Source organism: Nocardioides sp. Z50_6 (genome assembly GCF_058215755.1).
The window spans coordinates 280,710-336,106 of sequence record NZ_JBZAJB010000005.1; the positions used below are offsets into that span (position 1 = coordinate 280,710).

The 55,397-nt window shown below is 70.4% G+C and carries 55 protein-coding genes (1 of these 55 only partly in view); 19 read left to right on the plus strand and 36 right to left on the minus strand.

Going from position 1 to position 55,397, the window contains the following annotated elements:
- Positions 1-633: the 5' end (the start) of an ABC transporter ATP-binding protein gene (locus AC4BGE_RS14080; protein WP_490572168.1), read on the minus strand. 1,335 nt of this gene lie to the left of the window's left edge; 633 of the gene's 1,968 nt are visible here — the first part of the coding sequence; the start codon lies at positions 631-633; its stop codon lies beyond the left edge, outside the window.
- Complete coding sequence (locus AC4BGE_RS14085; protein ID WP_490575681.1) at positions 630-2,372, minus strand: ABC transporter ATP-binding protein; 1,743 nt, start codon at positions 2,370-2,372, stop codon at positions 630-632. The genes AC4BGE_RS14080 and AC4BGE_RS14085 overlap by 4 nt, the downstream gene beginning before the upstream one ends.
- 244 nt (positions 2,373-2,616) lie before the next feature.
- Between AC4BGE_RS14085 and AC4BGE_RS14090 the strand changes: the two genes are divergently transcribed.
- Genes AC4BGE_RS14090 through AC4BGE_RS14100 form a run of 3 tightly spaced genes read left to right on the plus strand, consistent with a single transcriptional unit; the run spans position 2,617 to position 5,061 of the window.
- Positions 2,617-3,756, plus strand: a complete 1,140-nt coding sequence (locus AC4BGE_RS14090; protein ID WP_490575682.1) for an ABC transporter permease — start codon at positions 2,617-2,619, stop codon at positions 3,754-3,756.
- Positions 3,753-4,427 (plus strand): ABC transporter ATP-binding protein, encoded by a 675-nt coding sequence (locus AC4BGE_RS14095; protein WP_490575683.1) that lies wholly within the window; start codon positions 3,753-3,755, stop codon positions 4,425-4,427. The genes AC4BGE_RS14090 and AC4BGE_RS14095 overlap by 4 nt, the downstream gene beginning before the upstream one ends.
- Positions 4,428-4,455: 28 nt before the next feature.
- Positions 4,456-5,061 carry a TetR/AcrR family transcriptional regulator gene (locus tag AC4BGE_RS14100; protein WP_490575684.1) on the plus strand — a complete coding sequence of 202 codons (606 nt, stop codon included), beginning with the start codon at positions 4,456-4,458 and terminating at the stop codon, positions 5,059-5,061.
- 48 nt (positions 5,062-5,109) lie between these two features.
- On the opposite strand, the gene AC4BGE_RS14105 is transcribed toward AC4BGE_RS14100, so the two are convergent.
- Positions 5,110-5,808: a GAF and ANTAR domain-containing protein gene (locus AC4BGE_RS14105; RefSeq protein WP_490575685.1), complete on the minus strand. Its 699-nt coding sequence runs from the start codon at positions 5,806-5,808 to the stop codon at positions 5,110-5,112.
- Positions 5,809-5,861: 53 nt separating this feature from the next.
- Here AC4BGE_RS14105 and AC4BGE_RS14110 point away from each other — a divergent pair, with 53 nt between their 5' ends.
- Positions 5,862-5,990, plus strand: coding sequence for a hypothetical protein (locus AC4BGE_RS14110; RefSeq protein WP_490575686.1), 129 nt, complete (start codon positions 5,862-5,864; stop codon positions 5,988-5,990).
- A 4-nt stretch (positions 5,991-5,994) separates the two neighbouring features.
- Here AC4BGE_RS14110 and AC4BGE_RS14115 read toward each other — a convergent pair whose 3' ends face one another.
- The 11 genes from AC4BGE_RS14115 to AC4BGE_RS14165 form a co-directional block, all read right to left on the minus strand.
- Positions 5,995-6,378: an ANTAR domain-containing protein gene (locus AC4BGE_RS14115; RefSeq protein ID WP_490575687.1), complete on the minus strand. Its 384-nt coding sequence runs from the start codon at positions 6,376-6,378 to the stop codon at positions 5,995-5,997.
- A 36-nt stretch (positions 6,379-6,414) separates the two neighbouring features.
- Positions 6,415-7,392 (minus strand): LLM class flavin-dependent oxidoreductase, encoded by a 978-nt coding sequence (locus tag AC4BGE_RS14120; RefSeq protein WP_490575688.1) that lies wholly within the window; start codon positions 7,390-7,392, stop codon positions 6,415-6,417.
- A gap of 60 nt (positions 7,393-7,452) precedes the next feature.
- Complete coding sequence (locus AC4BGE_RS14125) at positions 7,453-8,196, minus strand: SDR family NAD(P)-dependent oxidoreductase (RefSeq protein ID WP_490572160.1); 744 nt, start codon at positions 8,194-8,196, stop codon at positions 7,453-7,455.
- A gap of 50 nt (positions 8,197-8,246) precedes the next feature.
- On the minus strand, positions 8,247-10,316 hold the full coding sequence (locus AC4BGE_RS14130) for a hydantoinase B/oxoprolinase family protein (RefSeq protein WP_490575689.1): 2,070 nt from the start codon (positions 10,314-10,316) through the stop codon (positions 8,247-8,249).
- The gene (locus tag AC4BGE_RS14135; protein ID WP_490575690.1) at positions 10,306-12,420 is read right to left on the minus strand and encodes a hydantoinase/oxoprolinase family protein; all 2,115 of its coding nucleotides are present in this window, start codon (positions 12,418-12,420) and stop codon (positions 10,306-10,308) included. Before AC4BGE_RS14135 ends, AC4BGE_RS14130 begins: the two co-directional genes overlap by 11 nt.
- A complete protein-coding gene (locus AC4BGE_RS14140; RefSeq protein ID WP_490575691.1) occupies positions 12,407-12,868 on the minus strand; it encodes a Zn-ribbon domain-containing OB-fold protein in 462 nt (153 codons plus the stop codon). The genes AC4BGE_RS14135 and AC4BGE_RS14140 overlap by 14 nt, the downstream gene beginning before the upstream one ends.
- 28 nt (positions 12,869-12,896) lie before the next feature.
- Positions 12,897-14,096: a thiolase C-terminal domain-containing protein gene (locus AC4BGE_RS14145; protein ID WP_490572156.1), complete on the minus strand. Its 1,200-nt coding sequence runs from the start codon at positions 14,094-14,096 to the stop codon at positions 12,897-12,899.
- 133 nt (positions 14,097-14,229) lie between these two features.
- A complete protein-coding gene (locus AC4BGE_RS14150; RefSeq protein WP_490575692.1) occupies positions 14,230-14,784 on the minus strand; it encodes a nuclear transport factor 2 family protein in 555 nt (184 codons plus the stop codon).
- A 30-nt stretch (positions 14,785-14,814) separates the two neighbouring features.
- A complete protein-coding gene (locus tag AC4BGE_RS14155) occupies positions 14,815-16,119 on the minus strand; it encodes a TRAP transporter substrate-binding protein (protein WP_490575693.1) in 1,305 nt (434 codons plus the stop codon).
- Positions 16,120-16,159: 40 nt separating this feature from the next.
- Positions 16,160-16,840 (minus strand): SDR family NAD(P)-dependent oxidoreductase, encoded by a 681-nt coding sequence (locus AC4BGE_RS14160; RefSeq protein WP_490575694.1) that lies wholly within the window; start codon positions 16,838-16,840, stop codon positions 16,160-16,162.
- A 118-nt stretch (positions 16,841-16,958) separates the two neighbouring features.
- The gene (locus AC4BGE_RS14165; protein WP_490575695.1) at positions 16,959-18,206 is read right to left on the minus strand and encodes a TRAP transporter substrate-binding protein; all 1,248 of its coding nucleotides are present in this window, start codon (positions 18,204-18,206) and stop codon (positions 16,959-16,961) included.
- A 468-nt stretch (positions 18,207-18,674) separates the two neighbouring features.
- Here AC4BGE_RS14165 and AC4BGE_RS14170 point away from each other — a divergent pair, with 468 nt between their 5' ends.
- Positions 18,675-19,418, plus strand: a complete 744-nt coding sequence (locus tag AC4BGE_RS14170) for an SDR family NAD(P)-dependent oxidoreductase (protein WP_490575696.1) — start codon at positions 18,675-18,677, stop codon at positions 19,416-19,418.
- A gap of 68 nt (positions 19,419-19,486) precedes the next feature.
- On the opposite strand, the gene AC4BGE_RS14175 is transcribed toward AC4BGE_RS14170, so the two are convergent.
- Together AC4BGE_RS14175 and AC4BGE_RS14180 are read right to left on the minus strand one after the other, a co-directional pair.
- A complete protein-coding gene (locus tag AC4BGE_RS14175) occupies positions 19,487-21,007 on the minus strand; it encodes a TRAP transporter large permease (RefSeq protein WP_490572150.1) in 1,521 nt (506 codons plus the stop codon).
- Positions 21,004-21,528 (minus strand): TRAP transporter small permease, encoded by a 525-nt coding sequence (locus AC4BGE_RS14180; RefSeq protein ID WP_490575697.1) that lies wholly within the window; start codon positions 21,526-21,528, stop codon positions 21,004-21,006. Before AC4BGE_RS14180 ends, AC4BGE_RS14175 begins: the two co-directional genes overlap by 4 nt.
- Before the next feature lie 354 nt (positions 21,529-21,882).
- Here AC4BGE_RS14180 and AC4BGE_RS14185 point away from each other — a divergent pair, with 354 nt between their 5' ends.
- The 6 genes from AC4BGE_RS14185 to AC4BGE_RS14210 are packed head-to-tail and all read left to right on the plus strand — an operon-like array spanning position 21,883 to position 27,615.
- Entirely contained in the window at positions 21,883-22,491 is a 609-nt protein-coding gene (locus AC4BGE_RS14185) for a MaoC family dehydratase (protein ID WP_490572148.1), read from the plus strand.
- Complete coding sequence (locus AC4BGE_RS14190; protein ID WP_489966388.1) at positions 22,484-23,407, plus strand: HpcH/HpaI aldolase/citrate lyase family protein; 924 nt, start codon at positions 22,484-22,486, stop codon at positions 23,405-23,407. Before AC4BGE_RS14185 ends, AC4BGE_RS14190 begins: the two co-directional genes overlap by 8 nt.
- Positions 23,404-24,642, plus strand: coding sequence for a CaiB/BaiF CoA transferase family protein (locus tag AC4BGE_RS14195; protein WP_490575698.1), 1,239 nt, complete (start codon positions 23,404-23,406; stop codon positions 24,640-24,642). The genes AC4BGE_RS14190 and AC4BGE_RS14195 overlap by 4 nt, the downstream gene beginning before the upstream one ends.
- Entirely contained in the window at positions 24,635-25,123 is a 489-nt protein-coding gene (locus tag AC4BGE_RS14200) for a MaoC family dehydratase (protein WP_490575699.1), read from the plus strand. Before AC4BGE_RS14195 ends, AC4BGE_RS14200 begins: the two co-directional genes overlap by 8 nt.
- Positions 25,120-26,475 carry an MmgE/PrpD family protein gene (locus AC4BGE_RS14205; protein ID WP_490575700.1) on the plus strand — a complete coding sequence of 452 codons (1,356 nt, stop codon included), beginning with the start codon at positions 25,120-25,122 and terminating at the stop codon, positions 26,473-26,475. Before AC4BGE_RS14200 ends, AC4BGE_RS14205 begins: the two co-directional genes overlap by 4 nt.
- Before the next feature lie 39 nt (positions 26,476-26,514).
- Entirely contained in the window at positions 26,515-27,615 is a 1,101-nt protein-coding gene (locus AC4BGE_RS14210; RefSeq protein WP_490575701.1) for a pyridoxal-phosphate-dependent aminotransferase family protein, read from the plus strand.
- A 237-nt stretch (positions 27,616-27,852) separates the two neighbouring features.
- Here AC4BGE_RS14210 and AC4BGE_RS14215 read toward each other — a convergent pair whose 3' ends face one another.
- From AC4BGE_RS14215 to AC4BGE_RS14245, 7 genes are all read right to left on the minus strand, one after another.
- Complete coding sequence (locus tag AC4BGE_RS14215) at positions 27,853-28,944, minus strand: acyl-CoA dehydrogenase family protein (RefSeq protein WP_490575702.1); 1,092 nt, start codon at positions 28,942-28,944, stop codon at positions 27,853-27,855.
- Complete coding sequence (locus tag AC4BGE_RS14220; RefSeq protein WP_490572142.1) at positions 28,941-30,119, minus strand: acyl-CoA dehydrogenase family protein; 1,179 nt, start codon at positions 30,117-30,119, stop codon at positions 28,941-28,943. The genes AC4BGE_RS14215 and AC4BGE_RS14220 overlap by 4 nt, the downstream gene beginning before the upstream one ends.
- Positions 30,116-30,568, minus strand: a complete 453-nt coding sequence (locus tag AC4BGE_RS14225) for a MaoC family dehydratase (protein ID WP_489966395.1) — start codon at positions 30,566-30,568, stop codon at positions 30,116-30,118. Before AC4BGE_RS14225 ends, AC4BGE_RS14220 begins: the two co-directional genes overlap by 4 nt.
- Positions 30,565-31,332: a 3-oxoacyl-ACP reductase FabG gene (fabG, locus tag AC4BGE_RS14230; RefSeq protein ID WP_489966396.1), complete on the minus strand. Its 768-nt coding sequence runs from the start codon at positions 31,330-31,332 to the stop codon at positions 30,565-30,567. The genes AC4BGE_RS14225 and fabG overlap by 4 nt, the downstream gene beginning before the upstream one ends.
- A gap of 66 nt (positions 31,333-31,398) precedes the next feature.
- Positions 31,399-32,154 carry an SDR family oxidoreductase gene (locus AC4BGE_RS14235; RefSeq protein WP_490572141.1) on the minus strand — a complete coding sequence of 252 codons (756 nt, stop codon included), beginning with the start codon at positions 32,152-32,154 and terminating at the stop codon, positions 31,399-31,401.
- Positions 32,155-32,287: 133 nt separating this feature from the next.
- A complete protein-coding gene (locus AC4BGE_RS14240; RefSeq protein ID WP_489966398.1) occupies positions 32,288-33,418 on the minus strand; it encodes a thiolase family protein in 1,131 nt (376 codons plus the stop codon).
- A gap of 103 nt (positions 33,419-33,521) precedes the next feature.
- A complete protein-coding gene (locus AC4BGE_RS14245; RefSeq protein ID WP_490575703.1) occupies positions 33,522-34,193 on the minus strand; it encodes a hypothetical protein in 672 nt (223 codons plus the stop codon).
- 132 nt (positions 34,194-34,325) lie between these two features.
- On the opposite strand from AC4BGE_RS14245, the gene AC4BGE_RS14250 reads away from it, so the two are divergent.
- The 4 genes from AC4BGE_RS14250 (at position 34,326) to AC4BGE_RS14265 (ending at position 38,387) form a co-directional block, all read left to right on the plus strand.
- The gene (locus AC4BGE_RS14250) at positions 34,326-35,534 is read left to right on the plus strand and encodes an acyl-CoA dehydrogenase family protein (protein ID WP_490572138.1); all 1,209 of its coding nucleotides are present in this window, start codon (positions 34,326-34,328) and stop codon (positions 35,532-35,534) included.
- A gap of 55 nt (positions 35,535-35,589) precedes the next feature.
- Complete coding sequence (locus tag AC4BGE_RS14255) at positions 35,590-36,228, plus strand: TetR/AcrR family transcriptional regulator (RefSeq protein ID WP_490575704.1); 639 nt, start codon at positions 35,590-35,592, stop codon at positions 36,226-36,228.
- 100 nt (positions 36,229-36,328) lie between these two features.
- A complete protein-coding gene (locus AC4BGE_RS14260) occupies positions 36,329-37,426 on the plus strand; it encodes a CaiB/BaiF CoA transferase family protein (RefSeq protein ID WP_490572136.1) in 1,098 nt (365 codons plus the stop codon).
- A gap of 154 nt (positions 37,427-37,580) precedes the next feature.
- Complete coding sequence (locus AC4BGE_RS14265) at positions 37,581-38,387, plus strand: SDR family NAD(P)-dependent oxidoreductase (RefSeq protein WP_490575705.1); 807 nt, start codon at positions 37,581-37,583, stop codon at positions 38,385-38,387.
- A 30-nt stretch (positions 38,388-38,417) separates the two neighbouring features.
- Here AC4BGE_RS14265 and AC4BGE_RS14270 read toward each other — a convergent pair whose 3' ends face one another.
- The 12 genes from AC4BGE_RS14270 to AC4BGE_RS14325 all read right to left on the minus strand — a co-directional run bounded on the left by AC4BGE_RS14270 (position 38,418) and on the right by AC4BGE_RS14325 (position 50,276).
- Positions 38,418-39,281: an LLM class F420-dependent oxidoreductase gene (locus AC4BGE_RS14270; protein WP_490572128.1), complete on the minus strand. Its 864-nt coding sequence runs from the start codon at positions 39,279-39,281 to the stop codon at positions 38,418-38,420.
- Positions 39,278-40,384 (minus strand): acyl-CoA dehydrogenase family protein, encoded by a 1,107-nt coding sequence (locus AC4BGE_RS14275; RefSeq protein WP_490575706.1) that lies wholly within the window; start codon positions 40,382-40,384, stop codon positions 39,278-39,280. The genes AC4BGE_RS14270 and AC4BGE_RS14275 overlap by 4 nt, the downstream gene beginning before the upstream one ends.
- Positions 40,381-41,532: an acyl-CoA dehydrogenase family protein gene (locus AC4BGE_RS14280; protein ID WP_489966412.1), complete on the minus strand. Its 1,152-nt coding sequence runs from the start codon at positions 41,530-41,532 to the stop codon at positions 40,381-40,383. Before AC4BGE_RS14280 ends, AC4BGE_RS14275 begins: the two co-directional genes overlap by 4 nt.
- A 25-nt stretch (positions 41,533-41,557) precedes the next feature.
- Positions 41,558-42,349, minus strand: a complete 792-nt coding sequence (locus tag AC4BGE_RS14285) for an enoyl-CoA hydratase/isomerase family protein (protein ID WP_490572126.1) — start codon at positions 42,347-42,349, stop codon at positions 41,558-41,560.
- 9 nt (positions 42,350-42,358) lie between these two features.
- Positions 42,359-43,141, minus strand: a complete 783-nt coding sequence (locus AC4BGE_RS14290) for an enoyl-CoA hydratase/isomerase family protein (protein ID WP_490572125.1) — start codon at positions 43,139-43,141, stop codon at positions 42,359-42,361.
- A 9-nt stretch (positions 43,142-43,150) separates the two neighbouring features.
- Positions 43,151-43,915, minus strand: coding sequence for an SDR family NAD(P)-dependent oxidoreductase (locus AC4BGE_RS14295; protein ID WP_489966415.1), 765 nt, complete (start codon positions 43,913-43,915; stop codon positions 43,151-43,153).
- Between the two features lie 93 nt (positions 43,916-44,008).
- Positions 44,009-45,139, minus strand: a complete 1,131-nt coding sequence (locus tag AC4BGE_RS14300) for a thiolase family protein (protein ID WP_489966416.1) — start codon at positions 45,137-45,139, stop codon at positions 44,009-44,011.
- Between the two features lie 84 nt (positions 45,140-45,223).
- On the minus strand, positions 45,224-45,979 hold the full coding sequence (locus AC4BGE_RS14305; RefSeq protein ID WP_490572124.1) for an SDR family NAD(P)-dependent oxidoreductase: 756 nt from the start codon (positions 45,977-45,979) through the stop codon (positions 45,224-45,226).
- A 105-nt stretch (positions 45,980-46,084) separates the two neighbouring features.
- A complete protein-coding gene (locus AC4BGE_RS14310; RefSeq protein WP_490575707.1) occupies positions 46,085-46,879 on the minus strand; it encodes a crotonase/enoyl-CoA hydratase family protein in 795 nt (264 codons plus the stop codon).
- A gap of 42 nt (positions 46,880-46,921) precedes the next feature.
- Entirely contained in the window at positions 46,922-47,725 is an 804-nt protein-coding gene (locus AC4BGE_RS14315; RefSeq protein WP_490575708.1) for an amidohydrolase family protein, read from the minus strand.
- Positions 47,722-48,873, minus strand: a complete 1,152-nt coding sequence (locus tag AC4BGE_RS14320; RefSeq protein WP_490572121.1) for an acyl-CoA dehydrogenase family protein — start codon at positions 48,871-48,873, stop codon at positions 47,722-47,724. The genes AC4BGE_RS14315 and AC4BGE_RS14320 overlap by 4 nt, the downstream gene beginning before the upstream one ends.
- Positions 48,873-50,276 (minus strand): aldehyde dehydrogenase family protein, encoded by a 1,404-nt coding sequence (locus AC4BGE_RS14325; protein ID WP_490572120.1) that lies wholly within the window; start codon positions 50,274-50,276, stop codon positions 48,873-48,875. The genes AC4BGE_RS14320 and AC4BGE_RS14325 overlap by 1 nt, the downstream gene beginning before the upstream one ends.
- Positions 50,277-50,508: 232 nt before the next feature.
- Here AC4BGE_RS14325 and AC4BGE_RS14330 point away from each other — a divergent pair, with 232 nt between their 5' ends.
- Genes AC4BGE_RS14330 through AC4BGE_RS14340 form a run of 3 tightly spaced genes read left to right on the plus strand, consistent with a single transcriptional unit; the run spans position 50,509 to position 53,236 of the window.
- On the plus strand, positions 50,509-51,726 hold the full coding sequence (locus AC4BGE_RS14330; RefSeq protein ID WP_490575709.1) for an acyl-CoA dehydrogenase family protein: 1,218 nt from the start codon (positions 50,509-50,511) through the stop codon (positions 51,724-51,726).
- A 3-nt stretch (positions 51,727-51,729) separates the two neighbouring features.
- The gene (locus AC4BGE_RS14335; RefSeq protein WP_490572118.1) at positions 51,730-52,749 is read left to right on the plus strand and encodes an acyl-CoA dehydrogenase family protein; all 1,020 of its coding nucleotides are present in this window, start codon (positions 51,730-51,732) and stop codon (positions 52,747-52,749) included.
- 52 nt (positions 52,750-52,801) lie between these two features.
- Entirely contained in the window at positions 52,802-53,236 is a 435-nt protein-coding gene (locus tag AC4BGE_RS14340; protein ID WP_490572117.1) for a universal stress protein, read from the plus strand.
- A gap of 594 nt (positions 53,237-53,830) precedes the next feature.
- On the opposite strand, the gene AC4BGE_RS14345 is transcribed toward AC4BGE_RS14340, so the two are convergent.
- Positions 53,831-54,226 carry a VOC family protein gene (locus AC4BGE_RS14345; RefSeq protein WP_490575710.1) on the minus strand — a complete coding sequence of 132 codons (396 nt, stop codon included), beginning with the start codon at positions 54,224-54,226 and terminating at the stop codon, positions 53,831-53,833.
- A gap of 730 nt (positions 54,227-54,956) precedes the next feature.
- Between AC4BGE_RS14345 and AC4BGE_RS14350 the strand changes: the two genes are divergently transcribed.
- Positions 54,957-55,334 (plus strand): DUF6416 domain-containing protein, encoded by a 378-nt coding sequence (locus tag AC4BGE_RS14350; RefSeq protein WP_490575711.1) that lies wholly within the window; start codon positions 54,957-54,959, stop codon positions 55,332-55,334.
- Positions 55,335-55,397 lie beyond the last annotated feature (63 nt).

Genomic DNA, 55,397 nt, shown 5'->3' on the forward strand with positions numbered 1-55,397 from the left:
CTGCAGGGTCTGGCTCACGTTGTCGATGTCGTTGGTGACCCGGCTGAGCAGCTCGCCGCGCGAGGACCTGTCGATCGCGGCCAGGGGCAGCCGGTGGATCTTCTCCTCCACCCCGGCACGCATCCGCCGCACGGTCTTCTGCACCACGTCGTTGACCAGGTAGCCCTGGAGCCAGGCCAGCAGCGACGCGGCGGCATAGACGCCCACCGCGATCAGCAGCACCTGGCCGACGGCGCCGAAGTCGACCCCCGCGCCGGGCACCACGCCTTGGCCCCGGATGGCCTCGGGGAGCTCGGACTCGGGGGTGCCGGGCGCGAACCTCTTGCCCAGCACCCCGGTGAAGACCAGGTCCGTGGCGCGGCCCAGGATCCGCGGCCCGGCGGCGGTCATGGCGACCGAGAGGACCGCGAACGCCACCACCAACGACGCGGTCACCCGGTCGGGCCGGAGCAGCCCCACGAGCCGCTTGCCGGACTCGCCGAAGCTCTGGGCCTTCTGACCGACCATGCCGCCGCCGGGCCCGTGACCGTGACCGGGGCCGGGGCCGGCGATCCGCTCGGTCTTCTTCAGTCCCTCGGGGCGGCCGGGTCGTTCCGTGACCCGGCCCAGGGCTCCGTCCGCGGTGCCACTCATGCCAGCGCCCCCTCGTCGGTGCCGAGCTGGGAGGCGACGATCTCCTGGTAGGTCGGGCAGTCGTCCAGTAGCTCGGCGTGGGTGCCCAGGCCGACCACCCGGCCGTCGTCGAGAACGACGATCTGGTCGGCGGTGGTGATCGAGGAGACCCGCTGGGCCACCACGAGGACCGTCGCGTCGCGGGTGACCGGCCGCAGCGCCGCCCTCAGCCGGGCGTCGGTGGCCACGTCGAGCGCGGAGAAGGAGTCGTCGAAGAGGTAGAGCGCGGGACGTCGTACCACCGCGCGGGCGATCGCCAGGCGCTGGCGCTGGCCGCCGGAGAAGTTGGTCCCACCCTGGTCGACGGGGCCGTCCAGCCCCTCGGGGAGGGCCCGCACGAAGTCGTCGGCCTGGGCGATCGCGAGGGCGGCCCACAGTTCCTCCTCGGTCGCGCCGGGGCGGCCGTGCAACAGGTTGCTGCGGACGGTGCCGCTGAACAGCCAGGCCTTCTGGGGCACCAGACCGATCTCGGCCCAGAGCGTCTCCGGCGCCAGCCGGCGTACGTCGTGGCCCCCCACGCGGACCTCCCCGCCGGTGACGTCGACCAGACGGGCCACCAGGTTGACCAGGGTGGTCTTCCCGGAGCCGGTGGAGCCCACCACGGCCACGGTCTGACCGGGGCGTGCCGAGAAGGAGACGGCGTGCAGGACCGGGTCGGCGGCGCCTGGGTAGGCGAAGGAGACGCGTTCCAGGTCCACCCAGCCGCGCCGGGCCGGGTCCAGCGGCAGCGGCTCAGCCGGTGCCGCCAAGGAGGTCTCGGTCCGCAGGACCTCGGTGATCCGGTCGGCGCAGACGGCGGCCCGGGGGATCTGCATCAGCATGAAGGTCGCCATCATCACGCTCATCATGATCAGCATCAGGTAGGACAGGAACGCGATGAGCGAGCCGACCCCGGTCTCGCCGGTGTCGACCCGGTGGCCGCCGAACCAGATCACGGCGACGCTGCCCAGGTTGACCACCCAGATGGTGAGGGGGAACAGCGTGGCCATCCACCGGCCGGCGCGCACGGCCACGTCGGTGAGCTCGTCGTTGGCCAGGGCGAACCGCCGGGTCTCGTAAGGCTCCCGGACGAAGGCGCGCACCACGCGGATGCCGGCGATCTGCTCGCGCAGGATCCTGTTCACCGCGTCGATGCGCACCTGCATGAGACGGAAGCTGGGGACCATGCGGCTGACCACCAGCCCGACCGAGAGGAACAGCGCCGGGACCACGACGGCGAGCAGCCAGCCCAGGCCGGGGTCCTCCCGCAGCGCCATCACGACGCCACCCACCATCATCAGTGGTGAGGTGACCGCGATGATGCACGACATCGCGACGAGCATCTGGACCTGCTGCACGTCGTTGGTGGTCCGGGTGATGAGGGAGGGGGCGCCGAACTGTCCGATCTCGCGGGCGGAGAAGCCACCCACCTGGTGGAAGAGCGCACCGCGCAGGTCGCGTCCCACGCTCATCGCGGTCCGTGCCCCGAACCAGGCGGCGCCGACCGAGCCGATGCCCTGGAGCAGAGCGACCGCGAGCATGGCTCCCCCGGTACGCACGATGTAGCCGGTGTCGCCCGTGGTGACGCCTCGGTCGATGATGTCGGCGTTGAGGCTCGGCAGGTAGAGCGCGGCCAGCACGCCGACCCCCTGGAAGACCACGACGGCCAGCAACGCCCAGCGGTAGGGCCGCAGGCGGTCGCGCAGCAGCTGGATCAGCACACCCGGCCGCCCGCCACGGGGGTGCCGGCACCACCGCGCTCCCCCGTCCGGGAGCGAGACGAGGGCGCGACGCAGCGCCGGGGGCAGAGCGGGGTGAGGATCACGGGACTCCCAGGGGACGGTTGGCGACCCACGGCCGCCCGCCCACCGTACCTAAGTGACTCGGTTCATGGAGGCCCTTCCTTGTTTACCGACATCGTGTCGGTATGTTTATCGACATGATGTCGACAACGAGGTGGGTCCCATGAGACCGTCGTTCCTGGCCCTGCGCGAGCTCTCCTTCGCTCGCGGGCGATTCGTCCTGATGGGCTCGGTCGTCGCGCTCATCTCCGTGCTGATGGTGCTGCTCAGCGGCCTGTCCGTCGGACTGGTCAACGACGGGGTCTCGGGGCTGCAGCGCCTCCCCGTGACGTCGCTGGCCTTCCAGCACGACGTGGACGAGAGCTCTGCCTTCTCGCGCAGCGTGATCACCGCCGACGCGGTGGACACCTGGGCCGAGCAGCCCGGGGTCACCGAGGCCGCCCCGTTCGGGAACGCCCTGGTCAACGGGCGCACCGACGGCGGCGCGGAGATCGACCTCGCCCTGTTCGGCGTGGAGCTCGGCTCCTTCGTGGACCCCGGGGCCGACGAGGGCCGCCGCCTGACCGGCGACGGCGAGATCGTGCTCTCCGGCTCGGCGGCCGACGAGGGGGTCGAGATCGGCGACACCGTGATCCTCGAGCCGAGCGGCCAGGAGCTGGAGGTCGTCGGCATCCTCGACGACCAGCACACCTACGGCCACGTGGACGTCGGCTACCTCTCCCTGAAGAGCTGGCAGGAGGCGCGCGCGGGCGTGCGCAGCGGCGACGCGGTGCCGGACCGGGTCTACGACGAGATCACCGCCGTCGCGGTCCGGGCCGACGACGAGGACGCCGTCGACCTCGCGGCCGGTGACGCCGACGCCTCGACCACCTCCATGACCCTGGAGGAGTCCTTCAACGCCTCCCCCGGCTACACCGCCGAGACCTCGACCCTCCAGCTCATCCAGGGGTTCCTGTACGCCATCTCGGCCCTGGTGGTGGGCGCCTTCTTCACCGTCCTGACCATCCAGCGCCGCGGTGAGATCGCGGTTCTGCGGGCCCTCGGCGCCAGCACCGGCTACCTCCTGCGGGAGAGCCTCATCCAGGCGGTCGCCCTGCTCGTCGTCTCCGCCGGTCTCGGGATCGCCGTCGGCGTCGGACTCGGCAGTGCGATCGGCGCCACCGACATGCCCTTCGCCCTGGAGGCAGGCCCCATCGCCGGGGCCGCGGTCCTGCTGCTCGCCCTCGGTGCGGCCGGCGCAGGCGTCGCCGTGCTCAGGATCACCCGGGTCGACCCCCTCACCGCCCTCGGAGGCAACCGATGAACGCCGCACTCACCTTCGCCGACGTCACCCTGACCCTCGGGGACGGCGACGAGACCGTCACCGCCCTCGACCGGGTCAGCCTCACCGTGGCCGCCGGTGAGCTGGTGGGCATCGTCGGCCCCTCCGGGTCCGGCAAGTCCAGCCTGCTCGCCGTCGCCGGCGCCCTGACCGCTCCCACCTCGGGCGAGGTCCGGCTGGGCGACGTCGACCTGGTCGCCGCCAGCCGCAAGGAGCGCGACCGGCTGCGGCGCGACCGAATCGGGTTCGTCTTCCAGAGCACCAACCTGGTCCCGGCGCTGACGGCGCTGGACCAGGTGCGCCTGCCCGGCACCTTCGGCGGGTCCCAGGAGACCCGGGACCCGATGGCGCTGCTGGCCGAGGTGGGCATGGACCACAAGGCGACGCGGCGACCGCACGAGCTCTCCGGGGGTGAGCGTCAGCGGGTCGGCATCGCCCGGGCCCTGAGCACCCGTCCCGACCTCCTGCTGGTCGATGAGCCCACCGCGGCGCTCGACCGGCGACGGAGCCAGGAGGTCGTCGGCCTGCTGGCCCGTGAGACCCACGAGCACGGGGTCGGGACCCTGATGGTCACCCATGACCAGGACGTCCTGCACCACTGCGACCGGGTCTATGAAATGCTCGACGGCAGACTGGGGCCGGCGGCGCTCTGACCCGCCCGGTCGAAGAGGGGAGGCCCGCATGCCGAGGATCGACGCACCCACCATCGCCGAGCACCACGCTCGGCGGCGGCAGGCGCTGGTCTCCGCCGCCCGGGCTCTCCTCTCCGAGACCGGTCAAGCGCCCTCCATCGCCGCCGTCGGCCTGCGGGCCGGGGTGGCCAGGAGCAGCGTCTACCAGTACTTCACCTCCGCCGACGCCCTGCTGGAAGCGGTGGTCGCCGAGGTCTTCCCCGACTGGTCCCAGCGGGTCCAGGACCGGGTCGACGCGGCGGCCACCCCCGGCGAGAAGGTCTGGGCCTACGTCGAGGCCACCTGGGACCTGATGACCGGGAGCGAGCAGTCCGTCGCCCGTGCCCTCGCCGGCGTGGTGGACCCGCAGGTCCTGCACGGTCCGATGGAGAGGTTCCACGAGCAGCTCCAGGTCCCGCTGCGCGAGGCCCTGGCCGCGCTCGGCGAGGCGGAGCCGGCCGCGATGGCCGACCTCGTCCAGGCGATGATCGTGCAGGCGGCCCGCGACGCCCGTCCGGACGACGACGACTTCTCCTGCGCCGTTCCGGAACCGGGGCGGCAGGCGGCCCTCGGTCGCCTCCGGCGGGTCCTCGCCGGCTACCTGGCCCTGCCCTGAGGGCGGACCGGACGCGGGACGACCCAGGCATCGCCCACCGGGTCCGGTCTAGTCGGAGGAGTCGACGCCGGTGCTGCGAGTGATCACGCGCGCGGCCTCGGCCTCGGTGATGCCTGCCCGGAGGGCGACCTCGCGGAGCCTTGCCCGAGCCGCCGCCGGACCCACGCCGTGACGGCCCATCAGGATCCCCACGGCGACCTCGACCTCCGGGGAGCCGTGTCGCGTGGGCGTGCAGCTCTCGGCCAGGCGGCGGGTCTCGAAGGGGAGGTCGGCGTTGCGCACGACCGCCTCGGCCGAGGCTCCCAGCGCCTCCGCGAGAGCCTCGTGCCGGCCTTCGAACGCCGTGGGGGTCGAGGCGTAGAGGCTGACGTTTCCCACGACCTCGCCCTGGTCGAGGATCGGCAGCGACAGGGTCGAGGCGACCCCCGCCGCCGCACCCGCCTGGGCGTCGTCGAGCCAGCGCTCCTCGTCGAAGAGGTCCCCGCCGGCCGCGCCCCGGCCGCTCTCAGCGTCATCGCGGCACGGCGCCCGGTCAGGATCCCGGCTGTCCTCGGCCGCCACCGTCTCCTCGTTGGCCACCAGGGTGAAGGTGACGCCCTCGGAGACCAGACCCACGCTCATCCCGACGCACTCGGGCACGATCGCCTCGGCCCGTCGCGCCGCGCCCAGGAGGGCGAGCGCCAAGCCCACCTGATGGTTCCGCGCCATGTCGCGCAGCACCGCGGCCGTCTCCGGCACTGGCTCCATACCCCACCCCTGTCGTCCGGTCGGACGCTCCGTACCCCGCCGTCCGAGGGGGTATGCCGGACGCACCGGCCACCAGACGTCCCACCCGCCCGGCAGGCTCGTGGGCGCCCCTGGAGGACCCGGACGACCCGGACGACCCGGGCGACCGGGTCGGCGGGCTGCTCACCCGGCTCGGGCTGTGAGCGTCTAGCTCTCGAGCTTCTTGGCGTACCGCTCGTCGGTGCTCTCGACGACCTCCTGGGCCACGTCGCGCAGCTTGATGTTGCCGTGCTGGGAGGCGCGCACCAGGAACTGGAAGGCACGGTCGGAGGGGATCTGGTAGCGCTCGACGATGATCCCGATGGCCTGGCCGATCACCTTGCGGGTGGCGATGGCCTGGTTCAGCTGGTCCTCGACGCGCACCCGCCCCAGCGCGATGGCCGCATGGGTGGCGAACAGCTCGGCGAGGTGGACGGAGTCGGGATCGATCGTCTCCGAGTCGGTGGAGTAGAGGTTCAGGCCGCCGAGGGTCTCCTCCTCGGAGTAGACGACGTCGGTCTCATCAACTGGCTCGCCCTGGGCGTCCCCCATGCAGGACCGTCCCGCGCCGCCATCGACGCGACGGACTCACGCGTCCAGTTCGCGCATGAGGCCGGGCAGCTCCCGGGTCCAGAGGTCCACGTGCCGGTCGGCCAGCTCGTGGGGCAACCCCAAGAGGGAGGCCCACGTGAAGACGGTGTCCACCGGCATTGCGCGGAAGTGGTCGGTCAGCAGCTCCGCGGCTTCCTCCGCGCTAGCGATGACGAGTCCGCGGGAAGCGCCGCCCAGGCCGGCAGCCAACGCGGCATCGACGTCGGTCGAGGTTGAGCGTGGGGCGCGGTCGGGGCCTGGCTGGGCCGCGTCGTAGGTGTCCCAGAGACGCTGGTAAGCCTGAGCCACGACGTCTCGATCACGCGCGGGCGCATCGGTGAGGAAGACGTTCACGGCACCGGACATCCGTCCGACCCGCTCGACGTCGTGTCCTCCCTCGACGAGACCCGCACGGTAGTGCTCCCAGAGATCTCGCCTGACGCCGAGGAGAGGAGACCCCTCCCGTCCAGCACGACGGACACCCACCGGGCCCCCGCAGCCGAGCCACAAGGGGACCTCGCGTTGGACCGGAGGTGGTGTCACACCACCCGAGGAGAGGGCGGAGCGGATCGCGTCCCTGGCCGCGAAGAGTGAACGCAGCGGCGCCGTCGGCGGGGACATCCCGAACATGGCGAACTCCGCGGCACGCGATCCTCCCCCGAGTCCCAGGTCGAGCCGTCCGCCGCTGAGGTTGTCGACGACGGCGGCTTCCTCAGCCACCTGCTGCGGATGCCGCAGCAGCGCCAGCAGGACCGCCGTACCGATGCGCACGTGCCGCGTGCGTGCCGCGACGGCGGCCGCGAAGGTGAGCGGCTGGGGAAGGTAGCCGTCCGGATAGCCGTGGTGCTCCGACAACCAGACCGAGGATGCCTCCGTCTCGTCGACTCGCTCGCACAGGGCGAGTGCCCGCTCGTAGACGGAGGCCCACGGTTGCTCCTCGGAGCCCCGCAGGTCGAGGTAGATTCCCAGATTCATGTCGACCCGGTCGACGACGACCGGTGCTCACCTCCCCCAGCACCCACGGCTTGCGGACACTCAGATGTAGAAGCCGCCGTTGACGCAGATGTTCTGCCCGGTCATGAAGCGGGCGCCGTCGCTGACGAGGAACGTGATGACGGGCGCGATGTCGACGTCGGGGTCCCCGAACTCACCGCCGAGCGGCACGCGCTCCCGCAGCCTCTCGAAGTAGACGACCCGCTCCTCCTCGGTGAGGTTGCGGCGGTACTCGTCCACCATGGGCGTCGACGCGGTGGGGTGCAGCACGTTCGCGCGGATGCCGAAGCGCGCCCACTCCACCGCGATGGTGCGCGTCCACGCCATCACCGCTCCCTTGGAGGCGGCATAGGCGGCCCGGTCCGGGAGCGCCGTCAGGGCCGCCGAGGAGGCGAAGTTGGTGATGCTGCTCCGCTCCCCCTTCTGCAGGTGCGGAAGGGCGGCGCGGTTGGTCAGCATCGTGCCCCGGGCGTTGACGTTCATCACCTTGTCCCAGTCCTCGTCGCTGAGGTCCTCGGCCGGGCCCTGGGCGAACGCGCCGGCGGCGTGCACGAGTGCGTCCAGGCCGCCGAGCCCGTTGGCGGCCTCGTCGACCACCGAGAAGACCTCATCACGATTCGTGACGTCACAGGTCAGGAACCGCTGTCCGGTCTCCTGCGCGACCTGCTGCCCGAGCTCCTCCGCGACGTCCAGGGAGACCACGGAGGCTCCTGCTCCAGCAAGCGAGCGGACGCAGGCTGCGCCCAGTCCGCTGGCTCCCCCGACGACGATGACCTTCTTGTCCATGGTTCTCCTTGCGCGTTCGGTGGGTGTCTCGGGATACGTGCCGGAGCCGGTCAGTCGACGCTGACCCAGCGCCGAGGACTGGACTCGAAGCTCCGGGCGTACCCGGCCAGCGCCACCTCCGTGTGCAGCGCGTGGCCCGTGGCCGGGTCGAGGTACTGACGGGTCTCGACGCCCTCGTTGACCGTGGTGACCAGCACCGGGCACCCCTCGGTCCAGTGGTCGGGTGCGTGGGCCAGGACGGCCTGGGAGCGGGTGCTGACCGCGACGCGGCCGCGCTGCTCCACCCCGGGCGCGATGGGGAGCGCGGGCGTGCGCATGAGCTCCTCGGGGTCGACCGGCGCCGGCGGCACCGCGGCGGGGCGGGCGTGGGCCAGTCGCTGGCTCAGGAGCACCTGTCGGTAATCGGTCGTCCCGTCGTTGACGTCGACGCCGTAGACGTCCAGCGCGTCCTCGGGGGTGATGAGTCCCGCCTCGACGTCCTCGAGGACAGCAGACACCTCGCGGTCCAGCGGGTCACCCCAACCACCGCCTCCGGCGGCCCTCACGGAGTAGCTGTGCCCCTCCGGGATGGTGAAACCCTGCTCGTTGCTGCCGATCGGCGTGACCGTGCCGTCCGGGTGGTGCAGCTCGAGACTCGCGGGACGGCCGGGCGCCCCACCCGCGGTACCGACCATCGGCACGTAGCCGTGCCCGCCGATCGTCGCGCCGGTGACGAGCGGCGAACCAGCGATGGCGAACTCCAGGTCCACCCCACGGCCACCGCGGAACTGACCGGCGCCGGAGGCGTCGGCCGAGCGGCGCCGGTACAGGAACCGGATCGGGTACCAGGACTCGCTGACCTCCACGTCGTTGGCCTGGATCGGGGACTTGCGACCGACGAGGTTGAAGTTGAAGTCGGTGCCGTCCCGATCGTGCCCGGCCGGCGAGCCGTTGCCCGACCCGTCGACCATGATCCAGGAGTCGGTGCGTCCGGAGTCGACCTTCCCCGAGAAGGTCACCACGGAGTTCGCCGACATCGTCTGCGAGCTGGACAGGAACTCCCTGCTCGGGCTGTCCGGGGACGCCGCCACAGCGGCGTGGAACGTCCGGAGTGCGGCTTCGCTGGCGTCGTGCGAGGCGGGCATGTGTGCGGCACCCACGGGAGCAGGGTGCAGGCAGTTCAGCAGGCTGCCCTCCGGGCAGTGCACCTCGATCGCGTCGTAGAACCCCTGGTTCAGGGGCAGGTCACGGCCGATCAGTCGCTGCAGCTCGACGCCGATCTTGCCCTTGACGATGTATGCCTTCGAGTTGAAGAAGTGGTCCGTCTGGGGGGCGGTGCCGGTGAAGTCGAACCGGATCGAGCCTCCCTGCACGGTGGTCGTGCAGGGGATCGGGAAGCGCTCCTCGTTCCACTCGGCCCAGCCGGTGGACCGGTAGACGCCGTCCTCGAGCAGCTCGAGCTCGGCGCGCAGGGCCTCCTCCGTGCGCCGGTTGAGCTGGTCGAAGCCGTCGCGAAGCGCCTCGGGGCCCATCTGCTCCGCCAGCTCCTTGAGCTTGGCCGCGCCGACGTCGACCCCGGCGACCAGGCCCCGGATGTCCATCTCGACCAGGTCGGCCATCCGCACGTTGTTCAGCAGGATGTTCCACGTGTCGCGGCGTTCCACACCGGCCGCCAGCAGCTTGACCGCGGGCAGTCGCATGGCCTCCTGGAAGCAGTCCGTGGCACCAGGGGCGAACGAGCCGGGCTGCATGCCGCCGACGTCGACCAGGTGCGCGGAGTTCGCCAGCCACGCGACCAGCTGACCGCGGGCGAAGACCGGCTTCATGATGAAGGCGTCCTGGGCGTGCAGCCCACCACCACGGTGCGGGTCGTTGGCGAAGAAGACGTCCCCGTCCTCGATGTCGTCGCCGTGCTCGATGAAGACGCCGGCGACGGCGTTGGTGGCCGCGAAGAAGTGGTTCGCGATGTGCCCGCCGCCGGTCACGAGACCGCCCCGGGCGTCGAGCAGGGTGCAGGAGTAGTCACCTCCCTCCACCACGAGCGGGCTCACCGCTGTGCGCTGGATGGTCGCAGCACCCTCACCGCAGAAGGCGTCGAGCTGGTGCCGCAGGACCTCGAGTGCAATGTTGTCAAGAGACATCGGAGTTCACTTCCAGTCGCAGGGAGCGGCGCTCGCTCACCGTGAGCGTCGCGCCGCGGGGGACGAACACGGTGGTGTCGACGTCGTCGGCCAGGGCCGGGCCCTGGATCCGGTCGCCGGGCACCAGGGAGGGGGTCCGGTAGCACGGGATCTGCTCGCCACCGTCGCGGTCGAGGTAGACCGTGCGGTACGACGACGCTTCGGGGGCGCCCCCGCTGGAGGTCGCGGCGTCGCGCGGGAACGTGGCCCGGGGCAGCCGCCCGGTCGCGACGGCCCGCAGGAAGGTGACCTCCAGCTGGGCGTTGCGGCCGATCGCGCCCACGCCGTAGCGGGCGCCGTACTGCTCGAGGAAGACCTTCCGGATGGTCTCGACGTCGAACGTCGTCCCGTCCACCGGCACCGAGACCTCCGAGGTCTGCCGGAAGAACCGGACGCCCACGTCGAAGGAGACCGCACGGTCCTCCTCCGGCACGCCGTCACCACCGACGTCCTCGAACACCGCGTCACCGAGCCGCTTCAGCTCCGCGGCGATCTCCTCGGTGTCAGCGCGCTCCAGCAGCACGTCCGCGGACTTGATCCGTTGACGCCGGACGTCGGCCGAGGCCGCGCCGAACGCCGACAGCACCGAGGCCGCGGGGGGCACGATGACCTGCGGGATGTTGGTCTGCAGCGCGATGCTCCCGGTGAACAGGCCACCGCTGCCGCCGTAGGAGATCAGGGACAGCCCGCGGGGGTCGAGGCCGCTGGACCCCGCGTGCAGCCGGGTCGCCTTGACCATCTCGGCCAGGGCGATCTCGCGAATGCCCCAGGCGGTCTCCTCCGCGGAGAGGCCCAGCTTCTCCCCCAGCGTCGCGCAGGCCTTCAGGGCCGCGTCGCGGTCCAGGGTCCCGCCCACGAAGCTGGTGGGGTCGATGTATCCCAGGACGACGAGCGCATCGGTGATCGTCGCGTCCGTGCCGCCGTTGCCGTAGCAGGCCGGTCCGGGCTTCGCCCGCGCCGAGCGCGGTCCCACCCGCAGCAGACCGCGACCGTCGACCCAGGCGATGGACCCGCCGCCGGACCCGATCGAGAGGGTGTCCACCCGGGGCTGCGCGAGGATCATCCCGTGCAGCTCGCCGCGCTCGGAGCGCTGCGGCTGACCACCGGTGATCACGGCGAGGTCGAAGCTGGTGCCGCCCATGTCGCCGCAGATCGCCTCGGTGATGCCTTCGTCGGCGCACACCTCGGCGGCGGCCATCACCCCGGCCGCGGGGCCGGAGGCCACCAGCACGACCGGCGAGCGACGCGCCTCCGCGAGGGTCACCGTGCCGCCGCTGGTCTGCAGCAGCAGCAGCGGCACCCGCAGGCCGGAGTCGGCCAGCTCGTGCGCCAGGGCCTCGATCCCGTCCAGGGACTTGCTGATGACGGCGTTGAGCACCGCCACCAGGCTGCGCTCGTACTCCCGGATGCTCGGGTGCAGCTCCACACCGCTGAACACGGGCAGGTCTGGGAACTCGCGGCGGACGAACTCCACGACCGCGAGCTCGTTCTGCGGGTTCTTGAACGACCACAGGAACGAGACGGCCAGGGCCTCGATCCGGTGGTTCTCCACAAGATCGGTGACCGCGGCACGCACGGCCTCGAGGTCCACCGGGACGAGCACGTCCCCGTGGCGATCGGTCCGTTCCTCGATGCCGACCACGGCCGACCGCTCGATCGGGCTCCACGGCGGGACCAGCCAGCCGTCGATCGAGACCCGCCGGGACCGCGCCATCGAGATGGTGTCCTCGAACCCCACCGTCGTGAGCAGCCCCGCGGGGACCCCCTGCTTCTCGACCAGGGCGTTGGTCACCGCGGTGGTCCCGAGGCCGAACCGCTCCACCCGGGCGAGGAACTCGTCCAGGGGCAGCCCGACCTGCTCCGCCACCAGCCGACAGGCGCCCAGGACACCACGACCGAAGTTGGCGGGGTCCGTCGGCGACTTCGCCCGCCACAAGGACTCCCCGTCACCGCAGGCAAGGTCGGTGAACGTCCCGCCCACGTCGATACCGATCGAGAACCCACCCGACCCCGACACGCCACTGGCGTCCATCACGAACTCCTTGCTCTCGTCATTCACAGTCATGGACGAATCCGTACACAGTCGCTCCGTCGAGCGCGTCCAGCAGGACGGCCCGGACCGGCGTACCGGGCTTCAACGCCTCGTTGCACCGGCAGATGATCCGGCCGGGGAGGCGCACGCCCGCCTCCATCTCCACCGAGCCCGTCAGGTACGGCGTCATCCGCCGCCAGGGCTCGGGCAGGCTCACTCCGCTGGCCGGGAGCTTCCCGATCGACTCGTGGGCCCGCACTGCCACGTCCACGGTGCCTCGCGGCTCGATGGGCTCCCACGCGTAGACGTCGCTCAGGCACTCGTGGCAGTGCGTCGAGAGCGGGAACCGGAGGGTCTGGCACTCGCCGCACCGCTGGAGGGAGAGGTGACCGCCCTGCAGCGACTCCCAGAAGCCGGCGGTGTCGGGGTGGACGTTCGGTGCGCTGCCCGGAGCCGCGGCCACGCGCTCCAAGACAGGCACCTCAGTGAGGCTCTCGCCGTCAGCCATCTCAGTTCGTCCTCTCGTTCGTGAACACCAGGGCGTCGCCCCAGGCGGCCCCCCACTGGAGGACCTTCGCGTCCTGGATCTGGCGTGCGCCGGCCTCGCCGCGCAGCTGCCTGACCATCTCGATCATGTGCCCGTAGCCGTACATGTGCCCCTCGGCCAGGCTTCCCCCCGAGGTGTTCATCGGCAGGGGCGAGTCCAGCCCGATCCCCTTCTCGCGGACGTAGGCGGCCGCCTCACCGGCGCCGCAGTAGCCCCAGCGCTCCAGCGCCATCCAGATCATCTGCGAGTACGGGTCGTAGGTGTAGAGCCCGTCGACGTCCTCGCGGGTGATGCCTGCCATCCGGAACGCCGGGAAGGTGTCGGGCGCGACGTAGTCGTACCTCGAGCTCACACCAGCACCCATGCCGGGGCGGGAGAAGAAGGCGTAGCCGTCGCGTGAGGACTGGATCCCCTGGGCCCCGGTGAGGTGCACCATCGGGCGTCCCAGGTCGGCCGCCCGCTCCGGCGTCGTGACCAGGAGGCAGGTGGAGCCCTCGACCATCTGGCAGATGTCGGACTCGCGCAGCGACCCGATCAGCTCCGGCTCCGCCAGGTACTGCTCGACGGTGAGCGCCTTGTCACGCAGCAGCGCCTTGGGGTTGTCCGCGGCCATGCGACGCAGGGTCACGGGGATCTCGGCCATGTCCTCGACGGTCGCTCCGTAGCGGTCCATGTACTGCTGGAGCGCCAGGGCGGCACCGGCGGTAGCGCCGGGAGACCCGTGCACCGTCCAGTTGGCGTACGGGCCGCCGCCGTCGCGGAACGCCTCGTCCACGGCACCCAGGGAGGTCGCCATCTGCGGCAGGTGGCGGTAGTAGCCGGTCCCGGTCGTGAAGCTGTTCACCACGGCCACGACCTCGGCCACACCCGTCGTCACAGCCATCGCAGCCTGCTGGACCGCCGTGGCGGTCCAGCGTCCGTGCGTCCACAGCTGGCTGACCCAGGACAGGTCCAGTCCCGCCGCCACGACGAACTCGTCGTAGTCAACGCCGCGCCAGGCACCCCAGTTGGTGACCAGGCCATCGACGTCGGCCTTGGTCAGGTTCGCGTCACCGAGGGCGGACCGGAACGACTCGAACTGCAGCCGCAGCGGGCTGCGGGCCGCATCGGGGCCGATCACGTCGCTGGTACCCACACCCACGACACAGGCGTTCAAGCTCATCCAGGTTTCCTCTCGCCATCTTCCGGCTCATCGTCGTCAGATGGGCCGGCGCCAAGACTAACTAGACAACTAACTATTCTTTCTGTCAAGGGTCCCCTCCCTCCGGATGGCCCCGACCCCGGTGCGCGTCAGCTCACCACGCGGTGTCGTAGATCGGGTCGTCCGGGTACAGGCCACCGCGAGGCGCGCTCTCCGGCATCCCGCCAAGGATCCCGTCGTAGTCGTCGGACGAAGGGAACTCTGCGACGTGGTCGTGGATCACCAGCCTCCGCAGCACCTTCCACTCCCCACCGCGACGTTCACACAGGTCCCGGTAGCGACCACCCAGGATCTTCGTCGTCCCGCCGCGGGTCACCATCACGAAGGTGAAGGCGGTCTCGCGCTTGGCCTGCTCTCCGTCCAGCTCCACCAGGACATTGGTGATGTAGTGGTGGGAGCGGTGCCGGGACGTCTTCTGGTTCCGGTGGGCCCATTCGCAGAACTCGTGGGCCGATCCGACGAACGCCCCGTGGTTGTCCGTCGCCTCCGGCCAGAAGGTGGACTTCATCAGGTCGAGGTCCTTGCGGTCCTGGCCGCGGCAGTAGAGGGCGATGTTCTCGTACAGCTCCTGCTTCGCCACCAGCTCGGACAGGACGCTGCCCGCGACCCCGGCGTCCGGGGTGGTCGACTGACGCTGCTCTGAACTCATCTCGGGTCCCTTCGTCGGGTGGTTGGGTCGCTACTCAGGCCGGTGGGCGGCCAGCACGTCCTGAGCCACGCGATCGAAGAACGGCTCGAGATCAGGCATCTCGCTCTCGACCCACGCAGGGAACTCGTCCCAGGTCACGTCCTGGGAGTAGCCCAGCTCCTCGATGACTCCGCGCCACGTGTCGAGGGCCTGTCGAGCGTCGTCGATCAACGCCTCACCATCGACCCCGGCCGACGATCGCTGTGCGATGTCGGCCAGCTTGGCCTCCTGGTGGTCTCGCAGCGCCCCGAGGTCGTCGGTCTCCCAGAGGTGGAGCTCCACGCCCTCCTCCTGCGCGACGGTGAGGGCCTCGGCGGCCGCCCGGAACTGGGTCTCACCGCTGTAGCCGACCAGGAAGTCCTCGAGCCGGTCGACCAGCAGCTGCTGGGCCGCCAGCGGCAGGCTCTCCCACGTCTCCAGGCTCATGTCGAAGGCGGCCGGGGCCGCCGTCAGGGATGCGGTGTCGCTGAAGGTCAGGTGGTCGCCGACCTCGAGGAGGCCGGCCACGAGCTGCCCCACGATCGGTGTCGCGTCGCAGTCCGTCACGCCACGCTGCATCGCGTCGTACGCCTCCCCGAACGGCACGTCCACAGGGGTGAACCCGAGCGCCTTGACCTCGTCGGCCGCGCCGGACCCGCCCGACGCGCGGATCGTCCTGCCCTCGGCGTCCGAGGTGGACGTGACCGGCTCGTCCTTGCACAGGATCACCGGACTGATCTCCGGGAGCAGGGGGAGCAACGGCTTCAGCCCCCGCTCCTCGTGCTCCGCACGCAGGTCGTCGCGCGCGGAGAGCGCGACCGCTGAGCTCAGGAGCTCCAGGCTTCCCGCGACCGGGGACGGCTCGTGAAGGAAGAACGTCTCCTGCGTCGCCGCGGCGACCGGGAAGGAGTCCAGCACCGCGCCGTAGCTCCAGACACCCATGTCGAGGAGCCCGTCCTCCATCGCCTGCGCCACCTCCGTGATGGGTGCCACGGCACCGGAGTAGCTCACCTCGAAGGTGATCTTGCCACCCGACCAGTCCTCGACCGCTTCGACGTAATTCTCCACCGCCACCGAGTGGGACCGGTTCGGGGGCTGGTTGGAGCTGATCCTCAGCTCGACCGGTTCCATGTCCGCCAGGGCCTCGACGAACGCCTCCTTCGAGGCCCCCGCGGGCACGGACTCCCCCGTCCCACCGGCCTCGGACGAACCGCCGCATCCGGCAAGGAGCATCCCCAGCACGGAGCCGGAGGCCGCGAAGGCATAGCCGCGAGCCCTCGCCCGGCCGGCCTGGGTTCGTTTCGTGATCTGTCGCATCTGTTCTTCCCTCATCTGGTCGGCGGTCGAAGTCGGTCGGTCAGTACGTGGCGCGGCCGCCGCTGAGGTCGTAGACGGCGCCGGTGGAGAAGGAGACGCTCTCCGAGCAGAGGAAGGCGATGAGCTCCGCCGCCTCCTCGGGCCGCCCCGCACGCCCCATCGGAATGGTCTCCACGATCCGGCGCAGCACCTCGGGAGGTGACTCCACGTTCATGCCGGTCGAGATGAGTGCGGGCGCCACGGCGTTCACCAGCACCCCTGAGGTGGCGAGCTCCTTGCCCACCGCCTTCGTGAGCGCGATGACGGCGCCCTTCGAGGCGGAGTAGGGCGCGAGGGTCGGCTGACCGTCCTTGCCGGCCATGCTCGCGATGTTCACCACGCGCCCCCACCCGCGGTCGCGCATGGCCGGGATGAAGGCCTTCATGGTGTGCACGGTCCCCAGCACGTTGACCGCGAACAGCTTCTCCCACTCCCCCGTGTCGATCTCGAGGAAGGGTGAGCTGGCGCCCATGATCCCCGCCGAGTTCACCAGGATGTCCACCGGTCCGACGCTCTTCGCGACCGCGGCGACCGAGGCCTCGTCGGACACGTCGACCTCGTGGTCGGCACCGCTCAGGTCGAGGGTGACCACGCGGTGCCCGTCCTTCCGGAGGCGTTCCACCGTGGCCGCCCCCAATCCGCTGGCAGCCCCGGTCACCAGTGCCGTTCTCGTCTTGCTCATGCCGCTTCCTCCTAGGGTGAGGGAAAGGGACCAGGCGTCACGGCCGGCCCCGGACGACGGCAGGACCGGCGCGACCCCATGGATCGCGCCGGACCCTGCCGTCAGGACAGGCCCGGCCTCACTCCGGTCGGTGCTCCCCGAGGGCGTCCTGCACGACCTTCTCGAACAGGGGCTGAAGGTCGACGTCGTTCTCCTCCAGCCACGCCGGGTAGTCCTCCCAGCTGACGCCGGAGTCGTCGTAGCCGAGGTCGGCGATGATCCCGCTCCACTTCTCCTGAGCCGCCTGCGCCTCGTCGACGATCGTCTGGCCGTCGAGGCCGCCGAACGTCTCCCCGGCGATCGCCTTGAGCTTCGCGGCGTGCTGCGCCTCGAGCTCGTCGAGGTCCTCCGCGCTCCAGGTGTGGAACTCCACCCCGTGCTCCTTCGCGACGGCGATCGCCTTGGCGGGGTCATCGAGCTGACCCACCTGGCTGAACCCGACGAGGAAGGCGTCGAGACGGTCGAACAGCAGCTGCTGAGCCGCGAGCGGCAGCTCCTCCCAGACCTCGAGGCTCATGTCGAAGGCACCGGGCGACGCGGTGAAGGGCGTCCCCTCGGAGAAGGTGAGGTGGTCGGCGATCTCGAGCTGACCGGTCGCCAGCACACTGGTGATCGGCGCCCCCTCGCAGTCGGTGACGCCGCGCTGCATCGCGTCGTAGGCCTCCGCGAACGGCACGTCGACCGGAGTGAAGCCGACGGCGCCGAGCTCGTCCGCGAGTCCCGAGCCACCGGCCGCGCGGATCGACCTGCCCTTGGCCTCGGCGGAGGAGGTGACCGGGTCACCCTTGCAGAGGATGACCGCGCTGGAGATGGGGAGCAGGGGGAGCATGGGCTGCAGGCCCTGGCTCTTGATCTCCTCCCGCAGGTCCTCGTTGGCTCCCTGCTCGACGGCAGCGGCCAGGAGGCCCAGCGTGCCGGTCAGGGGGCTGGTGTCGTGCAGGAAGAACGTCTCCTGCGTCGCCGCGGCGATGGGGAAGGTATCGAACAGCGCCCCGTAGCTCCACATGCCCATGTCCATGAGCCCGTCGGCCATCGCCTGGGAGGCCTCGGTGATCGGGGCGACGGCCCCGGAGTAGATGACCTTGAAGGTGATCTTTCCGCCGGACCACTCCTCCACGGCCTCCGCGTAGTGCTCCACGGCGACGGAGAATCCCTGGCCGGGAGACTGGTTGGAGCTGATGCTCAGCTCGACGGGGTCCATGTCAGCGAGGGCGTCGATGAACTTCTGCTTCTCCGCGCCCGCGGGCACCGACTCACCCGATCCGCCCGAGGAGCTGCCCCCGGCTCCGCATCCTGCCAGCAGCGCGACTGCCAGCGTCGCGGCCACCCCGGCCGCGTAACGGCGAGACCGCGTGACGGCCCCGCACCTCCAAGTGTCGTTCCACATCTTCTTACGTCCCTCTTTCGATTGGTTGCAGCGCCGCTCGACAAGAACACGACGATCGCCTCGTCTCGCCACGCGCACGACACCGAGAACGCGTACGACGCGACGCGTCGGACCCGTTTCCACAGCCGCGACCTCGTCGCCCCGGCCGTCCGACGGACAGCAGGACGTGCTCGATCCACTGGGAAACCGATGGCCCACCGCACGGTCGGTAGTTGTTGTTCGGTCAGCAAGTAATATTCCTTGTGACGTGGCGCACGTCAAGCCCCTGCCCCGGTCCTGGATACAAAATTTGTTACGCGTCCAGTTAGTGTCGGAGCAGAGTGACGTCGGGCCCGGCCTTCCGGGTCCTTCCGGCCTCGACCAGCACCCAAGCCCCCTGCAGGGCCACAGCGCGAGAAGGAGCTCAGGATGGACAAGAAGATTATCGTCGTGGGGGGTGCGAGCGGCGTGGGCGCGGCCTGCGTGCGCTCCCTGGCGGCAGCAGGCGCTTCAGTCGTCTCGCTGGACGTCTCGGAGGACGCCGGCAGGGAGGTGGCCGCCAGCGCCGGGCAGCACTTCCTCCGCTGTGACGTCACCGACCGGGACGAGGTCGGCCGCGTCGTCGACGAGGCGGTCGAGCGCCTGGGCGGACTCGACGCGCTGGTCCACGTGGCGGGAATCCTGCTCCAGGGCCCCGCGGCGGAGCTGTCGGCCGCCGACTGGACACGGGTGATGGACGTCAACGCCCGCGGACCGGTCTTCACCAACCAGGCGGCGCTGCCGCACCTGAAGAACTCCGAGCGGGGCAGCATCACCAACTTCGCGTCCTCGTCGGCGCTGACCGCCTACCCCAACGGTGCCGCCTACGCGGCCTCCAAGGGCGCGGTGACGGCCTGGACGCGAACGATCGCGGTCGAGTGGGCGCCGTACGACGTCCGCGCCAACGTGGTGCACCCCTCTGCCGCGACGCCCATGCTGGAGAACCACCGCAACAAGCTCTCGGACGAGGAGAAGATCGCCTACGACGAGCTGCTGCGCCAGAAGGTGCCGCTCGGGGGCAAGTTCGGGGACCCGGACCGGGACATCGCCCCCGTGATCACCTTCCTGGTCAGCGACGCGGCTCGCTTCATCACCGGCCAGAACATCGCCGTCAACGGCGGCTACTACATCTGACGCCGGACGCAGAAGAACCCTCAGGGCCTCGGCCCTGAGGGTTCTTCTGCGTGGTCCGCGTCGGCGACCTACGGTCCCGACATGTTGTCCGGGATCCAGGTGACGAACCCCGGCGCCGCGATCATGATCCCGATCAGCAGGAGCGGGATCGGCACGACCCAGCAGGCCGCCACGAGGACGGAGGACAACGGGATCTTGTGGCCGACGTTGACAGCCGCGTCCTGCACGATCCCGTGGATGATGTAGGACATGACGCCGACGGGTGGGGTCAGCATCGCCAGCTCCATCAGGATCACCACGAACACCCCGAACCAGATGGGTGAGATCGAGAGCGGCTCCAGCAGCGGAAGCAGCAGGGGGACGGTCAGCAGCATGATCACCAGCGACTCCATGAACATGCCGAGCACCAGGTAGACGACGGTCACCAGCATCAGGAACTGGACCCGACCGAGCTCCATCTCGATCACCATCTCCACGAACCCGTCGGCCAGACCGCTCAAGGACAGCAGGCGGCTGAACATGTGCGCCCCGATGAGGAGGAAGAAGAGGGCGCCGACGGTGGAGACCGTCGCCTTCGTCGCCTCCGCGACCGCCGCGAACGGCCGGTCCTTGCGCCGCATCGCGAGTCCGATGACGACCGCCCCCAGCGCGCCGACCGCACCAGCCTCGGTGGCGGTGAGCACTCCCCCGTAGATGCCGCCGACGATGACGATGATCAGGATCGGGGCGGGCCAGATGGGGCCCAACGAGCCGAACCTGTCGGACCAGCTGGACGACACGCGCGCCTTGCCGCGGCCACCCATCGCCGGCCTAATGATCGAGAGCCCGACGAACGTGGCGATGTAGAGGCCCGTCAGGACGATGCCCGGCAGCAGCCCCGCCATCAGCTGCGGACCCACCGCCGTCTGCGCCACCCCGGCGTAGATGACCATCAGCAGGCTCGGCGGGATCAGGTGGGCCAGCGTGCCGGCCGCCATGACGGACATGATGGCGAGGCGCTTGTCATAGCCCGCCCGAAGCATCTCAGGGATCCCGGCCCGGGCCAGGGGGAAGATGCTGCCCAGGGTCGATCCCGAGAGCGAGGCGAAGCCGGCACCGGCAAGCCCGGTGCCCGCCGCCAAGCCTCCCGGCAGCCAGCCGACCCAGTGCCTCGCCGCCGTGTAGAGATGCCGCGTGATCCCGGACTCGAAGAGCATCACGCCCATGAACACGAACATCGGGATGACCGTGAGGGACCAGGACGCCGAGGTGTCGAACGGCATCCGGCTGAGCGTGCCCTCCACCGCCCGTTCACCCGTCAGCGCCCACAGCCCCAGAAGTCCGGGCGCGGCCAGGGCCACCGCCACGGGGATCTTCATCGCCAGGAACGTGAGCATCATGAGGATCGCGAACGTGCCGATCATCCCCGGCGACACGTCGAGCCACATGCCCACGCCCGTGGCTGCCACGAGCCCCCAGAGCACGATCCGCCAGGCCCACAGGGAGCCAGCCCGCGGCGCGGGCGGCGCGGGCGGCACGGGCGCGCTCGCGACCACACCGCCCGTCACGTCGTCAACGGGAGGCGTCTTCTCCTGCTCGTACAAGCTCACAGCGTTGCTCCTTCGAGGTCAGTGGGCCTCTTCGCGTCGTCGGGCTCTCCGCTTCCCGAACCCGGGAGCAGCCCGACCGACCGGAGCAGGTCACGCGCGAGCTGGAGGCAGAAGATCGCGAAGCCCAGGGGCACGATGAACATGAGTGGCCAGATCGGCACCCAGGACGTGGGTGAGCTGCGACCGACCTCCCTGGCCTCCATCGCCTCAAGCCAGCCGAACCACGCGCACGCCAGGCAGAAGACGAGGACCAGCAGGTCGCCGGCGAACGTCACCTCGCGACGGATCTGCGCAGGCATGCGGGTGTACACCAGATCCGCCGCGATGTGCTCTCGCTTGCGGTGCGCCACATTGATGCCGAGGAACACCAGCACCGGCATGAACCAGTAGGTGCTCAGCTCGATGCTTCCCGCGATCGGCTTGCCAGCGGTGCGTGACAGGGCGTTGGCGACGGCGACGACCATCAGCCCGCCCACGGCGATCCCAGCCGGGATCGTCAGCAGGTCGACCGCGGCGTCCAACCGGCTCCGCCGGCGACTCCGGGCGCTCACCGGTGGCACCTCCTGGTCCTCGTGCGCTGGCATGACATGCCTGCGCGGCGCCCCCCGGCTTCCGCGGTTCCGGCACCGCCCTCTAGTACTCGCATGACACTTCCTGGGTTCTCGGGGAAAGTTTGTCGGTTAGACAACTATCGCTGATGGAACCACAGAGGTGACCCCCGCCACAAGAACCCGGGAGTGACAATTCGAACCCCCGGAGCGAACCCCGGAGCGGCCGGGCAGATCGACCGCTCCCCGCGGGCGAACCGGGCGCCGAGACCACGCCGATAAAACTTGTTCGTTGACAAACTTCAATTTTGGGCAATGATGGTCGTCATGGAAACCGAGAACGGTCAAGCGACGTGGCGGCCGCGCGAGGTCGCGCCGGCCGGCACACGGCCGGCCCCCAGGCCCGAGCAGGACCGAGGTGGCCCCGACCTCGACTCCTTCCCGTTGATGAGCAAGGGGAACAAGTACGAGGACTTCTCCGTGGACCAGGAGCTGGTCCACCACTGGGGCCGGACCTTGACCGAGGCCGACAACGTCGCGTTCTCGACCGCGACCTGCGCATGGCTGCCTCTCCACCTCAACGCCGAGTACGCCAGGTCGTTGGGCCACCCCGACGCCGTCGTGAACCCCATGCTGGTCCTGTGCACGGCTGTCGGGCTGTCGGTCGAGGACCTCAGCGAGGCCGGCGGGCCCTTCCTGGGCATCGACGAGTGCGTGTTCCGCCGCCCGGTCTACCCCGGGGACACGATCTCGGCCACCTCCCGCGTCGTCGAGATGCGGACGTCGGCCAGCAAGCCGGGCGTCGGGATCGTCACCTGGCACACCAGCGCACGCAACCAGGACGGGGAGCTCGTCCTGGAGTTCGACCGAACGAACCTGGTCGTCGCTCGCGGCGACCACCCCAACCCTCCCAACAGAAGGAACGACCATGCCTAGCAACCGGCTGCGACGTAGCGAGCTCTCGACCCCCGGGCACAGCCCGAAGATGATCGCGAAGGCAGCGGCCAGCGACGCGGACCTGGTCTTCCTCGACCTGGAGGACTCGGTGGTGGCCTCGGAGAAGGTCCCCGCCCGGAGCAACATCATCGAGGGTCTCAACACCCTCGACTGGGGCATCAAGACCCGGGCGGTCCGCATCAACCCGGTCAGCACCGAGTGGTGCCACGGAGACCTGATCGACATCGTCACCCAGGCCGGACAGAACCTGGACGTCGTCATCATCCCGAAGGTGATGAGCCCTCGGGACGTGTGGTTCGTCGACGACCTCCTGACCCAGCTCGAGACGCGGCTCGGCCTCGAGGCCGGCCGCATCGGCCTGGAGGCGCTGATCGAGGAGACGCAGGCGCTCGCGTGCGTGGAGGAGATCGCGGCGAGCTCGCCGCGGCTCGAGGCCCTGATCCTCGGCGTCGGAGACCTCTCCGCCAGCCAGGGCATCCGCCTGGGACACATCGGCGCGTCGGCCGAGGGCAAGAACGGCTACCCGGGCGACGTGTGGCACTACGCCCGCAACCGGATGATCGTCGCCGCGCGGGCCCACGGCCTGGACGCCGTCGACGGACCCTTCGGTGGGATCGCCAACCCCGAGGGCTACGAGCGCGAGGCCAACTGGGCCGCGACGCTGGGCGCGGTCGGGAAGTGGGCCATCCACCCCAGCCAGATCGCCATCGCCAACGAGGTCTTCGCACCCACGCCGTCTGAGATCGAGCGGGCCACCGCCGCCGTGCAGGCCGTCCGGGAGGCCGAGGAAGCGGGACTGGGCGCCGCCTCGTTCAATGGAATGATGATCGACGCCGCGACCGCTCGCATCTTCGACGCCGTGCTGGAACGTGCACGGCTGTGCGGTGTCGCATGAGCGGTGCACCCGCGCCCGGAGCGCTGGACGGGGTGAAGGTCCTCGACCTCACCGCGATGCTCGCCGGTCCGTTCGCGACGATGCTGCTCGTCGACATGGGCGCGGACGTCGTCAAGGTCGAGCCCGCCACGGGTGACCGTACGCGAAAGCTCGGCCCTTTCCGCGCTGACGACGACCGGACCGTGGCCCTGGGCGGCTACTTCCAGTCGGTCAACCGGGGCAAGCGCAGCATCGTCCTCGACCTGAAGGACGAGGCGGGCGCCGCGCAGTTCCTGGACCTCGTGCGGGTCGCCGACGTGGTGGTCGAGAACTTCTCCTCCGGGGTGATGGAGCGCCTGGGCCTCGGCTACGAGGTGCTGTCGCAGGTCAACCCCCGGCTCGTCTACGCGGCCCTGCGAGGCTTCGGCGACGCCCGGTCCGGGCAGAGCCCCTACGAGCAGTGGCCTGCGTTCGACATCGTCGCGCAGGCCATGGGCGGGTTCGCCGGCATCACCGGGCCCGTCGGGGGCCCGCCGCTGAAGTCCGGCCCCGGGATCGGGGACATCTTCCCCGGAACCCTGCTCGCGCTGGGCGTCACCGCGGCCGTCCGGCACGCGGAGCGCACCGGCGAAGGGCAGTTCGTCGACGTCGGGATGTACGACGCCGTGCTCGCGCTGTGCGAGCGCATCGTCTACCAGCACTCCTACACGGGGATCACCCCCGAGCCGATGGGGAACGGCCACCCGCTCCTCTCCCCCTTCGACATCATGCAGACCGCGGACGGCTGGATCGCCGTGGCCGCACCCAGCGACAACCACTGGCGCATCCTGGTCGAGGCGATGGGCCGGCCGGAGCTCGCCGACGACCCGCGCTACCTCGACAACGTGGCACGCGTCGCGCACGGGGACGAGGTGCGCGAGATCCTCGGCGGTTGGCTCGCCGGGCACACCACGGCCACCGTGATCGGTCTCCTGGGCGGGCGAGTGCCCATCGGTCCGGTGCACACGGCTGCCGACATCTTCGCGGACAAGCACGCAGGCATCCGGGAGATGCTCGTCGAGGTCGAGCAGCCCGGTTCCGACCGGCCGGTGACGATCGCCGGCTCCCCCGTCAAGTTCAGCGCCACGCCGGCGCGCGTCCGGGGGCGAGGCCCCTCGCTGGGCCAGGACGATCCGGCCGCCGTTCTGGACGCATGGTCCACTCCCCCGCACGAGGCAGACACCCGCGACACAACAGGTGGTGATAGCAGTGACTGATCACGACACCGTGCTCGGACCCTGGGGCTGGTTCGAGGACTTCTATCCCGGTCAGCAGATGCGCCACTCGCGCGCCGCCACCGTCGGCGAGCTCGAGGGGAGCGGGCCGGCCAAGCAGGTGATGAACACCGCGCAGGCGCACTTCAACGACCACTTCATGAAGGGCTCCTCCCTCGGCGACGACCGCCTGGTCTTCGGGCTGGCCACGGCCTCCCTGGTCTACGGGCTCTCGTCGCAGGACACCGCCGAGCACGCTGCCGCGGAGCTAGGCTGGTCCAAGCTGCGGTTCAAGGCGCCCGTCCACCACGGCGACACGATCGAGGCGTTCACCGAGGTGGTCTCCGTCGAGCCAGGCGAGGACGACCGAGCGCCCGGGACGGTGGTCTTCCGGCACTGGGGACGCCGGCAGGACGGCGTCGTCGTGTTCGAAGGCGAGCGGTCGACGCTGGTGCGACGCCGTCCCTCCGGGGTCGGCGCGTGACCGGAGCACCCGGACCCACCCTCACTGAGCAGGTGGTGGCCCGCGCCCGTGGCGTCGACCTGGATCGGGCAGACGTGGTCGCGGGCGCCCTGCACTGCATCCTGGACACGCTCGGCGTCGCGATCGGCGCCGTGCGGGAGCCGGTGACCGACCTGGTCCGCAGCGAGGCCCTGGAGGAGGGAGCCGCACCAGCGGCGACCCTGTGGGGCACCGGCGAGCGCGTGTCGCGCGCCCAGGCCGCCCTGGTCAACGGCACCGCCGCCCACGCACTCGACTTCGACGACGTGAGCGCCCTCATGGAGGGCCACCCCTCCGCCCCCGTTCTCCCCGCCCTGCTCGCGGTGGCGGAGGGGACCGCCGCGAGCGGCAGGGACCTGGTCTCGGCGTTCGTCACGGGGTTCGAGACCCAGGCACTGGTGGGGCGCCTGATGGCGCCCTCGCACTACGCCAGGGGCTTCCACACCACCGCGACCGTCGGCGCCTTCGGGGCGGCCGCGGCCTGCGCCCGGTTGGCGGGGCTGGACGACGCGCACTGGGCGCAGGCGTTCGGCATCGTCGGGACGCGCGCTGCGGGGCTCAAGTCGATGTTCGGCACCATGTCCAAGCCCCTGCAGGTGGGGGCGGCCGCGGAGTCCGGCGTCCGGGCCGTCAACCTGGCCAGGCGGGGAGTCACGGCCCATCCCGACGTGCTGGGCGCGCCGCAGGGCTTCCGGGACACCCAGTCCGAGGCCTCGGGACAGGCTCCCGAGTGGGGGTGGTCGACGCCGGCCGTGACGGCGGTGCTCTTCAAGTACCACGCCGCCTGCTACCTGACGCACTCCGCCATCGAGGGCATGCTGTCCCTGCGCGAGGCGGGCCTGACCCCCGACCAGGTCGAGAGCATCGAGGTCCGGGTGCCTGCGGGGCACCTCAGCGTGTGCAACATCGCCGAGCCCACGAGCCCGCTCGAGGGGAAGTTCAGCCTGCGGTTCACCACCGCGATGGCCCTCGCCCGCGGCGACCTCAGCGAGCAGGCGTTCTCGGAGGAGTCCGTGCAGGCACCGGAGGTGGTCGCGTTGCGCGACCGCGTCCAGGTGGTCGCGCGTTCGGGCCCGAGCCGTTCCTCGGCGCTCAGGGTCACCCTCACGGACGGGACCGAGCGTGTGGCCGAGGTCGACGTCAACAGGCCGACCCCGGCGGATGAGCTCGACAGGCGCTGGCACTCCCTGGTCTCCAAGTTCCACTCCCTGGTGGATCCGGTGCTCGGGGCGGAGGCTGCCGACCGCATCGTGGCGGCCGTCTCCGAGCTGCCCGCGGCGCCGGACGTCCGGACGCTCGTGACCGCCCTGGCCGGTGGCGGCACGCCCGGCTGAGCCCGGCCCCGGCCCGTAGTCCCTCGAAGGAGGCACCGCATGCTGCACGACAGGCACCTGTTCGGTCCTGGACCGTCCAACCCCTATCCGGAGGCGACGGCGGCGCTGAGCCTGCCGCTCCTCGGCCACCTCGACCCCGTCTTCCTGGCCATGATGGACGAGACCTGCGAGATGCTGCGCGAGGTGTGGGGAACGACCAACCAGCGCACCCTTCCCCTGAGCGGCACCGGGTCTGCCGGCATGGAGGCGTCGTTCGTGAACACCGTGCACGAGGGCGACGTCGTCGTGGTCGCGGTGAACGGGCTCTTCGGGCAGCGGATGTGCGAGGTCGCCGAGCGCTGCGGTGCCCAGGTGGTGCCCGTCGAGCACGAGTGGGGCCAGCCCATCGACGTCCAGCGCGTCCTCGACGCGCACCCGGGACCGACGATCGTCGCCGCGGTGCACGCGGAGACGTCGACCGGAGTGCGTTCGGACATCGCGGCCCTGGGCGCCGCACTGGCGGCCGAGCGCCCTGACACCCTCCTGCTCGTCGACGCTGTCACCTCCCTCGGCGGGATCGAGCTGCGGACCGACGACTGGGGCGTCGACATCGCGTACGCCGGCACCCAGAAGTGTCTCGGGGTGGCCCCCGGTCTCGCCCCGTTCACCATCAGCGAGCGGGCCTTCGAGCGCCGGGTCGAGCGCCCCCGGTCCTGGTACCTGGACCTCGGGCTGCTGGGCGGCTACGTCGGCGAGGCGAGCGGGGCGGTCGCCCGCACGTACCACCACACGGCGCCGGTGGCGATGATCGCGAGCCTGCACGCCGGCCTTCGACGGATCCTGGACGAGGAGCTGCCCCTCGTCTGGGCCCGGCACGCCGAGGCGGGAGCCCTGCTCCAGCAGGGCCTGCAGGAGATGGGGCTGGAGCTCTTCGCCGCGGAAGGGCACCGGCTTCCAGAGCTCACCACCGTCAGGGTGCCCGAGGGGGTGGACCCGGCCGGCGTGCGCCGCCGGCTCCTGGACCGCCACGGTCTCGAGATCGGTGGCGGAGCCGGTCAGTACGCCGACACGGTCTGGCGCATCGGCCTGATGGGTCACAACGCCCGCCCCGACGCCGCCCTGTTCGTCCTCGCGGCTCTGCGCGACGTGCTCGGCCGGTAGAGCCCGGCACCCCCGTGGCGTGGGCGCCCCACCCGTTGGGCACCTCACTCCTCCACCGCCCACGGGTCCCGGCGTCGGCCGGCCGTGGGGGAACACGTGGACCGGTGGGCGCCCGGCCTGCTTCTCCGCGAGGTGGGGTGGGCGCTCAGGGTCCCGGAGCCGGGGTTGGCGTTGCCGACGACCACGGCCCCCGGACCCGGGACCGTGTCGCCGGGCGTCGCCTCGGCCTCCTCGTGGTCAGGCCGGCAGCCCGACGAGGTCGCCCAGGTGGTGCCGGTGCTGGCCGGGTGAGCCGAGGCCGATCTGGTCGGCCTTGGCGCGCTTGAGGTAGAGGTGGGTGGGGTGCTCCCACGTCATCCCGGTGCCGCCGTGGAGCTGGACCGCCTCCTCGGCGGCCTGGACTGCGAGGTCCCCGCAGCAGGCCTGGGCGAGCGCCGCGGCCACGGCCGCGTCCTCGTCGGCCGTCGCGACCGTGACGGCGGCGTAGCGGGCCGCGGCGGCGGCCGACTCGACCGCGACGTAGAGGTCCGCCATCCGGTGCTTCAGGGCCTGGAAGCTGCCGAGCTGACGCCCGAACTGACGCCGTTCCTTGAGGTGGTGGAGGGTCGACTCCAGGCACCACCGGGCGATTGCGACCTGCTCCGAGGCGAGAAGGGCGGCCCCGGTCACCAGGCCGCTCCGCACCGGAGCCTCGGCCTTCGCCAGGACCCGCTCGGCGGCGGCCCCGGAGAACGTCACGTCTGCCAGCTGCCGGGTCATGTCGAAGGAGGTCACCGGCTCGACGACCGCCTCCGCCGACGCGACGGCCCACAGCTCCAGGGAACCCTCAGCCGATGCCACCGGCACCAGCAGCAGGTCGGCCTCGAGAGCGCCCGCCACGTTCCGTACCGTTCCCCGGACCCGGTCGCCCTCGACCGCGAGAGCCGGGATCTCCGCGTCGGGTGCGAGCGACCAGGGCACGACGAGCGCGGCGGTGCGCTCACCGGCGGCGAGCGGGAGCAGCAGGTCCGAGCCGCTGTGCAGCAGCACGGTGGTCGCGATGACGGCACTGGTGAGGAAGGGTGCCGGCGCCACAGCGCGTCCCAGCTCCTCGAGCACCACCGCCGCCTCGCGGGCGGACGCACCGAGGCCGCCCTGGGCCTCGGGCACGAGCAGGCCGGCCAGGCCGAGCTCGGTGACCAGCGTCTTCCACAAGGCCTCGGCGGCGGAGCGGTCGCCCTCGTACATCGCCATCACCGCGTCCACAGGACAGCGGTCGCGCAGCACCGCGCGGACGGTGGCGCGCAGGTCTTCCTCCAGCTCGGAGTGGAGCAGGTCCACCTCGGTCATCGTGGGATCTCCTTCCAGGGGACGTCCTTGTCGTTGCGCTGCTCGCCGGGAAGTCCCAGGACGCGCTCGGCCACGATGTTGCGCAGGATCTCGGAGGTGCCCCCCTCGATCGAGTTGCCCTTGGCCCGCAGGTACCGGTAGCCGACGTCGCGGCCGGTGAAGTCGACGCGCTCGGGGCGGACCATCGTCCAGTCGGAGTAGCGGAGACCGTCACCACCGAGCATCTCCATCTCCAGCCCGGCGAGCTGCTGGCTGACCCGGGCGAAGACGAGCTTCATCCCGGCGCCCTCCGGCCCGTCCTGACCCACGGCCTGACGTTGCCGCAGCCGAAGTCCAGCCAGGCGCGCCACCTCGGCCTCGACCCACAACCGCAGCAGACGGTCGCGCAGCTCCGCCGTGCGGACCTCGGGCCGGGTCCGCCAGGTCTCGGCGACGACGCCGATCATGCCGCCCTCCCGGGGCGTGGCCTTGCCGCCGATCGCGACGCGCTCGGTGTTGAGCGTGGCGTTGGCCAGCGCCCATCCCTGGCCCACCTCGCCCAGCCGCATGTGGTCGGGGATGCGGACGTCGGTGAGGAAGACCTCGTTGAACTCGGCCTCACCGGTGATCTGCCTCAGCGGTCGCACCTCGACGCCGGGGTCCGACATGTCACAGAGGAAGTACGTGACGCCACGGTGCTTGAAGGCGTCGGGATCGGTGCGTGCGAGCAGGATGGCGAACCGGGCCTTGTGCGCCCCCGACGTCCACACCTTCTGGCCGTTGACGACCCACTCGTCACCGTCGCGGACGGCCCGGGTGGCCAGCGCGGCAAGATCCGAGCCGGCACCCGGCTCGCTGAACAGCTGACACCACTTCTCCTCCCCCGTCCAGAGTGGCCGCAGGAATCGCCGCTTCTGCTCCTCCGTCCCGTACTGCGCGATGATGGGGGCCGCCATGCCCAGCCCGATGCCGTTGGACCGGGGGTCGTTGTCGGGCGCGCCCGCCTCGGCGAACAGCCTGTCCACCTCGGGCTGCAGCGCCCGGCTCGCGTCGAGCCCACCGCAGCCGACAGGGAAGTGCACCGTGGCCAGGCCGGCGTCGAACCGCGCCCGCAGGAAGTCCACGCGATCCATGGCGGACGGGTCGTTCGCCGCCAGGAAGTCGGCGACGAGTCGTCGCAGCTCCTCGGGGCTCATGGCACCAGCACGCTGACGATCTCGGCCACGCAGGCGGGCTTGTCGCCCCCCTCGCGCTCGATGACCACCTTGGTGGTCACCTGGTACCCGTTGCTCGCGGCGGCGACCTCCAGCACCTCCGCGCCGGCCCGGAGCCGCGAGCCGACGGGCACGGGAGAGGGAAAGCGGACTTTGTTGGTGCCGTAGTTGACCCCCATCCGGACGTTCTCAACGCGATAGATCTCCCGAGCGAACATCGGGATCAGGCTGAGGGTGAGGTAGCCGTGGGCGATGGTCGTGCCGAACGGTCCTTCGGCGGCCCGCACCGGGTCGACGTGGATCCACTGGTCGTCCCCGGTGCTCTCCCCGAAGGAGTCGACCTGCTCCTGGGTGATCGTGTGCCACTCCGAGAGGCCGAGCGGTTCCCCGGTCGCCTCCCGGAGCTCGTCGATGCTCGAGAAGACCCTCATGCCTTCGGCCCTCCTGCCACGTAGATCACCTGTCCCGACACGAAGCCGGCGCCGTCGCTGACGAGGTAGGAGACGGCGTGCGCGATGTCCTCCGGGGTGCCCACCCTGGCGACGGGGATCCGCTCGGCGGCCGAGGCCTTGAAGTCCTCGAAGGACATCCCCATCCGGACGGCGGTCGACTCCGTCATCTCGGTGGCGATGAATCCCGGGGCGATGGCGTTGGCAGTCACCCCGAACTTGCCGAGCTCGAGCGCCAGGGTCTTGGTGAAGCCCTGCAGCCCCGCCTTGGCGGCCGAGTAGTTGGCCTGGCCGCGGTTGCCCAGGGCGGAGGCGCTGGACAGGTTGACGATCCGGCCCCAGCCGGCCTCGGTCATGTGCTTCTGGGTGGCCCTGGCCATCAGGAACGAGCCGCGCAGGTGCACGTTCATCACCGCGTCCCAGTCCGCGACGGACATCTTGAACAGCAGGTTGTCCCGCACGATGCCGGCGTTGTTGACCAGGACCGTCGGCGGAGCCAGCTCGGCGGCGACCCGGGCGACCGCCGTCTCCACGGCCGCCTCGTCCGCGACGTCCACGCCCAGGGCGATCGCGCGGCCTCCGGACGCGTTGATCTCGGCCGTGACCTTCTCGCAGGCCGCCTCGTCCAGGTCCAGCACGGCAACGGCCATGCCGTCGGACGCGAGGCGCCGCGCGACCTCCGCGCCGATGCCGCGAGCGGCGCCGGTGACGATCGCGGCGCGTGTGGACTCAGTGGGGGTGTTCACAAGTGGACTCCTGTCAGTGGTGTGGGTAGCCGGGAGTTCCGGCTCCTTGGTGGTGGGAGGGCGCGCTCATCCGCTTCCGGCGAGAGTGAGGCCGCCGTCCACGACGAGCAGCTGCCCGGTCGTCCAGGCCGCGTCCTCGGAGAGCAGGAACGCGACCACGCCGGCGATGTCCTCAGGCAGTCCCAGGCGCTTCAGCGGGTACCTCGCCGCCACCGCCTCCTCGTCGCCCTCGTAGAGCGAGGTCGCGAAGCGGGTCTTCACCACGGCGGGGGCGACGGCGTTGACCCGCACGCCGGGCCCCAGCTCGACCGCCAGCTCCGCCGTCATGTGGCCGAGCATGGCCTTGCTCGCGCCGTACATCCCGATGCCCGGGGCCGGTCGGGTCCCGGCGACGGACGAGACGTTGACGACGGCTCCCCCGTGCTCGCCCATCCACGCCCGGTGCACGTGCTGGGTCCACGACAGGGCTGCGAAGCAGTTCACCTCGACGATCTTGCGGGCGGCGGCGAGGTCCACCTCGATCATGGGTCCGTGGATGGGATTGATGCCCGCGTTGTTGACCAGGAAGTCGATGCTGCCGAACGTGTCGATGGCCCTCTCGACCACCTCGCTCTGGTGCCCGGGGTCGTCGGCCTTGCCCGCTACGGCCAGCGCGTGCGCCGGACCTCCGAGGACCTCGACCGCCTCGTCGAGCGCTTCCTGCTTCCGCGCGGTGATCACCACCTTGGCGCCGTCGGCGACCAGTCGCTGGGCGATGCCCAGGCCGATCCCCCGGCTGGCGCCGGTCACGATCGCGGTACGACCTTCGAACCTCTTGGACATGCGACTCCTACTCGTTCGGGGCGCCGTCGGCGCGCGGGGACCCGAAAACCGGGCCCGACGCGGTCGAGCTGGGCACGTTGCCGGCGTCCTGCGTGTGATGCGGGGTGTAGCTCGTTTCCGCTGTGGACGAGCGTCAGAGGAGCTCGAGGATGGTGGCGTTCGCCATGCCGCCGCCCTCGCACATGGTCTGCAGGCCGTAGCGGATCCCGTTGTCACGCATGTGGTGGACCAACCGGGTCATCAAGATCGCCCCGGACCCACCCAGCGGGTGACCCACCGCGATCGCCCCACCCAGCGGGTTGAGCCGCTCCTGCTCGGCCCCGGTCTCCACCAACCACGACAACGGCACCGGCGCGAACGCCTCGTTGACCTCGAACGCCCCGATCTCCTCGATCGAGAGCCCCGACCTCTTCAACGCCAGCTCCGTGGCCCGGATCGGACCGGTCAACATGATCACCGGGTCATCACCGGCCACCACCGAGGTGTGGATCCGCGCGATCGGCGTCAACCCGTGGGCCCGCGCGACCTCCGAGGAGGTCACCAGCACCGCCCCGGCACCGTCGGAGATCTGCGAGGCGTTGCCCGCCGAGATCACCCCGTCGGCCTTGAACGGCGTGGCCAGCGACGCCAGCTTCTCCACCGTGCCACCACGACGGATCCCCTCATCGGCCACCAGCCCACCGGTCGGCACCAGCTGCGAGGCGAACGCCCCCGCATCGGTGGCCGCCGCCGCCAGCTCGTGCGAACGCAGCGAGTACTCATCCAGGAACGTGCGCGAGAAACCCCACCGCTCCGCGATCATCTCCGCCCCCACACCCTGGTTGAAACCCTGGATGCCGTAGTGCTCGAGGACCGAGTCCGGTACCACCTGCGCACCTTCTGCCGCGCTGCCGAGCGGCACCCGGCTCATCGACTCCACACCACCGGCGACCGCGAAGTCGTAATGACCAGCGATCACCCCCGCCGCAGCGAAGCTCACCGCCTGCTGGCTCGACCCGCACGCCCGGTTCACCGACGTCCCCGGCACACTCTCCGGCCATCCCGCCGCCATCACCGCGTTCCGCCCGATGTTGCTCGCCTGCTCCGAGACCTGAGAGACACACCCCCAGACCACGTCATCGACCATCCCCGCATCCAGCCCGGTGCGCTCCACCAAAGCCTTCAGCACCACCGCCGACAGATCAGCAGGATGAAACCCCGCCAACGCCCCGTTGCGCTTGCCGATCGGTGTCCGAACAGCATCGACGATGACCGCGTCCCTCATGTGTGACTCCCGCACGTGTGTGTGATGTTATTTGTCGGCTGACCAACTATTTCTCCATCGAACCACAGGTGCCTCACGGGCACAAGGGGTGTCAGCCGACGAGTCAGCCAGCCCGTCCGTGAGCCCGACTCGAAGTCTGGGGACGACCGCGGGACGAGCCCCTGCCGGATCCGGTCCGCAGCCCGAGCGGCGCCCCGATCGCCTCGACATACCCCAGTCGGCGGTGCATGGACGCCGAGTGGCGCCCGAACCCGATGCCCGGCAGGACCGCCGCGCCATGGATCAGGGTCGTCGCGTGGTCGCCCAGCAGGTCAGCGACGAACAGAGGGCTCTCGCACTGCCCCCTGAAGATCCGCAGGAGCGCCTCGAGGTCCTCCGACCGCAGGTGGGGAAGCTCCCCGAGCATGATGGCGACGGGCCCGTCGGGGTTCAGGTCCAGGGCCCGCCGGCGACCCAGGGCTGCGGCCGGATTGGCACCGGCACGCCGCGACTCGACCAGCACCTCCACCCCGATGCTTCGCGCGTCGCGGGCAGCTGCGACATCGCTCGTCACGAGAACGACGCGCCCCACGCAGGACGCTTGACGTGCCACGCTGGCCACGTGCAGACCGAGCCACCCACCGGAGTCGTGCGCCGCGCCACACTGTGCACGCCCATGAAACGGCGTCCACGCCGGTTCGATCCCGACGACGACCACCGAGAGTCGCCCGTCAGGGCTGCTGCTGCCCTGGCGGCTCGCCGAGGTGCGGAACGGCCCACTCGCGGTCGCGGTCACGACGGCCCCCTGTCTGCTCATAGGCGGACGGACAGACTAGTTGGTTAACTAACAACTGTCTATTGCGTTTCCGTCGATCCCCGGGATACGGTGGATGGGTTGCTAGTCGACAATCTATGAATTGAGGCTCCGGTGAACCGACCCTTGGTGGACCCGCGTCCGTCGATCCCTTCCGCCCACCGCACGGACGAGCGCGTCGCGATCCAGGAGATGGCGCGGGACTTCGCCATGCGCGAGGTGCTGCCGGTGGCCAACGAGCTCGACCCCGAGAAGGGACTCATCCCCGACTCCCTCCGGCGCAAGATGGCCGACCTGGGCTTCTTCGGCATCACGATCCCCGAGGAGCACGGCGGTCTGGGGCTCGGCGTCTTCGAGTACGCGTTGATCACCGAGGAGCTGGCCCGTGCCTGGATGAGCGTCGCCAGCATCATCGTGCGCTCAGGCGTCGCCCGGACCCTCGACCCCACGCAGCGCGCGGAGATCCTGCCCAAGGCGGCCCGCGGCGAGTGGCTGGGCGCCTTCGCCATGAGCGAGCCCGGCGCGGGATCCGACATCGCCTCGATCCGCACCCGCGCCGACAAGGTGGACGGCGGCTGGGTGATCAACGGCCAGAAGATGTGGTGCACCTTCGCCGACCAGGCCGACGGCATCATCATCGTCGCGCGCACCACGCCGTACGACCCGCAGAAACGGCACGAAGGCATTCGCCGGTTCATCGCGTACAAGAACCCCGGGGAGTTCCCCGAAGGGTGCACCGGCACGCCCGTGCGCAAGATCGGCTACCACGGCTGGAACACCTTCGAACTGTCCTTCGACAACTGCTTCATCCCCGACGACGGCCTGCTCGGCTACGAGACCAGCGGCGTCCCGGACGGCGGCTTCAAGCGCGTCGCCGAAGGCATGCTGACGCCACGCATCCACACCGCGGCGCGCTCCATCGGCCTGGCCCGCGGTGCTCTCGAGGACACGATCAAGTACGTGCAGGAGCGCGAGCAGTTCGGTCACGCCATCGGCGACTTCCAGAACACCCGCTTCAAGATCGCCACCATGGCGTCCGAGATCGAGCTGTGCAGGGCGCTGATGTACGAGGTCGCTGCCGACGTCGATGCCGGCGAGGCATCCGACATGCGTGCTGCGATGGTCAAGTACATGGCTGCGGAGATGTCGGAACGCGTCACGTCCGAGGCCCTTCAGCTCCACGGGGGTGCCGGCTACACCACGGACTTCCCGATCGAGCGGTACTGGCGCGACGCCCGCCTGACCAAGATCTTCGAGGGCACCTCCGAGATCATGCAGCGCCTCATCTCCGACCGTCTGCTGCCCCCCACGCCGTTCCGCTGAACAAAGTGCTCCGAATCGGTAGCCTTAATGCTTGTCATCTATCTAGGATCGGGCAATGACGACGAAGCAGACGCTCAACGGCCACCAGGTCCGGTCGGAGAAGTCCACTCGCCTCCTCCTCAAGGCCGCCGGCGACCTCGTGGCGGAGGGCGGTTACCAGTCCATGACGCTCGCCACGGTCGGCGAGAGGGCCGGCTACAGCCGCTCCCTGGCCACGGCGCGTTTCGGCTCGAAGGCGAAGCTTCTGGAGGCCCTGGTCGACGAGATCGTCATCCGGTGGGACGTCGAGACGGTCGAGCCCGAGCAGCGGGGGCGCACCGGTCTAGACACTCTGCGCGTGCTGCTCACCGAGATCAAGAAGTCCTACCTGAAGCACCCCCGTTCGCTCAGCGTGCTCTACGCGCTGATCTTCGAGGCGACCGGTCCTGTCCCGGAGCTGCACGATCGGTTCGTCGCGTTCCACCGGAACCAGCGCGCCCGGATCGCGACCTACATCAGGAACGGCCTCGAGGATGGGTCGATCGTGCCCGGCATCGACCCGGAGCACCAGGCAGCGGTCATCGTCGCTCAGCTCCGCGGCGTGGGCTACCTGTGGAAGCTGGACCCCGACAGCATCGACGCCGGTCCTGTGCTCACCGCCTTCATCGACCAGGTCTGCTCCCACCTCGCCGGCACCGAGGCACCGGCCGACTAAGCCGGTCCCGCCAACCCTCGGGCCGCACCGCCCGAGACATCGAACCACGCCACCTCCGCGGTTCGCGGAGGTCCTTGGCGCGCCCAGATTGGAGAACGACATGTCAGGACCTCTCACGGGTCTCCGGGTGGTCGAGCTGGCCAGCATCGGACCCGGTCCACACGCTGCCATGATCCTGGCCGACCTGGGCGCGGACGTCGTGCGGGTCGAGCGTCCGGGCCCCCTGGGGCTGGGCCCCCAGGGACGCAACGAGCAGCTGCGCGGCCGCCGCATCGTGACCGCCGACCTCAAGTCGGCCACGGACCGTGAGCGCGTGCTGAACCTCGTGGCCGGCGCCGACGTGCTGATCGAGGGCTATCGCCCGGGGGTGGCCGAACGTCTCGGGCTGGGGCCCGAGGACTGCCTGGCGGTGAACCCCGGGCTGGTGTACGGACGCATGACCGGGTGGGGACAGGACGGCCCCCTGGCGCAGCGCGCCGGCCACGACATCAACTACCTGGCGGTCTCCGGCATCCTGAACGCCGTCGGCCGTTCCGGCGAGCGCCCCGTCGTCCCCCTGAACCTCATCGGCGACTTCGGTGGCGGCTCCATGCTCCTCCTCACCGGGCTGATGGCCGCGCTCTGGGAGCGCCAGCGCACCGGCGTCGGCCAGGTGGTCGACGCCGCCATGGTCGAAGGAGCGAGCCTGCTCGCGCACATGCACTGGTCCATGTACGGCGGCGGCGCCTGGAGCGCGCAGCGCGGCGACAACCTCTTCGACGGCGGCGCCCCGTTCTACGACACGTACGAGTGCGCCGACGGCGGCTACATGGCAGTCGGTGCGGTCGAGCCGCAGTTCTACCAGCTGCTGCTGGAACACCTGGGAGTGGACGGCGAGGACCTGCCCGCACAGCGTGACAAGTCCGGCTGGCCCACGCTCCGCGCGCGGTTCACCGAGGTGTTCCTCAGCCGGCCCCGTCGGCACTGGGAGGAGGTCTTCGCCGACGTGGACGCGTGCGTGACCCCGGTGCTCTCCTTCGACGAGGCCAGCCGACACGAGCACCTCGTCGAGCGCCAGGTGGTCGCCGAGATGAACGGCATCGTGCAGCCGTCCCCAGCCCCCCGGTTCTCCCGCACGGTGGTGGGACCGCCCACCCCTCCCCCGACCACTGCGGTCGACGTGGAGCTGGTCATCGCGGAGTGGGAACGCCCCGCCTGAACCAGGTGCCGTCGCGTCGATGACCGAGGACCGCGAACAACACCGCGAGCAGCACCACCGCGAGTCCCATGCCGCCGAGGGTCCAGCGCAGCGCAGACCAAGCAGATCCACCTGGCGTGAGCCCAGCTCCGGAGTTCCCTAGAAGGGTGTGGCAATGACGATGGAGATCTCCCTGGAAGGCAAGTCCGTCATCGTGGCCGGAGCGGGAGGCGGGATAGGCGCCGCCACCGCAAGGCGCCTCGCCGAAGCAGGAGCCGCCGTCGTGGTCGTCGACCGCTCGCCCGAGCGGGCGGAAGGCGTGGTCGCCGACATTCTTGCTTCGGGGGGCAGGTGCACCGCTGTGATCGAGGACCTGGCCGCTCCGGACGCGGCCCGCCGGATCGTCGCGGCCACGACCGACCTCTACTCGGGAGTCGACGTCCTGGTGAACGTGGCCGGCGGGTCGCGGGCCTTCGTGCCCTTCCGGAGGCTCCACGAGGTCACGGATGCCGAATGGTCGCGGGTGCAGACGATGAACCTGGACTACGTGTTCCGGCTGACGCGAGAAGTCCTCAAGGTGATGCTCGAATCGGGCGGAGGCAACGTCATCAACTTCGGCTCGATCGCCGGAGCCTTCAGCTCGCCCAGCGCTGTGGCATACGGCGCCGCCAAGGCAGCGGTGTCCTCACTCACCCGGAGCCTGGCTCACGACTACGGGCCCGACAACATCCGCGTCAACTGCGTGGCACCCGGCTGGACCCTGACGCCCAACACGACGACGGCCTCCAGCGACTGGTCCATGGACGCGAGCAGCAACATCCCGCTGCGCCGGATGGCCTCCCCCGAGGAGATCGCGGACGTCGTCCTCTTCCTCGCCAGCCCTCTGGCCCGCTACGTCACCGGCCAGACGTTGTTCGTGGACGGCGGGCTGTACCCCGGAGCCACCGCCTCCCTCCCCCAGGTGTCCGAGGAAGGGAGGTGATGGCCGGACCGCCTGTTCGCCAGGTGCCTGCTAGAGCTTCAGAGCGCGTGCGAGCGACCGGAGCTGCTCCACGGTGGCAGGCAGCGTCTGGTAGGGGTTCTCGGGGGTCGGAGCCTTCTCGGTCACCAGCTGGATGGCCACATGGTCTGCGCCCGCGTCGTGGTGCGCGCGGACTCCCGCCGCGATCCGGGAGTCGTCGCCGTGCGACACGAGGTCGTCGATGAGCCGGTCGCTGCCGCCGTCCGACACGTCCTGCTCGGTGTAGCCCAGGGCGAGCAGGTTCTTCACGTAGTTGCGTCGCTCGAGGTAGGGGTCCCTGACGATGGCCCGGGCCATCTCCCGCGCCACCGCGGAGTCGGCGTCCACCACGACCTTGTGCTCCGGCGCGAGCAGCGGTCCCGACCCCAGGGCCTCGCGTGCGGTGGCCGTGTGCGCCGGCGTCGTCAGGTAGGGGTGCGCACCGCGCGCCCGGGTGGCGGACAGCTCGAGCATCCGCGGGCCCAACGCCGCGAGCACCCGGCGGTCGGAGGGGACGTCGTGCTTGTCCAGGCGGTCGAGGTACTCGCTCACCGCGCTGTAGGGCTTGGCGTACGCCGCCTGCGACTCGCGGTGTCCGGCACCCACTCCGAGGAGGAACCGCCCGGGGAACCGCTCGTCGAGCCGGTGGAAGGCGCGAGCGATGACGTCGGCGTCGGTCGTCCAGACGTTGACGATGCCGGTCGCCACCACCACCTGCTCCGTGGCCTCGAGCAGCGACTCCGCGACCGTCAGCTCGCTGTCGCGGGACCCGCCGATCCACAAGGTGCCGAAGCCCAGGGACTCAGCCTCCCCGGCGAGCTCGGGACTCCAGTTCCACTCCACCTGCCACACACCGAACCGGCCTGTGTCCGTCATGATCGTGCTCCCTCTTCTCGGTTGGTTCCCACAGTCGTCGTGGATGGCGTCAAGTCGCCGGTCATGAGCGACCAGAGACCGTCCGGCCCCGCCGCCGCTGCCATGCGCCCGACCTCGACAGCCGTCCTGCCCGTGCTGCCGAACTCGTCGCGCCAGCTCCACAGTCGGGTGGTGCTCAGGCGCAGGTCGTGCTCCTCGGTGAACCCGATGGCGCCGTGCACCTGGTGGGCGAGACGGGCCACCTCACCGGCGGCCTGACCGGCCGCGGTCTTGGCGGCCGGGACGGCCAGCGCGGACGCCGACCCGTCCTCGAGAGCCTGGGCTGCGGCCTCGGCCGCCACCTTGATCAGGAGCACCTCCCCCGCCATCGCCGCGATGTGCTGCTGGACGGCCTGGAACTTGTTCAACGGACGGCCGAACTGCTGGCGCTCGGATGCGTAGGTGACGGAGAGCTCCAGCGCCCGTCGGGCGGCACCGGACATCAGCGCGAGCCGGCCCAGGATCCCGCGCTGGGTGAGGGAGACCGGCGAGACGAGGGAGCCTGGTTCCAGTGCGTGGACCTGCTCCGGGGACAAGGCCACGTCCCGGCCGGTCAGGGTGTCCCGCGGCTCGCCGGCCAGGTTCTCGCCGTGGCGGACCTCGAGCTGGTCACGGCGCACCGTCACGACCTTGTCGCCGACCAGGGCGACCAGGTGGTCGACGTGGCGACCCCAGGGGACGCGAGGGAACTCGCCGTCCAGGACCCACCCGTCCGCCACCTGCGTCAGCGTCACGTCATGACCGCCGGCGGCAGCGGCCAGCGGCCCGTCCGGGACCGGCGCGCCGCTCTCGGCCAGCAGCCAGCCGGCCTGGAGGGCGGTCTCCGCGAAGGGCACCGTGGCACCGTGCTCGCCGAGCACCTGCAGCACCGCGACGGCGGTCCCGAGGTCGCCGCCGGATCCACCGCGTTCCTCGGGGACCGAGAGCAGGACGATGCCAATCTGCTCGAGCGCCCTCCAGAGGTCCGTGTTGAGTGCCACCGGCTCGGATGGCAGAGGCGTGGAGGGATGCCGGCGACAGGCCTCTTCGACCGCTTCGACCAGCGCCTCGGTGATGTCGCTCATGCTGCTCCTACCGCCTTGGCCACGATCCCGCGAAGGATCTCGTTGGTGCCGCCACGCAGGGTGAGGCCCGGGCTGTGGAGCACAGCCTCGGCCAGCATCCTGGGCAGCCGTCGGGGCGAATCCAAGTCGGGCTCGAGATCGGTCAAGGCCCTCACGACGTCGACCAGGGAGCCCTCGAGCCGCGTGCCGAGCTCCTTCACGATCGCGGCGGCCGTGGCGGGGTCCTCGCCCTGCTCGAGCCGTCCCGCGACCGAGAGCGACATCTGTCGCAGCGTCCACACCCGCGAGACCAGCTCACCCAGCCGCCCGCTCTCCGGCTGCCGGCCGTCCTCGGCGAGCGTTCGCAGTGCCTCGAGGAGCAACGGGAACGTGGACAGGATTCGTTCCGGGCCGCTGCGCTCGAGGCCCAGCTCGCTGGTGACCTGCTTCCACCCCGCACCGACCTCGCCGAGGACCCGGTGGTCGGGGACGAAGGTGTCCTGGAACACGACCTCGTTGAAGTGGTGCTCGCCGGTGAGCAGCCTGATCGGCCGGATCTGGATGCTCTCGTCGGGCAGCTCCACGATCACCTGCGACAGGCCGACGTGCTTCTTCTCCCCGAGCGGCTCCGTTCGGACCAGGGCGATCATGGCGTGGGCGTGGTGGGCTCCACTGGTCCAGATCTTCGTGCCGTTGAGCCGCCAGCCGCCCTCCACGCGCGTGGCCCGGGTGCGCACGGACGCGAGGTCGGAACCCGTGTCCGGCTCGCTCATCCCGATGGCGAAGTAGCACTCCCCGCGAGCGATGGCCGGGAGGAACGTCTTGCGCTGCTCCTCGGTGCCGAAACGCATCAGTGCCTGTCCGGACTGCCGGTCGGCGATCCAGTGAGCCGCGACGGGCGCTCCTGCGACCAGCAGTTCCTCCGTGACGACGAAACGCGCCAGCGCGCCCTCCGCCGAGCCGCCGTACTCGTGGGGGAACGCCATGCCGATCCAGCCCTGCCGCGCGAGACGCCGGCTGAACGCCGGGTCCCACCCGGTGAGCCACTGGTCCGCGCTCGGCGTGATCAGGCCCTGCTCGATCTCCTCGGTGAGGAAGGCCCGCACCCGGTGGCGCAGGTCGACCAGGCGCTCCGGCAAGGACACCGGCGCCAGGTTCAGGAAGTCCATCGTCTCGCCTCTCTCGGCATGGGGGTCATCGCACGGCCCAGCGGCCGCTGTACTGCGGGGCGTCCGTCTTCTCGAGGAAGGCACGGAACGCCGCCGGGGCGTCCTCCGTCGCGAAGTTCACCGCCTGCGCAGCGGCTTCGTTGCGGATAGCAGCCGGAAGGTCGGAGCCGACGCCGGCGTTGAGCAGCCCCTTGGTCTGCTCCAGGGCGATGGGAGGCATCGCCGCCAGTCGTCCGGCGAGCTCCGCGACGAAGGCGTCGAGCTCGTCCGCGGGCTTGACCCACGTCACCATCCCCAGCCGCAGCGCCTCTTCGGCGCCGACGACCTCGGCGAGCAGGGCGAGGCGCTTGGCCTGCTGGAGCCCCACGATGCGCGGCAGCAGCCACGAACCGCCGAAGTCGATGGAAAGGCCGCGCCTGGTGAAGATCTCCGAGAACCGGGCGCGGTCGGAGGCGACGACCAGGTCGCAGGCCAGGGCCATGTTGCAGCCGGCACCGGCGGCGACCCCGTCCACCTTGGCGATCACCGGCACGGGGAGCTCGTAGAGCGCCAGCGCCACGTCACCGATCCGCCGCAGTCGGGGGATCGGGTGTTCGTCGTGCTTGCTCTTCGCCACGTCGGCACCCGCGCAGAAGTCGCCGCCCGCACCCTGGAGCACGACGGCCCGGGTCTGCGCGTCGTCCCGGATGTCGGAGAGCACGGTGGCCAGCGTCCGCCACATGGCGCTGTCGACGGCGTTCTTGCGCTCCGGCCGGTTGAGGGTGATCGTCGTGACGCCCTCGGCGGACGTGACCTGCACGGGTGCCTGCGAGTCCATCTCGTTCTCCTATCGTCCTTCGAAGGTGGGGACACGGCGCTCGGCGAAAGCGGCACGCGCCTCCCTGGAGTCGCGGGTTCCGTGCACCACCGCAAGGTGCGACGAGATGAGGTCGAGCGCCGTGCGCAGGTCGTTGTGGACCGACTGCTGAGCGGCACGCTTGATCATGGCGACGTTGACCGGGGGCTGCTGGGCGAGTCGCTGCGCGAACGCCTGGTACGCCTCGGCGAACTCTGCGTCCGGGATCACCTTGGTGGCGAGCCCGATCCGCAGCGCCTCGTCCGCGTCCACGAAGTCCCCGGTCCACAGCAGCTCCAGGGCCTTGCCCATCCCGACCAGGCGAGGGAGGTAGTAGCACCCCCCGTCCCCCGGCACCAGGCCCACCCGGATGTATCCCTCGGACATGCGCGCGGACTTCGCGAGCACGCGGATGTCGCACATCAGCGCCATGTCCATCCCGGCACCGACTGCGACGCCGTTCACCGCCGCGATCACCGGCTTGGAGAGCTCGTCGACGGCGCGCGCCACCTCGTGCACTCCCTCGGTGAGCATCGACTTGAGCGCCAGCGGCTCGTCCCCGACGGCCTCGAGGACGGACAGGTCGATGCCCGAGCAGAATGCGTCTCCGGCCCCGGTGACCACCACGACCCGCACCGCGGGATCGGTCCGGGCGGCGCGCAGTGCGGCGGCCCAGTCCTGGACCATCTCCAGGGTGAAGGCGTTCTTGGCGTGGGGACGGTTCAGCAGGATGGTGCCGACGCCGTCCTTGACGTTGTACTCGAGATCAGGCATCTGCCGGCCTCAGCGGGGGGCCATGCGGAGGGCGCCGTCGAGGCGGATGGTCTCGCCGTTGAGGTAGGCGTTCTCGAGGATGTGGAGCGCGAGGTGCCCGAACTCGTCGGGAGTCCCCAGCCGCTGCGGGTTCGGCACGCTGGCAGCCAGGCCCTCGCGGACGTCCTCACGGAGACGGCCGAGGAGCGGCGTGTCCATGATTCCCGGCGCGATCGTGCACACCCGGATGCCCTTGCTCGCCAGGTCCCGCGCTGCGGTCAGGGTCATCCCCACGATGCCGGCCTTGGAGGCGGTGTAGGGGATCTGACCGATCTGTCCTTCGTAGGCCGCCACGGAGGCCGTCATCACCACGGCACCTCGCTCGCCGTCGACCGCCTCGTGCCTGGCCATCCGCGCCGCGCCGAGCCGCAGCGCGTTGAAGCTTCCGACGAGGTTGAGCCGGATCACGAACTCGAAGTCCTCCAGGGACCCGGGACTGCCCTCCTTGTCGAGCAGCCGCAACCGGCGTCCGGCGCCGGCACAGTGGACCAGGCCGCGCAGCGGGCCCCTGGCCTCAGCGGCGTCGAGGGCAGCGGCGAAGGCCGTCTCGTCGACGACGTCTCCGGGCGTGAAGACGGCGTTGTCACCGAGCTCCTTCGCCGCGACCTCGCCGTCGGAGCCGGGGAGGTCGATCAGTGCGACCTGCGCACCGGCCTCGACCAGACGTCGAGCCGTGGCCAGTCCGAGGCCTGACGCACCGCCGGTCACCGCGATGACTGATCCGTTCACCTGCATTGCTGTTTCTCCTGATCTGTGAGCCCGGCGCCGAGGGCCGGGAGACCGACCCTCCCGCGAGGGTCGGAGTGCGGACGAGTCGAGCGGGGGTGGTCAGAGGAGCTCGAGGATGGTGGCGTTCGCCAGTCCCCCGGCCTCGCACATGGTCTGCAGGCCGTAGCGGATCCCGTTGTCACGCATGTGGTGGACCAACCGGGTCATCAAGATCGCCCCGGACCCACCCAGCGGGTGACCCACCGCGATCGCCCCACCCAGCGGGTTGAGCCGCTCCTGCTCGGCCCCGGTCTCCACCAACCACGACAACGGCACCGGCGCGAACGCCTCGTTGACCTCGAACGCCCCGATCTCCTCGATCGAGAGCCCCGACCTCTTCAACGCCAGCTCCGTGGCCCGGATCGGACCGGTCAACATGATCACCGGGTCATCACCGGCCACCACCGAGGTGTGGATCCGCGCGATCGGCGTCAACCCGTGGGCCCGCGCGACCTCCGAGGACGTCACCAGCACCGCCCCGGCCCCGTCGGAGATCTGCGAGGCGTTACCCGCCGAGATCACCCCGTCGGCCTTGAACGGCGTGGCCAGCGACGCCAGCTTCTCCACCGTGCCACCACGACGGATCCCCTCATCGGCCACCAGCCCACCGGTCGGCACCAGCTGCGAGGCGAACGCCCCCGCATCGGTGGCCGCCGCCGCCAGCTCGTGCGAACGCAGCGAGTACTCATCCAGGAACGTGCGCGAGAAACCCCACCGCTCCGCGATCATCTCCGCCCCCACACCCTGGTTGAAACCCTGGACGCCGTAGGCCTCCAGCACGTGGTCAGGGACGGGCTGGCCGCCCTGAGCGGCGCTGCCCATGGGCACCCGGCTCATCGACTCCACACCACCGGCGACCGCGAAGTCGTAATGACCAGCGATCACCCCCGCCGCAGCGAAGCTCACCGCCTGCTGGCTCGACCCGCACGCCCGGTTCACCGACGTCCCCGGCACACTCTCCGGCCACCCCGCCGCCATCACCGCGTTCCGCCCGATGTTGCTCGCCTGCTCCGAGACCTGAGAGACACACCCCCAGACCACGTCATCGACCATCCCCGCATCCAGCCCGGTGCGCTCCACCAAAGCCTTCAGCACCACCGCCGACAGGTCAGCAGGATGAAACCCCGCCAACGCCCCGTTGCGCTTGCCGATCGGTGTCCGAACAGCATCGACGATGACCGCGTCCCTCATGTGCAACTCCCGCAAGAATCGATTGTTGTTGACCAACTACTAATTACTAGTCATGCAACCACACTTCTGCATGGTGCGCAAGGGTCACTGCTTGGCGGTCTCGCCCCCGTCGATCACGTAGACGGCTCCGGAGACGAACTTCGAGACCGGCGAGGACAGGTAGCAGACCAGCCCACCGATCTCGTCGGGCTCGGCCATGCGCCTGGCGGGGATCTTGCGGACCCGCTTGGCGAGGACGTCGGGGTTGCCGGTCACGTAGGCCTGCGCCTCGGTGGCGAAGGCACCCGGCGCGATGGCATTCACCTGGATGTCGTGGCGGGCCCATTCGGCCGCCAGCGCCTTCGTCATCTGGATCGCGGCACCCTTGGAGGCCGAGTAGGCCGCGAGGGTCGCCTTGCCGAGGATGCCCGAGGTCGAGACGACGTTGATGATCCGACCCCCCTCCCCCGCCTTGACGAAGTGCCGGCCCGCCGCCTGGGAGAGCACGGCGATCGAGGCCACGTTGACCTCCATGACCTCGTCGAAGAGAGCCATGTCCATCTCGAGGAAGTCCGCGGCGGGCGCGATGCCCGCGTTGTTCACCACGACGTCGAGACGTCCGAGTCGCTCGACCGCGACGTCGGCCAGGGCCGCGACCTGCGCACGGTCGCGCATGTCGCACACGTGGGCATGGATGGTCCCGGGGAACTCCTCCGTGGCGAGCTCCTCGAGGCTGGCCTCCGTCCGGGCGACCGCCAGGACGTTCGCGCCTTCCGCGGCCAGGGCCCGTGCGGCGGCCCGTCCCAGTCCCTTGCTCGCGCCGGTCACGATGACTCCGCGCCCGTTCAGCTGCATGTCCATGCTGTCTACCTCGCCAAGATCAGCGGCGCCGAGCGACGCCGGATGTGCGTCCGGTCGGTCGACCGGACGGGGGGTGGGCTACCGCCCGGAAAGTGCCAGGGCCGTTCAGGCGCCGGTCCAGACGGGGGCGCGCTTCTCGGTGAAGGCCAGCGCCCCTTCCTTCGCGTCCGAGGACTCCCGCACGGGAGTGGTCAGCTCGCTCTGGCGCTCGAACGCCTCGTGGGCCGGCCACGAGGGGCTGTCCTGGAGGATCTGCTTGGTGGCCGCGACGGCCAGGGGGCCACATGCGGCCACCTCCGCCGCGAGCTCCAGGGCGGCCGGGATCGCGCCACCTGGCTCGACCACCTTGTTGATGAGGCCCAACCGGTGCGCCTCCGACGCGGAGATCTGCTTGCCGGTCAGCGCCAGCTCCATGGCCAGGTGGTAGGGCAGTCGCCCGGGCAGCCGCAGCAGCCCGCCGCCGTTGGCGACGAGGCCACGCTTGACCTCGGGAAGAGCGAAGAAGGTGTTCTCGGAGGCGACGATCATGTCGCAGGCGAGCACGAGCTCGAAGCCGCCCGCCACGGCCGGACCGTCCACGGCGGCGATGATCGGCTTGCGCGGCGGACCCTGCACCAAGCCGGCGAAGCCACGCCCGGGGGTGATCGGACGCTCGCCGCGCAGGAACGCCTTGAGGTCCATGCCCGCGCAGAACGTCGGTCCGTTCGCAGCAAGCACCCCGACCATCAGGTCCCGACGGTCGTCCAGCTCGGTGACCGCCTGGTCCACCGCCGTGGCCATCTCGAGGTTGACGGCGTTGCGTGCGCCGGGCCGGTTGAGGGTGATCGTGCGGACACCGTTCTCGTCCGTGACGAGCACCGGCTGCTCGTCGTTCTGGGGCAGTGCTTCAGAGGTTGTCATCGATGTGCTCCGTACGGTGGTGGTCAAGGGTGCGGTCGCGGCTCAGGCGGTCGCGGCGGCGTCGATCCCGAGGAGCCGGGCGAGGTTCCCGCCGAGGATCGCGCTCTCCTCCTCGGCGCTCAGCCCGAGAGCTCGGATCGCGGCGATCTCGGTCGCCGGGTCGGTCATCGGCCAGTCGGAGCCGAACACGACGCGGTCGGCACCGTGGCGGCGGATGATGTCGACGACCCGGTCGGGCGCCAAGGTGCCCATGCTCGGCGGCCACGACGTCTCCAGGTGCACGTCGGCCCCGACGGACCACTGCTCTGCCTCGTCCAGCACCTGGTAGCCCCCGTAGTGCGCCGCGATCAGCCGCAGCCCCGGGATCGTGGCCATCATCGCGTGGAGGTGCTTGGGCGCACCCCGCTCGTTCTGCTCCGCGTCGCCGCCCGAGCCGACGTGGGCCAGGACCGGGATGTCGTTCTCAGCCAGCGCGCCGAGGATCTCGCGGGTGCGCTCGTCGGCGAAGGCGACGGCCTGGAAGAGGGGGTGCAGCTTGACCCCGACGACCCCGTTGTCGCGGAGCGCCGCCAGGTTCTCCTCCACCGACAGGTCCGGGTGGACGGTGCCGAAGGGGATGAACCTCGTGCGGTCGACCTTCCCGATGAACTCGTTCGTACGCCCCACGGTGCGTCCCACGTTGGCCACGGCGAGCGTCAGCGCCATGTCGATGCCCGCGTTGTCGAGGGTGCGTCGCAGCCCGTCGAGCGTCCCGTCGTGGACCGGGTCGAGCCCGACCGGCCGGTCGCCCAGGACCTTGCGGGCGATCTCGTCCGGCCAGACGTGGCAGTGCGCGTCGATGATCATCCGCGGTGCCCCCTGACCAGCTGCTTGGAGAGTGCGTCGAGCAGGACCTCGGTCGCGCCCTCGTAGACGCGCATGGGTCGGGCGGCGCGGTAGAGGCGCTCGATGCGCGACCCGCGCACCAGGCCGAAGCGGCCCATGACCTGGACGCTGCGGTCGACCACCCGTCCGGCGACCTCCGTCGCCCCGATCTTCGCCATCGAGGACAGGTGCAGGCTCCCCATCGGGTCCGCGGCGGCCGCCTGGGCCACCTGGTAGGTGAAGCTCCGCGCCATCTCGATCTCGGTCCACGACATCGCCAGCATCTGGGGCACGGGCCCCAGTCGCGCCAGCGGGGTGCCGAACTGCTCGCGCCCCGTGGTGTGCGTCAGCGCGTCGTCCAGGGCGGCCTGTGCGGTTCCCACTGCGGCGCCGGCGACGGAGACGCGGAACGTCGCGAGGGTGGCCAGCACCAGCCGGAAGCCCTTCCCCGGCTCGCCGATCCGGTGCGAGGCCGGGACCCGGACCTCGTCGAACCGGATGTCGCCCAGCACGTGGGGAGCCATGATCTGGTAAGGACGACTCGTCGTGACTCCCGGCGTGTCGGCGGGCACCAGGACGAGCGAGTAGCCCTCGTCGTCACCGGTCCGCTCCTTGCCGAGCACACAGTAGAAGCTGGCGTCGCCGCCGTTGGTGATGAAGCTCTTCGTGCCGCTCACGACGAGCTCGTCGCCCTCGGCACGGATCGTGGTGCTGAGCGCCTTGAGGTCCGAGCCCACGTCCGGCTCGGTCAGCGCGAGAGCGGCGATCGCCTCCATGGCCGCCACCTTGGGCAGCCAGCGCTGCTTCAGCTCCTCGGAGCCTCCCACGGAGATCCCGTAGCTGCCGATCCCCTGCATCGCGAAGAGCGAGTCGAGGTGGCTGGAGGAGGCGGCAAGCTGCTCGCGCACGACCGTGACCGCCAGCGAGTCGGGGGCGGGGAAGCGGCCGCCGTACTCGGCCGGCACCTGGACGGCGGCCAGGCCGCTGGCTCTGAGGAGCTCCAGCACCTCCGCGTCGACCGAGTCGGACTCGTCGGCCCGCTCCGCGTGCCCCAGGCACTGCTCGGCCAGCGCACGGGCTCGGTCACGCAGCTCCTGGTGCTCAGCGCCCAGGACCGGGAACGCGGCCATCAGAGCCTCACCGCCACGAACTTGGTCTGTGTGTAGTGCTGCAGAGCCTCCACGCCCTTCTCCCTGCCGTATCCGCTGTTCTTGATGCCCCCGAAGGGGCCTTCCACCAGCCCGGTGAGCCAGTCGTTGACGAACACCTGGCCCGCCTCGAGCCGCGACGCCACCCGGTGCGCACGCGCCACGTCGCGCGTCCACACCCCGGCGGCCAAGCCGAAGTCCGAGTCGTTCGCGATTGCGACGGCGTCGTCCTCGGTGCCGAACCTCAGCACGGCGAGGACCGGACCGAAGATCTCCTCCCGCGCGATCGTCATCGTGTTGTCGACATCGGTGTAGACGGTCGGCTCGACGAGCCAGCCGTCCCCGGCCGCGGCGCCACCGGCCGCCAGGGTGGCGCCGTCGGCGCGCGCGACGTCGAAGTAGGAGCAGACCTTGTTGAACTGGTCCTCCGTGGTCATCTGGCCGTACGACTCGCCCGGGCGGATCTTGGCCACCTCCTGGAGCAGCAGACCGACGAACTCGTCGTGGATCTCCTCGGCCACGAGCAGCCTGGTCCCGGCGCTGCATACCTGGCCGGCGTTGGCGGTGAAGGCACGCACCGCGCCCGCGGCTGCGGCCGGGAGGTCGGCGTCCGCGAAGACGATGTTGGCCGACTTGCCGCCCAGCTCGAGGGTCAGCGGAAGGATGCGGTCCGCAGCCACCCGGCCGATCTCACGACCTGCTCGCACGGAACCGGTGAAGGCGACCTTGCGGATCTCCTGGTGCTCCACCAGGGGCTGGCCGACGGCCAGCCCGGTACCGGTGACGACGTTGAACACGCCTGCGGGGAGTCCGGCCTGGGAGGCGATGCGGGCGAGCTCGAGCGTCGTGGTCGAGGTGAACTCGGAGGGCTTGACCACCGCCACGTTGCCCGTCAGCAGGGCGGGCGCGACAGCCCGTGCGGCCTGCGCGAGCGGCGCGTTCCAAGGCGTGATGATGCCGATGACCCCGTACGGCTCGCGGGTCGCGTAGCCGTGCATGCCTGGTCCCAGGTCGATGACGTCACCGGAGGGGAGGTTCGACAGTCCGGCGTAGAAGTCGAAGTAGGCCGCGGAGCCCTCGACCTCGCGCAGAGCCTGGGCCAGGGGCTTCCCGGCCTCCGCCGCCTCCAGCTCTCCCAGCAGCTGGGCCTCAGCGCGCATGCCGTCCGCGATGGCCGTGAGGAGGCGCCCGCGGGCACCGGGCTTGACGGCGCGCCAGGCCTGGAACGCCGACGCGGCAGAAGCCACGGCCCTGCTGACGTCGTCCGGCGTCCCGTCCGCCACCTCCGCGATCAGCTCACCGCTCCCGGGTGAGGTGGAGGCGAGATGGCGACCGTCGACCGGCGCGACCTCCTCGCCGCCGATCCAGTGGCCGTATGTCTTCATGGAGCTACCTCTCACGCGGCGGACACTTCTGTGTGTATGACTCAAGGATGCGGAATAATCTTTTTTTGTCAACCAACAAAGATCCTCTTCCAATCGCCCGTGAGATCGGGTAGGACTATCGCAGCGGGGCTCGATGGGTGCTTGATCCTCGGACCGGCCGTAGTGGTGCTGCGGCCCGGAGCGAGTCGGAGAAGCGTGACCCACCCCTGCCCGCACACGAGAGAGGCGACTCATGGACTTTGACGACACACCCGACCAGGCAGCGCTGCGTGCCGAGGTGCGGGAGTTCCTGCGCCGCCACGCGGACGAGATCGCGCACGGCGACGGCGCCTACCTCGAGGAGCCCGGGACCGACCGCGTCGAGGAGCTGCGACGCACCCAGGCGATCCTCTTCGACGCGGGTCTGATCGGACTCACGTGGCCGCAGGCCTACGGCGGTCGGGGCGGGACCAACGCCCAGCAGGCCGTGGTGAACGAGGAGCTGCACCGAGCGCGGGTCGCCGGACCGATCGGGCACGTCGGGCTCGGCATGTGCGGGCCCACCGTCCTGCGCCACGGCAGCGAGGACCAGAAGCAGCGCTACATCCGCCGGTTGCTGCGCGCCGACGACATCTGGTGCCAGCTGTTCAGCGAGCCCGGTGGCGGCAGCGACCTGGCGGCCCTGCGTACCAAGGCAGTGCGCCAGGACGACGGCTGGCACGTGACGGGGCAGAAGGTGTGGACCACCCTGGCCCAGCACAGCAGGTACGGCATCCTGCTGGCACGCACCGACCCCTCCGCCGCGAAGCACCGTGGACTGACGATGTTCGTCCTCGACATGCACTCCCCCGGCGTGACGGTCCGCCCGCTGCGACAGATGAACGGTCACGCGAGCTTCAACGAGGTCTTCCTCGACGACGTGGTGATCGACGACTCGGAGCGCCTGGGCGCCGTCGACGACGGGTGGCGTGTCGCCCTCACGACCCTGATGAACGAACGGATGGCCGTGGGAGGTGGCGGCGGCGAGATCGGCATCCGCAGTGACGCACTGGTCGCGCACGCCGCCCGTCGGTTGCCCGAGCTGGACGCGGACCGCCGTGCCGTGGCCACGCAGGCCCTGGGCCGGGTGCTCGTGGAGTCCCTGGCGGCGCGGTACTCCGGCTACCGCCTCCAGACGACGCTGGAGAAGGGCGGTCAGCCGGGCCCCGAGGCGAGCGCCGGCAAGCTGACGGCGGTGCGGGTCGCACACGCCACCGCGGATCTCGGCCAGCGGCTGCTCGGCGAGGACGCCGTCACCGCCCGCTCCCGGGAGGGTGACTGGCGCTGGGCCACGTCGCAGGCATCCACGCCAGGCATCGCCCTGGCCGGCGGGACCGACGAGATCCTGCGCAACATCATCGGCGAGCGCGTCCTGGGACTCCCCTCTGATCGCCTGCCCGCCCCCACGAGCACCAACCCCGAAAGCAGGTAGACCGTGAACTTCGACATCGATGAGGAGCAGCGGTACTTCGCCGAGCACGCGGGCACCTTCTTCTCGGAGCAGGCGGGCCCCGAGCACGCCCGGACACTGCTCGACGAGCCCGGTGAGCCGACGCCCGGTCGCAAGATGCTCGCCGAGCTCGGATTCTCCTCGCTCACCATCCCCGAAGAGGCAGGCGGCGTCGGCGCCGAGCTGCTCAACATGGCCCTCGTGGCCGAGCAGGCGGGCCGGCACCTGGCAGGTCCCTCGCTCGCGACCGCCGCGCGGGTGGCGGTCCTGCTGCAGGACGACGTCGCCAGGCTGCGTGAGGTGTGTGACGGGACGATGACGCTGTCGGTCGTCGACGGACCCCCCGCAGACTCCCACCCGTCCCTCGACGCCCTCAGCGCCACGCACTTCCTCGCGCTGGACGGCGACGACCTGGTCCTCGGCGAAGGGCGGGTCACTCCCTGCGAGCCGATTGACGCGACCCGGGGGCTCGGCTACGTCGAGCTGACCTCGTCCACCGTCCTGATGGCCGACGCCCGCGAGCGGTGGGAGCGTGCCAGGCAGGTCGCGTGCGTGGTGCTGGCCGCCGAGGGTCTCGGCGCGGCCGGACGGGTGGTCGAGCTCGGCATCGAGCACGCGAAGAACCGGGAGACCTTCGGACGCCAGATCGGCGCCTATCAGGCGGTCAAGCACCGGCTGGTCGACGACTGGGTCGCGGTGAACGAGCTTCGTTCGCTGGTCTGGTGGGCCGCGTGGTCGGCAGACCACGCCCCGGAGCAGCTCCCCATGGCGGCGTCGGCGGCGAAGGCGTACTGCGCCAGGACCTTCGAGACGGCCTGCGAGTCGCTCATCCACGTGCTCGGCGCGATCGGGTTCACCTGGGAGCACGATGCCCACCTCTACTGGCGGCGCGCCAAGGTCGACCGGCTCCTCCTGGGCGACGAGAGCGAACACTTCGCGACGGTGGCCCAGCTGAGCCTTGAAGCCTCCGTCGAAGCCTCCGACGCACAACCGACCTTCGCGTAGGGCACGAGCCCGACACGCTCCGAGTACGGGACATCACCAACAGGGAGAGAATGTGAACACCACCATCATCACCGGTGTCGACGGCAGCGACACAGCCCTCGAGGCCGCGCGTCAAGCCGCACGTCTTGCGACCGCTCTACAGGCACGCCTCCACGTGCTGGCCGCCTACGGCAACGTGGAGAGCCGTCGCGTCCAGGCCGAGGCGGAGACCTTCGTGCTCAACCCGAAGGCCGACGCCCTTCAGTCCGCCGAGCAAGCGGCGGAGCAGCTCCGCGCCGAGTTCCCGGGTCTGGCCGTGGAGGCGTCTGCCGCCGAGGGAAAGCCGGCAGACGCGCTCGTCCACGCGGCGGAGCAGCTCGACGCGAACCTGATCGTCGTCGGAAACAAGAGGGTCCAGGGGCTGGCCCGCATCCTTGGCAGCATCGCGACGGACGTGGCTCACAAGTCTCCCTGCGACGTCTACATCGCCCACACCCACCAGCACTGACACTCGTCACCGGCCGCGGGCTCGGAGACAAGCCGCAGTCGTTGATCCTTGACCATCGCTCCGTCCACGATGCCTGGCTCGCTTGGGGTCCCCTTGGGATGGATGAAGACGCACAGGCCTCTGGATCTCGCGCTCCTCGACCCGGTTGACGTAGTGGCTGTTGAGAAAGGCGTGGGGCTTGGCTGGGTGTCACCATGCTCAGCGGCAGCTTCAGCGAGCTCCGGACTTGTCCCCAGTGACTCGAATGCCTGGACCTAGCCCGGCAGGTCGTCGACCCACTCCCCGGGCTGCTTGTCCTCGTTGGCCATTCGGGCGCAGTCATTGACGCGGAGCGCCTGCAAGGCCGCCGTCCACAGGCACCTCGCTGGCGTGTTGCATATCTGGTGCACAGGAAGCGTCATTTTCGACGTTTGCGGAAGTCAGCATGGGTCAGTCAGTCAGTACTACGACTTCTGGTCCCAGCTCGACCGATCTCCTCGTCCATGCGTCGGCAGGTGCGGTCGCCGCCGCGCTCGCTCACCTGTTCTGAGGGCTGCCTCGGCGGGGGCCGGATCAGGCGAGGATCATCCGCCGACGGCGGCTTCGGATGCGAGGTCACCCTCGCTCGTCAGGCCCTGGGGTGTAACGGGTGAGAACGCAGAACTCATTGCCCTCTGGGTCTGCGAGCACCGCCCACCCCTTGTCAGGTCCGTCGCGCCGATCGTCGACGAGAGTGGCGCCCAGCGCGATGATTCGGTCGACCTCCTCCTCGCGGGTGCGGTCGGTCGGGCGAACGCAGAGGTGCATACGGTTCTTCACCGTCTTCGTCTCGGGCACCCGGGCAAAGATGATCTCGCGGTCATCGGGTCCCACCAGCCAGCACTCCTCCTCGTCGGGCCCCATCTCCGCTTCGTCGAGGAGTCGGAAGTCCTCCAACACCTCTGACCACCACCTGACCTGGGAGTACGGATCGATCGCGTCGATACAGAAGTTCGATGTGCGAGACACCATGATCGCGATGATCGCTGATCGCTGATTTCGCTTCTCGGTGGTAGAGGCGGGGCCACAAACGGCAAGCGATCACCGCCGACCATCCGCGCCGGCGCGCGCTCCGCGTGACCATCCCGTATGGGGGCTCCAACGGGGCTACTCCCGGCTCATCAACTGGGGCTGGTGCACGTGTAGGTGACAGGTCAGTCGGTTAGGCCGCCTGTGTGGCCCCGGGTCGATCAGGCGCTGCAGGCAGGCGGCGATGCTTCAGAACATGGTGGCGAAGACCATCCCGACCAGGATCAGCACCGTGCTTCGCGTCCCAGCCTGCCGGCTAGTCAGCGTACCTACGTTTAGATGCTTCACTTCGCCCAGAATGACGCGCACATGCGGCGCCGAAAGCGAGGCCCCTTGCGACTGTGGAGCCCGCAGCGGGGTTGCTAGCCGATCGGCCAGCGGCGACCCCCCGTAAGCGCTTCTCCGGCTCGTAACCTTCGGGCGTCGCGTTCGTGGCCGCAGTCTGACAGGGCCACGGAGGTCTCATAGACCTTTGCACTTCCTTCTCGACTTCCCTCTAGAGCCTCTGTAGGCTCTTGTTAGGGAGCCAGAGAGGCTTCCGCGACGAAGGAGTTATCCAGTGCCGGACCTAACCGTCCCTGTTCCGGACGACCGGACTGCTGAGTTCTACCAGTTCTTCGGCCTGTGGCTCGCCGGGTCTCTGAGCCCTGTTCAGAGCCCCGTCGGAGGTCCTGTGGCTCCCGCTGAGGCTCAGACGACCAAGTACGACGACCTGCCGCTCTGGGGCACGACCGACGAGGACTTCGCGGACGCCGAGACGCTGTGGAAGAAGTACTCGCCGAACGCCCGTAAGATGTTCGGCCTCCTGATCGACAACCCCGGCAGTGAGTACACCGGGGAGCAGATCGCGGAGGAGTGCGGCATCCCGAACGGCGCGCACGGCGTGGCCGGCGTGCTCGCCTGGCCGGGTCGACACGGCTACGCCCTGGGTCGCCGCCTGCCGAGCGACTGGCGCGAGGACCAGGAGAGCGGGGAGAGCTACTACTGGATCCCCGCTCGGAGGGCCGCGATGTTCAAGGCCGTTCGGGAGAAGGTTGAAGGCGCCGCCTGATGCGCCCGTTGTCGGGACGCCGGCACCGAGAACGCCCGCTGTCACATCGACGGCGGGCGTCCT

Bases quoted from the DNA above. Each gene is read 5' to 3' on its own strand.
- AC4BGE_RS14170 (WP_490575696.1), top strand. From the start codon at position 18,675: ATGGACAAGAAGATTATCGTCGTGGGGGGTGCGAGCGGCGTGGGCGCG.
- AC4BGE_RS14125 (WP_490572160.1), bottom strand. From the start codon at position 8,196: ATGGACAAGAAGGTCATCGTCGTCGGGGGAGCCAGCGGACTGGGCGCA.
- AC4BGE_RS14235 (WP_490572141.1), bottom strand. From the start codon at position 32,154: ATGTCCAAGAGGTTCGAAGGTCGTACCGCGATCGTGACCGGCGCCAGC.
- AC4BGE_RS14105 (WP_490575685.1), bottom strand. From the start codon at position 5,808: ATGGAGCCAGTGCCGGAGACGGCCGCGGTGCTGCGCGACATGGCGCGG.
- AC4BGE_RS14345 (WP_490575710.1), bottom strand. From the start codon at position 54,226: ATGGTGTCTCGCACATCGAACTTCTGTATCGACGCGATCGATCCGTAC.
- AC4BGE_RS14215 (WP_490575702.1), bottom strand. From the start codon at position 28,944: ATGACCGAGGTGGACCTGCTCCACTCCGAGCTGGAGGAAGACCTGCGC.
- AC4BGE_RS14225 (WP_489966395.1), bottom strand. From the start codon at position 30,568: ATGAGGGTCTTCTCGAGCATCGACGAGCTCCGGGAGGCGACCGGGGAA.
- AC4BGE_RS14185 (WP_490572148.1), top strand. From the start codon at position 21,883: ATGGAAACCGAGAACGGTCAAGCGACGTGGCGGCCGCGCGAGGTCGCG.
- AC4BGE_RS14295 (WP_489966415.1), bottom strand. From the start codon at position 43,915: ATGCAGGTGAACGGATCAGTCATCGCGGTGACCGGCGGTGCGTCAGGC.
- AC4BGE_RS14220 (WP_490572142.1), bottom strand. From the start codon at position 30,119: ATGAGCCCCGAGGAGCTGCGACGACTCGTCGCCGACTTCCTGGCGGCG.
- AC4BGE_RS14320 (WP_490572121.1), bottom strand. From the start codon at position 48,873: ATGGCCGCGTTCCCGGTCCTGGGCGCTGAGCACCAGGAGCTGCGTGAC.
- AC4BGE_RS14270 (WP_490572128.1), bottom strand. From the start codon at position 39,281: ATGACGGACACAGGCCGGTTCGGTGTGTGGCAGGTGGAGTGGAACTGG.
- AC4BGE_RS14280 (WP_489966412.1), bottom strand. From the start codon at position 41,532: ATGGACTTCCTGAACCTGGCGCCGGTGTCCTTGCCGGAGCGCCTGGTC.
- AC4BGE_RS14090 (WP_490575682.1), top strand. From the start codon at position 2,617: ATGAGACCGTCGTTCCTGGCCCTGCGCGAGCTCTCCTTCGCTCGCGGG.
- AC4BGE_RS14120 (WP_490575688.1), bottom strand. From the start codon at position 7,392: ATGAATCTGGGAATCTACCTCGACCTGCGGGGCTCCGAGGAGCAACCG.
- AC4BGE_RS14160 (WP_490575694.1), bottom strand. From the start codon at position 16,840: ATGAGCAAGACGAGAACGGCACTGGTGACCGGGGCTGCCAGCGGATTG.
- AC4BGE_RS14275 (WP_490575706.1), bottom strand. From the start codon at position 40,384: ATGAGCGACATCACCGAGGCGCTGGTCGAAGCGGTCGAAGAGGCCTGT.
- AC4BGE_RS14315 (WP_490575708.1), bottom strand. From the start codon at position 47,725: ATGATCATCGACGCGCACTGCCACGTCTGGCCGGACGAGATCGCCCGC.
- AC4BGE_RS14305 (WP_490572124.1), bottom strand. From the start codon at position 45,979: ATGGACATGCAGCTGAACGGGCGCGGAGTCATCGTGACCGGCGCGAGC.
- AC4BGE_RS14195 (WP_490575698.1), top strand. From the start codon at position 23,404: ATGAGCGGTGCACCCGCGCCCGGAGCGCTGGACGGGGTGAAGGTCCTC.
- AC4BGE_RS14095 (WP_490575683.1), top strand. From the start codon at position 3,753: ATGAACGCCGCACTCACCTTCGCCGACGTCACCCTGACCCTCGGGGAC.
- AC4BGE_RS14190 (WP_489966388.1), top strand. From the start codon at position 22,484: ATGCCTAGCAACCGGCTGCGACGTAGCGAGCTCTCGACCCCCGGGCAC.
- AC4BGE_RS14325 (WP_490572120.1), bottom strand. From the start codon at position 50,276: ATGAAGACATACGGCCACTGGATCGGCGGCGAGGAGGTCGCGCCGGTC.
- AC4BGE_RS14135 (WP_490575690.1), bottom strand. From the start codon at position 12,420: ATGACTGTGAATGACGAGAGCAAGGAGTTCGTGATGGACGCCAGTGGC.
- AC4BGE_RS14150 (WP_490575692.1), bottom strand. From the start codon at position 14,784: ATGAGTTCAGAGCAGCGTCAGTCGACCACCCCGGACGCCGGGGTCGCG.
- AC4BGE_RS14130 (WP_490575689.1), bottom strand. From the start codon at position 10,316: ATGTCTCTTGACAACATTGCACTCGAGGTCCTGCGGCACCAGCTCGAC.
- AC4BGE_RS14115 (WP_490575687.1), bottom strand. From the start codon at position 6,378: ATGGGGGACGCCCAGGGCGAGCCAGTTGATGAGACCGACGTCGTCTAC.
- AC4BGE_RS14110 (WP_490575686.1), top strand. From the start codon at position 5,862: ATGCCGGACGCACCGGCCACCAGACGTCCCACCCGCCCGGCAGGCTCG.
- AC4BGE_RS14285 (WP_490572126.1), bottom strand. From the start codon at position 42,349: ATGGACTCGCAGGCACCCGTGCAGGTCACGTCCGCCGAGGGCGTCACG.
- AC4BGE_RS14100 (WP_490575684.1), top strand. From the start codon at position 4,456: ATGCCGAGGATCGACGCACCCACCATCGCCGAGCACCACGCTCGGCGG.
- AC4BGE_RS14255 (WP_490575704.1), top strand. From the start codon at position 35,590: ATGACGACGAAGCAGACGCTCAACGGCCACCAGGTCCGGTCGGAGAAG.
- AC4BGE_RS14240 (WP_489966398.1), bottom strand. From the start codon at position 33,418: ATGAGGGACGCGGTCATCGTCGATGCTGTTCGGACACCGATCGGCAAG.
- AC4BGE_RS14145 (WP_490572156.1), bottom strand. From the start codon at position 14,096: ATGAGCTTGAACGCCTGTGTCGTGGGTGTGGGTACCAGCGACGTGATC.
- AC4BGE_RS14210 (WP_490575701.1), top strand. From the start codon at position 26,515: ATGCTGCACGACAGGCACCTGTTCGGTCCTGGACCGTCCAACCCCTAT.
- AC4BGE_RS14300 (WP_489966416.1), bottom strand. From the start codon at position 45,139: ATGAGGGACGCGGTCATCGTCGATGCTGTTCGGACACCGATCGGCAAG.
- AC4BGE_RS14310 (WP_490575707.1), bottom strand. From the start codon at position 46,879: ATGACAACCTCTGAAGCACTGCCCCAGAACGACGAGCAGCCGGTGCTC.
- AC4BGE_RS14155 (WP_490575693.1), bottom strand. From the start codon at position 16,119: ATGCGACAGATCACGAAACGAACCCAGGCCGGCCGGGCGAGGGCTCGC.
- AC4BGE_RS14330 (WP_490575709.1), top strand. From the start codon at position 50,509: ATGGACTTTGACGACACACCCGACCAGGCAGCGCTGCGTGCCGAGGTG.
- AC4BGE_RS14260 (WP_490572136.1), top strand. From the start codon at position 36,329: ATGTCAGGACCTCTCACGGGTCTCCGGGTGGTCGAGCTGGCCAGCATC.
- AC4BGE_RS14290 (WP_490572125.1), bottom strand. From the start codon at position 43,141: ATGCCTGATCTCGAGTACAACGTCAAGGACGGCGTCGGCACCATCCTG.
- AC4BGE_RS14265 (WP_490575705.1), top strand. From the start codon at position 37,581: ATGACGATGGAGATCTCCCTGGAAGGCAAGTCCGTCATCGTGGCCGGA.